Source organism: Klebsiella electrica, assembly GCF_006711645.1.
Taxonomy (GTDB): domain Bacteria; phylum Pseudomonadota; class Gammaproteobacteria; order Enterobacterales; family Enterobacteriaceae; genus Klebsiella; species Klebsiella electrica.
In genome coordinates this window covers 2,129,122-2,186,792 of sequence record NZ_CP041247.1, presented here as the reverse complement: position 1 = coordinate 2,186,792, position 57,671 = coordinate 2,129,122, and the positions used below count along the sequence as shown (strand labels likewise).

Genomic DNA, 57,671 nt, shown 5'->3' with positions numbered 1-57,671 from the left:
GGACTGCGCCAGATAGCCGGCGTTAACAGCACCTTCGAAAGGTTTTTTGGCAGTGGAAGGGTCATCCATAACAGTAAAAACGGAATCATCGGCCAATGCGTGCGCCGACGCAAAGAGCCCCCCCGCCAGCAATGCCGCTGCGGGTACTGTCTTCAAAAGCTTCATTTAATTTAGAGTCCGTACAACAAAAAGAGAGACCCAGCTGGTCCCGGAAACTTTCGCAAGGATCGCTATACGCGTCATCCTTCAGGCGACTTCTTTGCTTGAGTCACTAAGACATCCCCCCACACAGCCTGAACTGTGCTTGCGTAGGATGGCTTCCCTCGCCGCCTCTTGAATGATTTCTGTATCTTGCAGGTCCAATGAAAGGCAGAGAATTATAAAAAAGCACGATTGACATAGCAATCAATTACTATTTCATTTTTTGAATAAGACAGCTCCTGGAACAATCTTTATTTCATAAAGATAAAAATAAAAAGTGCTTTACAAATCACGACCCGCAATCGCTTCCTCTTCCCGGGAAGAAGTGCCATGCTTAAAAACAGAACAGCTTAATCCGTATCATGGAGGACATTAGATGACTAAAATCTATACGCTAACGCTGGCTCCCTCGCTCGACAGCGCAACGCTGACGCCGCAAATGTACCCTGAAGGCAAACTCCGCTGTAGCGCGCCGATTTTCGAACCCGGCGGTGGCGGTATCAACGTCGCGCGGGCAATCACCTTTCTCGGCGGTAAAGCTACCGCCATTTATCCGGCCGGTGGCGCCACCGGCGAACACCTTACGGCGCTGCTCACCGCAGAACAGGTTCCGGTTGTGCCTGTCGAGGCGCACGACTGGACGCGGCAAAATCTGCATGTACACGTGGGCTCAAGCGGCGAACAGTACCGTTTCGTCATGCCTGGTGCCGCCTTAACGGAAGAAGAGTTCCGCCTTCTCGAAGAAAAAGTTCTGGCAATCGAAACCGGCTCATTGCTGGTCGTGAGCGGCAGCCTGCCCCCAGGCATCGACGTTAACAACCTGACCGGGTTAGTCAAAATCGCGCAGCGTCACGGGCTTCGCTGCATCATTGATAGTTCGGGCGAGGCGCTGGCCGCCGCTCTTGATGTCGGCAATATTGAACTCGTCAAGCCTAATCAGAAAGAGCTGAGTGCCCTGGTAGGGCGCGATCTGAGCCAGCCGGATGACGTTCGACACGCAGCGCAGGAGCTGATTCGTTCGGGTAAAGTCCGTCGGGTGGTGGTCTCACTCGGCCCACAGGGTGCGCTGGGCGTTGATGCCAGCGGCAGTGTACAGGTCGTGCCGCCGCCGATGAAAAGCCAAAGTACCGTTGGCGCCGGCGACAGCATGGTGGGCGCTATGACCCTGCGTCTGGCGGAAGATGCCAGTCTGGAGGATATGGTCCGCTTCGGCGTCGCCGCCGGTAGCGCCGCCACCATTAATCAGGGTACCCGCCTGTGCTCGTTGGAAAACACACAAAAAATCTACACTTATCTGTGCGGTCGCTAGTTCCCCCTTCCCTCTGCTGACGCAGAGGGAGTCGCCAAATCATCATCATGGTCTATGCTGAAAATTCCATGGATTACAACAGGGTGAAAAATGAGCACAGAAATTGTTACCCGCGTCGTCACGGTCAACTTTCAGGAAGAGACGCTGACCGAAATTAACGAGCTAAGTAATCATCTCACCCGCGCAGGATTTACTCTCGTGCTGAATGACGAAAACGGTAAGGTCCATGAACTGGGGACGAATACCTTTGGCCTGATTTCCGGGCAAAGCGCCGACGAGGTCAAAGCGCTTAGCGCCGGACTGGCGGAAACAGCGCTGGGCCGCCCCGTCGACGTTACCGTCACCACATTTGCGGAGTGGTTGAAAGCTCAATAAGTGCGATTCGCGCAGCGGAGCGCGCCAGTTGTGCGTCAGTTCGAATTTTACACCGGGGTTATGGGCTAACCTTATGAAATGGTGGAAAACAAGGGGAGAGACAGCATGTGGCAAGCTATCAGCACGTTGTTAAGCGACTGGCATACCGAAACCGCTGAAATCGAACTCCGCAACGAACTGCCCGGCGGCGAAATTCATGCGGCCTGGCACTTACGTTTCGGCGGACGGGACTACTTTGTTAAATGTGATGAGCGAGAACTGCTGCCTATCTTTACCGCTGAAGCAGATCAGCTCGAGCTGCTGTCGCGGAGTAAAACCGTTAGCGTTCCGCAGGTTTATGCTGTTGGCAGCGATCGCGACTACAGTTTCCTGGTCATGGAGTATCTGCCCCCTCGCCCGCTGGACGCGCACAACGCCTTCTTACTCGGTCAGCATATTGCGCACTTGCATCAGTGGAGCGATCAGCCGCAGTTTGGGCTGGATTTTGATAACGATCTTTCCACTACACCGCAGCCGAACGCCTGGCAACGCCGCTGGTCGACTTTTTTTGCCGAACAGCGTATCGGCTGGCAGCTGGAGCTGGCTGCCGAAAAAGGGCTCAACTTCGGTGACATCGACAGCATCGTCGATAATGTGCAGCAGCGCCTGAGCAATCACCAGCCTCAACCGTCACTGCTGCATGGGGATTTGTGGTCGGGAAATTGCGCGCTAGGACCAAACGGCCCCTACATTTTCGATCCCGCCTGTTACTGGGGAGACAGAGAGTGCGATCTGGCGATGCTGCCGCTGCACCCTGAACAGCCGCCGCAGATCTACGATGGCTACCAGTCGATATCGCCGCTGCCCGCTGACTTTCTTGAACGTCAGCCGGTTTATCAGCTCTACACGTTGTTAAACCGGGCGATTTTGTTCGGCGGCCAGCATCTGGTGACGGCGCAGAAAGCGCTGGATGCGGTCTTAACGGAAAAGGCCCCCTGAGGGGGCCTGATTACAACGCGGTTAGCTTATCTCAACGCCCTTCAGACGGAATTTGATCGTCATGGTGACGCCGGTTCCCGGCTTGCCCACTTCATAGCGCCATTTGCGCAGCGCGTTTCTCACATCCCGTTCAAACATATTGGCTGGCTGTGCGGAGAGAATTTCTATGTTATCCACGCGCCCATCCGGCGTGACATCAAACTTGACGCGAACAGAACCTTCGATGCGCAGCGCCTGTGCACGTGTCGGGTATGACGGCTGGTTGCGGCTCAGCGCTCGCGGGCCGCTCGGCGCGGTCTGGGTGGGTTTCGCCATGGCTGGCGCGGAGTTCGGCTGCGTACGCGCCGGCGCCGTATTGGTCGTTTCAAACGGTGAAGCCGCGCGCGTTTCCGCCGGTTTCACATCACGTTTCGGCTGTTCGACCTTCTTCTCTGGCTTCGGCTTCGGTTTAGGCTTCGGTTTAGGTTTGGCTTCGGGCTTGTGAATGACGACCGGCGCTTCTTTTGGCGGCTCGGGTTCCGGCACGACCTCCGGCTCAGGCTCCGGTTCAACAACGGGCTCCACTACCGGTTGTGCGGCCTGTGGCGGTTCAAGGTCTGCCGGTGCAACCATCGTAATTTCGATCGGTTGCGAGGGAGAGGGCTGTTCAATAACCTGATGTACCGAGGTATAAAGCAACCCCGCCACAACGGCACCGTGGATAGCCACGGACAGCAGCGTCGGCCACGGGAAGCGGCGAGGTAAATCAAGGGTCATTGCGCTCATAGTCGTTTCTGTTGAAAAATGATGCCTCGATTTTAAATGCAAATAGCAATCATATTCAATAAGCCTTGTTATCTTGCGTCAAAATTTGCCCCTTTTTGTCGGAAAAAATCCTGAAACACGGCATTTTAAGCCAGCGCGCATCTTTGCATTGCAGTCAACGGCGGATTCACTTAACGTGATTCGCCTGTTTATTGATAAGGAGCCTTGCCGTGCTTTACGTTATCTACGCTGAAGACATTGCCGATTCTCTGGAAAAGCGCTTGTCGGTACGTCCCGCCCACCTGGCACGTTTGCAGCTATTACAAGATGAAGGTCGCCTGTTGACCGCCGGTCCAATGCCTGCCGTCGACAGTAATGAACCTGGCGCCGCCGGGTTTACTGGTTCAACGGTCATTGCGGAATTCGAATCGCTGGAAGTCGCAAAAGCATGGGCAAATGATGACCCTTACATCGCGGCTGGCGTTTACCAGAACGTCTCCGTGAAGCCTTATAAGAAGGTATTTTAAAGCCCTGTATAACGCCGTGTGTATCAATAGCATGGCGTTATCAACTCTCTATCAGGCCGTAGTTAAGTCGATTTTATCGCGGTCGCAGGGTCTAAAAATCCTTTATCTATGCCCTGACTTTCACTTGCAGACCACAGGTGGCCCTGTGCCGACGCGTTGCCCAGTCACAAGCCGCGCAAAAAATTTTGCACGGTCTTATAGTTATTGTTCAATGACCAAAACATCGAAAATCCAGAGCGTTAGTTCAAATAGTCGATAGCACTGAATAGGTATCGATATTATAATCTTGTTGTCACTATTTTAATGTGCTTCCTACCATGCAACCATCGCTCGCTTCCAGACCACCTTCCCTTTTTTTACTTCTTTTGTAAACAGAAGTCGATTAAGCGCGAACAAAAAAACAACAGAAAAAACAAGTATTAAAATATATACGCCAATATCAACAGATGCCAGAAATGCGATGAAAGCTGCAACCAGCCCGATTATCAAGGACACGCAGGCAGATATCAGCTTAATTCTTCTACGCGCTTCTCTTGAAACATACCCTTTAATCTGGAATGCGTTGCAACTATGGCAATGGTCTTCAGTAATTAAATTAGCGCCGCAAAATGGGCATTTATTTTCACTTTTCATGATTTTTATTAACACTCAATGTAGTAGTAATCACCTTTCCATAACCGTCCCTGGCAAGCACTATCAATAACAGAAAAAACCTTATTTTTTTGCTCTATTGTTTCAACTCCCTCAACGATGACAAAGTCACAATACGATTTTATTTTCCCTAATATCGCTGTAAAATCATTATCGTTTTGAATCTCCCAAAAGTAATCCTTGTCTATTTTTATACATTCAAATTCAAATGATTCAATAACCTTTATGCTTGTCAGTCCTCGGCCAAAATCATCCAACCATACTGGACACAATGTGGACAGTTGCGTTAACTCAGCCATACAGCTCGGGTGCTTAAACTCGTGAAAATCCTCGTGGATCTCGACAGTAATATTTTTTTGCTTTTTTATGTAATCACTTACATATCTGTCGTTTAATATATAATCACTGATAAGGCTATCAACATTCAATGATACCGGCCTGTCATTTAAGAACAAAGGGTCGATTTCAGCAATTGTCAATAACTGCTTATTAAATACATCAATTATTTCCTTTTCGTTTAATGAACTGAAACAAAAAACCTTTTCATTAGGCAGATCATCATTGAAATTCTTTTTATTTACTTTCTTCGTTAGAATTTCCCAAGAGTGAACAGAACCATCTTTTTTGTAAGATGGCTCTAAAACAAAGCTATAGGATTCTATTTCCATCTTGTTCTTTATCATTAAAAAACACCGGAACTAGGCTGTGTCCTTTAATTGCATAATTTTTTGTAAAACAGTCTAATGCAACCCAGTTTCACCATCGCCAGATAATTCCTCGCCGTTTTGTCGTAACGCGTGGCAATGCGACGGTATTCTTTCAGACAGCCAAAACACCGCTCAACAACGTTGCGATTACGATAAGCATCACGATCAAGCTGTGAACGACCATCTGCTGCCATTTTTTCATTAGATTTCCGCGGGATAACCACTTTTATCCCTTTTCGTTTCAGCTCATTGCGAAGCGCATGTCCTGAGTAGGCTTTGTCAGCCAGCACCGCATAACCACGACGTTTCATGCTGCCGTTCTGGCGCTGAACACCAATTCCGTCCAGAAGGCGTAATGCGAACTGGCTTTCGTGAGCCTGTCCGGGACTCAGCACGATATTTAACGGGAGACCGCCTGCATCCGTCGCCATATGGATTTTGGTGCCAAAACCACCGCGAGAGCGACCCAGCCCATGATCTCCGGCGATATCGGGATGTTTTTTTGCGCGCCGGCGGCGCACCTGAGTGCCCGGATATTGCTGCCATCCAGCGCAGTAGCTGACCAGTCAACGAGGCCGTGAGCATCAAGAGAAGAAAGCAACCTGTTGAAAATAATATTAATCACACCCGACTTAGACCACCGGTTAAAGCGGTTATATACGGTTTTCCATGGGCCGTATCGTTCAGGTAAATCACGCCATGGGGCACCAGAGCACAACACCCAGAACATGCCATTGATGATCATACGATGCTCCGCCCATGGGCGTCCGGCCCGTGGTGTTGCAGGTTGAGCGGGCAGTAAAGGCTGGATGATATCCCATGCTTCATCGGGAAGGTCGTAGCGGGCCATAGTTCAATATGTTGTAGAAACAGATGGTTACTATAGCTCAGACGATTAAGGGACACAGCCTAGGAATAATCCTAATCCTGTCACAAATAAAAATAAAAGAGAAATAGTTTAAAATGATCGATAAAGATTGAACGATTTGTGAAAACTATCACAATGCAATAATCGATCGGTCATTTGAATTGATGGGGTTTTATGGCAATAAGAGAAACACGATTTCATTATCATGGATAATGAAATCAACTGGTTACAACCAACCAGTTGACCGGCAAATTCCTGACAACATTCGCTGTTTGTATCAGTGTTCTTTAGAAAAAGGCATGGCTGTTACCAGTTTTGCTCATTAATAATCCTTAATGTTTATATTTTATCTAGTTAAGAGATGGCTAATTACATTATTTTTTATTACTTTTCATGCAAAATCCATTTTTGCCATTACGCTTAACCTCATAAAGCATTTCATCCGCTTCCTTAATCCAGCTAATAATTGACGTTTTGTTTTTAGCACATGAAATACCGATACTGACAGTACAAGAAATATCTTTATGAGAAGGTAAGGAAAGGACCTCGATTCGTTCCTGAATTGCATGAACCATCGCTAAAACAAGCTGATCATTACTGTTGTTAACAATAACCGCTAACTCATCCCCACCAAATCTTGCAGGAATATCCTGCGCACCTGCACACTCTCTTAGTATTGTTGATATGCGAGATAATACTGCATCACCTACTTCATGACCGTAGGTATCGTTGATGTATTTAAAATTATCCACATCAATGAGAAGAAGATATGACAATATGCGTTTTTTTCGCGTCGCCCTGAAAGCCCCTTCCATTTTTTGCTCAAAAAACCGACGATTGGGAAGGTCTAATCCTGGATCCATAAGCGCTTGTTTTTCCAGTAACTCTCTCCTTTTTCTCAATTTTATAGATAGCCGTCTCGAAACAACACTCAAGAGTATGGGATAACATGTAACCAGCGGCAAAGAGAACCATACCGTCCTCGTGCTAAATTCAGTCGTATAATTAAAATCATTCAACAACCATATTAGTGTAAAACTGAGGAGCATACATAATAACGCTGGTTTTAAAATCCTCCAGCCACCCGCGGCATAACGATCTGCTATTTGAATTGAGACAATGAATATTGATGGAATCGGACTCACTTGCATTACTGCAATCCACATACCAGCCCAACACGAATCAAGTATCATGTTCTTTTTTTCAGTATTGAGCATGTCCTTCGACATAATACTGGCAATGTAAGCAATGGATGGCCAGGTCAGCGCATTCAGAATCAGCAAGGCAATTGTTATTTTATGATGTGATTGTTCTTCAAGCACTGAATATATAGGAATGAAACAAAGTATGACCCCTACCTGACGCAGAAGATACACTCGTTTAATAAAGGATGCATTTCTGTCAGAAATGTATTTTTCATCAGGAAAGTTTTTTAACATGGTGTATCCATTATGAATTACTTAGCGTCGGCCATCCAGTTAACCCTCTAAATTCCAAGGTGAAAACTTGCATAACGATTTTAAAATTATAATATGAACGTGCAATTTACAAGGTCTCATATCAATGAATAATAAACATACTGATAATCAGATTTGGTATCGGTGTTTATTTTATACTTTCTTATACCTGTGCTTATCAAACAAAAACCTCTTTTCGTAGTGTTAGTTGCCAGGAAATCAAAGCCGTACAACATTAAACTCTGTTAATTTACCAATTTTGGTAGGAGTGATAAAAAAACAGCATAACATACGACCAGTACAGCCCCACCTGCAGTTATCTATCCTTTACTACAAATTATTTTGTTATGGACACAGCAACATTGCCATGAACGATTTCCCCGGAGTCCCTCTGCCAGGGGTTTTATCGTCGCATTGCGCCGGGGACTATTTGTCAATCGTCTTCCCCTGCTCCGATCGCATCTGCAACCGGCTCTTTTGCGGCGGCCTGCGGCCCTGGCCGACCCGGCGTCCGGAGCGACAGCGCATCCCCGGACGCAACTGCGGATATTCACCGGGAATTAGCCAGAGCTGCGCTGGAGGTAGCCGCGCCATCTGACTGAATGTTTGATGCGGAATTCCAGTCTTTGCCGATCAGCGCGCTATCTGATTGCCCGGATGAGGAGCTGATTGTCTCATCCTGGGGTGACAATGTTGAGCCATCAATGGCTTCATTCGTGCCAGCACCATCCGGTGTCGTGCTTGACCATTGTCCATCGCTGGAATAGGTATCCAACCCATTAATCTCATTTGGGATGCTGTCAGATGTTGTCCCGTCATCATTAACGCAGACCTGGCCTCCCATATTGTTAGGTTCGCAGTCAGAGGCATAAGTTACCTCAGTCATTGAAATCAGGATGACCCCGGCAAATAACAAACCTTTTAATTTCATTATGATATCCAGCGAATCAACGAAAGTACATCTTAACTATATGATTTAACAGGAAGCATCGTGGTTAAATTATGTGTTTTTTTGTAAGGTGGTTTGAATCAGCGCAATATCGGGTTGCGCGTATGGGTGATGGCATGAATCCTGAACCTGGCCATTTTTCCCATGGCGTATCTGCGGGGGATTTTTTAACTGATGACAATCTGCCCTGATAACAGGTTTTCAGCGTTGAATAATCGCTTGATTTTTTCTGCTGTTGGCCGATTAACCACCGCCCTCACCCAGGCTCCTGAAGCGGGCCGTTAAACCCGCCACCCATCGCCTGGTCCTGAGGTCCCTGCAACGTAACCGGGGTAGAGCAAGTGATGATGGAAGACAGGGCCAGGGATGAAGGTAACGCTTCGTTTTGGTCAGCAATTCTTCTACACTGCGGGCGGTGTTTTGCGACCGTCCGGCAGCAAAACAACAGAGGCACCGTAAAAGGTGCCTTTTAGATCAGTACTCAGTGAGGACAAACAGCAGGGAACTACGTTGTCGTTTCACCAGTTCCTTCCTGATGGAGAGGATGCGCATGTTGCGGCGCGATTGGGCTTCCAGCCAGCGGGACTTGCGGCGACTCACCTGTCTTAGCATGCGCCAGCGCCCTACTTCCGTTCTACTACGCTTCATTGCTACTACTCTACAAGTGAAAAACAGACCACATTATAGACCCATGAATCTGGCTAACCAACGCTTTCGCTGCGTTTTTATTTGCCAGATGGATGTTGATGCGTAAACTCATGACATAGAGTTATTCAAAAGGATTTTTCATCTATGACAACCTTTTACACGGTGGTGAACTGGCTGGTCATCCTCGGTTACTGGTTACTCATCGCCGGTGTAACGTTACGTATTCTGATGAAACGGCGCGCCGTACCTTCAGCAATGGCGTGGTTGCTGATTATCTACATTCTTCCGCTGGTCGGTATTATTGCCTATCTCTCATTTGGCGAACTGCATCTGGGCAAACGTCGTGCGGAGCGGGCCCGGGCGATGTGGCCCTCGACCGCCAAATGGCTTAACGATCTCAAAGCCTGCAAACATATTTTTGCCGAGGATAACAGCCCGGTCGCCGCATCGCTGTTTAAGCTCTGCGAACGCCGTCAGGGGATCGCCGGTGTAAAGGGCAATCAGCTGCAGCTCCTGACCGAGTCTGATGACGTGATGCAGGCGCTGATGCGCGATATCCAGCTGGCGCGGCACAATATAGAGATGGTGTTCTACATCTGGCAACCCGGCGGCATGGCCGATAAGGTCGCGGAATCGCTGATGGCCGCGGCACGGCGCGGCGTCCACTGCCGGCTGATGCTCGATTCCGCCGGCAGCGTCGCCTTTTTCCGCAGCCCGTGGGCCGCCATGATGCGTAACGCCGGTATCGAGGTTGTTGAAGCGCTGAAGGTTAACCTGATGCGTGTTTTTCTGCGCCGCATGGATTTACGCCAGCACCGCAAAATGGTGATGATTGATAACTATATTGCCTATACCGGCAGTATGAACATGGTCGACCCGCGCTTCTTTAAACAGGATTCTGGCGTCGGTCAGTGGATTGACCTGATGGCGCGTATGGAAGGCCCGGTCGCCACGGCAATGGGCATCGTCTACTCCTGCGACTGGGAGATTGAAACCGGCAAGCGTATTTTACCGCCGCCGCCGGATCTCAATATTATGCCCTTTGAAGAAGCCAGCGGGCACACGATTCATACCATTGCCTCTGGCCCCGGTTTCCCGGAAGACCTGATTCATCAGGCGCTACTCACCGCTGCCTATTCCGCCAAAGAATATCTGATAATGACCACCCCTTACTTCGTGCCCAGCGACGATCTGCTGCATGCGATCTGTACCGCGGCGCAACGCGGGGTCGACGTCAGCATTATCCTGCCGCGTAAGAATGATTCGCTGCTGGTTGGCTGGGCCAGCCGGGCCTTCTTCACCGAGCTGCTGGCGGCCGGAGTTAAAATTTATCAGTTTGAAGGCGGCCTGCTGCATACCAAAAGCGTTCTGGTCGACGGCGAGCTCAGCCTGGTCGGTACCGTGAATCTCGATATGCGCAGTCTGTGGCTTAATTTCGAAATCACGCTGGTCATTGACGACGTCGGATTCGGCGGCGATCTGGCCGCCGTTCAGGACGATTATATTTCTCGTTCGCGCCTGCTGGACGCCCGGCAGTGGTTAAAACGACCGCTCTGGCAGCGGATCACCGAGCGACTGTTTTACTTCTTCAGTCCGTTGCTGTAAAACGTGCCAATCAGATGTTGAATGGGTAGCAATCATGGATATGGATTTAAACAATCGCCTGACCGAAGACGAGACGCTTGAACAAGCTTATGACATCTTCCTGGAGCTGGCTGTCGACAACCTCGATCCGGCGGATGTCATTCTGTTTAACCTGCAGTTTGAAGAACGCGGCGGCGCCGAGCTGTTCGACCCCGCGCCGGACTGGGAAGAGCATGTCGATTACGACCTTAACCCGGACTTTTTCGCCGAAGTCGTGATTGGTCTTGCCGATACCGATGGCGGTGAAATTAACGATATCTTCGCGCGCGTTCTGCTGTGCCGCGAAAAGGACCACAAGCTGTGCCATATTCTGTGGCGTGAATAAACAACGCCCTCACTGAAGCAATAAAAAACGGCAGACGGTCGCCACACCGCCTGCCGTTTTATTTTTCTCCGCGACGATGACTATTTCGGCAGTTCACTCCCGCAGGCGTTGCAGAAACGCGCATTTTCATCATGCGCGGCGTGCTGACAGTTTGAACACGCGCGTGCACGGCGATGTTGCCATGCGCTGGTCATATGCGTGGTGATAAGCCCTGTCGGAATGGCGATAATGGAATAGCCGATTAAGATCAGAATCGAGGCCAGAATTCTGCCGATCGGCGTATGCGGCGTAATATCGCCATACCCTACCGTCGTAATGGTCACAATTGCCCAATAGACCGATGCATTTAAGGTGGTAAACCCGTATTGCGGCCCCTCAATCAGGTACATCAGCGATCCAAAGATAACCATCACGATGGCAATAAAGGAATAAAAGAGGATCAGCTGATGGCGGGCGCTGACGATAGCCGCCCAGAAAATATTCAATGACGGCATAAAACGCAGCAGCTTAAGAATACGCAAGCAGCGAATCGCCCGCATCGCCCGCCACGCAAAGACATAATTGAGGCCCATTTCCGGCCACATCCACATCACATACATCGGCAGGATAGTGGCTAAATCGATCACCCCCCAAAAGCTGAAAATATAGCTGAAGGGTTTTGGCCAGCTGATAATACGCAGGAAATACTCGAGGGTAAAAACAACGGTGACAAACAGCTCCAGCCAGACAAAAATATGCCACTCATCAAACGTCAGGTGATATTGCGTGCCCAGACCGGACTCAATAAAAATCACCAGCACGCTCAACAGCGCAAAAAGACCGCACAGACCTTCAAATCGTCGTCCGGAAAGACGGGTTTGATCGAAGAGCAGATGATACAGCCGCTGGCGAGCGGCGTGAAAATTAACAACCACGTTTAACCTCGCAAAAAAAGGGCTGACCTGCGTCAGCCCCAGAGATTATAACGGGTCTACCTTCAGGCAGGAAACCGCATGTCGGAAACTCCCCTCCAGCACCGGCCGCGTTTTCGCGCATTCTGGCCCGGCGATGGGGCAACGCGTACGGAAAACACACCCCGACGGCGGGTTTATCGGCGACGGCAGCTCCCCTTCCAGCAGCTGTATGGTTTTGTTCTTTTCCAGATCCGGGTCTGGAATCGGCACCGCGGACATCAGCGCTTTGGTATAGGGGTGCAGCGGATTGTGGTACACCTCATTATACGTGCCCAGCTCTACCGCATGGCCCAGATACATCACCAGAACGCGATCGGAAATATGCTTCACCACCGCCAGATCGTGGGCGATAAAGATCAGCGACAGGCCCATTTCTCGCTGCAGCTGCTGCAGCAGGTTAACAACCTGCGCTTGAATCGAGACGTCCAGCGCCGAGACCGGCTCATCGCAGATAATCAGCTTCGGCTCAAGGATCAGCGCACGAGCGATACCGATACGCTGACACTGCCCGCCGGAAAACTCGTGCGGATAGCGGTTAATCAGGTTCGGCAACAGACCCACTTTCATCATCATCGCTTTCACGCGGTCACGCACTTCCTGACGCGACATTTTTGGATGATAGGTGCGCAGCGGCTCGGCAATAATTTCACCGATCGTCATACGTGGGTTCAGCGAAGCCAGCGGATCCTGGAAGATCATCTGGATATCGCTGCGAACATCGCGCCACTCTTCCTGCTTCATGCCCAGCAGATCTTTGCCAAGCCAGGCGACTTTACCGTCGGTCGCCTTCACCAGACCAATAATCGCCCGGGCAAAGGTCGATTTACCGCAGCCGGATTCCCCGACCACCCCCAGCGTTTCGCCCTCGTAGAGACGCAGCGTGACGCCATCCACCGCTTTCAGCGTTTTGGCCGGCTGCCAGAACCATTGCCTGCCATCCTTAATATCAAAGTGGACCTTCAGATCGGCAATTTCGAGCAGGACTTTTCTTTGTTCCGTAACGGCGTTCATAGCAGATCCCCGACTGGTTGAAAGCAGGCGCGCAGGCGGCCCGGTGCAAACTCCTCCAGAGGTGGAGCGCTATAACAAATCTCCATTGCGTGCGGGCAACGCGGCTGGAACGGGCAACCTTTCGGCAGGCGCAGCAAGTTTGGCGGGTTGCCCGGAATGGTCAACAGCGACTCGCCCTCGGCGTCCAGACGCGGAACCGCATTCAGCAAGCCGATAGAGTACGGATGCGAAGGATGATAAAAGACATCCCGCGCCATGCCGTATTCCATGGTTCGCCCGGCATACATCACCAGCACTTTGTCGCAGATCCCGGCGACAACGCCGAGATCGTGGGTAATCATAATGATCGCCGTATTGAACTCGCGCTTAAGCTCGTTCAACAGGGTCATGATTTGCGCCTGGACCGTGACATCCAGAGCGGTGGTCGGCTCATCGGCAATCAGCAGTTTAGGCCGGCACAGCAACGCCATCGCAATCATCACGCGCTGGCGCATCCCGCCGGAGAACTCGTGCGGATACATTTTCATGCGCTTGCGCGCTTCCGGCATCTTTACCGCATCCAGCATTTTCACCGACTCTTCAAACGCTTCGGCTTTTCCCAGACTTTTATGCAACATCAGGACTTCCATCAGCTGCTCACCCACCCGCATATACGGGTTCAGGGAGGTCATCGGGTCCTGGAATATCATTGAAATTTGTTCGGCGCGAAGCTTATTCAGATCGCGCTCCGGCAGATTGAGAATCTGGCGGCCGTTAAACAGCGCCGACCCGCCAATCTGACCGTTGGAGGCCAGCAGGCCCATTAAAGCAAACGCGGTCTGCGACTTACCGGACCCCGATTCGCCAACGATGCCCAGCGTTTCCCCGGCCCGCAGGTTAAAATTGAGGTCGTTCACCGCCGTGACATCGCCATCCGGCGTTTTGAACGTGACGCGGAGATCTTTGACATCCAGCAGCAGGCCAGATTGTTGCTGTGCCTGCGGCGCTTTTGCCGTTTCAATTGTGTTCATGACGGCGCTCCTTAGCGATCTTTCGGGTCGAGGGCATCACGCAGGCCATCGCCGATAAAGTTAAAACAGAACAGCGTCACCACCAGGAAACCCGCCGGGAACAGCAGCAGCCACGGCGACACTTCCATAGAGTTCGCGCCATCGCTGAGCAATGCCCCCCAGCTGCTCAGGGGTTCCTGAGTCCCCAGACCAAGGAAGCTTAAGAAGGATTCAAACAGGATCATGCTCGGTACCAGCAGCGAGGCGTACACCACCACCACACCCAGTACGTTAGGCACGATATGACGAACCACAATACTGAATGTTGAAACACCGCCGACCTGCGCCGCTTCGATAAACTCTTTGCGCTTCAGGCTCAGCGTCTGGCCGCGAACAATACGCGCCATATCCAGCCAGGAGACCATCCCGATGGCAACGAAAATCAGCAGGATGTTCTGGCCAAAGAAGGTGACGAGCAGGATAACGAAGAACATAAACGGGAAGGAGTTGAGGATCTCCAGCAGGCGCATCATCACAGAATCGACTTTGCCGCCCAGGTAGCCGGAAAGTGAGCCGTAGAGCGTACCGAGAACCACCGCCACCAGCGCCGCGGCCACCCCGACCATCAGCGAGATGCGCCCGCCGATAGCGACGCGAACCAGCAGGTCGCGGCCGGAAGAGTCGGTACCAAAGTAGTGGCTGGATGTCGTATCCGGCGCACTGGACATCATGCCCCAGTCGGTATCGAAGTAGGAGAACTGCGACACCATCGGCGCAATAGTCACAAACAGCGCGATAATCACCAGCACAATCAGGCTGGCCACGGCGGCACGGTTATGCATGAAGCGACGGCGGGCATCCTGCCACAAACTACGTCCTTCGACTTCCAGCTTTTCACTGAAGTTTTCCAACGCCTCGTTGCTTTTCTTACTTAACATCATGGCGAACTCCAGCCTCAATAGCGAATCTTCGGATCGATAACGGCATACAGCACGTCAACAATCGCGTTAAACAGAATAGTCAGCGCACCGACCAGAATTGTCAGGCTCAGCACCAGCGAATAGTCACGGTTAAGCGCGCCATTGACAAACAGCTGACCAATACCCGGAAGACCGTAGATCGTTTCGATAACCATCGAGCCGGTGATGATCCCGACGAAAGCGGGCCCCATATAAGAAAGAACCGGCAACAGAGCGGGTTTCAGCGCATGGCGCAAAATAATGCGCCGCATCGGCAGCCCTTTCGCTCGCGCGGTGCGGATAAAGTTGGAATGCAGGACCTCAATCATTGAGCCGCGGGTAATACGCGCGATACTGGCGATATAGGCTAACGACAAGGCCACCATCGGCAGAATCATAAATTTCAGCGCCCCGCCGTTCCAGCCGCCGCCGGGCAACCAGTGCAGCGTGATGGCGAAGATCATCACCAGCAGCGGCGCAACCACGAAACTGGGTATCACCACGCCGGTCATTGCCACCCCCATGACCGCATAATCCCATTTCGTATTCTGCTTCAGGGCCGCAATAACCCCTGCCGTCACGCCGAGAACCACCGCCAGCAGGAAAGCAGCAAGCCCTAATTTAGCGGAAACCGGGAAGCTCGACGCCACCAGATCGTTGACCGAGTAGTCTTTATATTTAAAAGAGGGACCGAAATCACCGTGCGCCAGCTGCTTCAGATAATTGAAGTACTGGGTCATGATGGGGTCGTTTAAATGGTATTTGGCTTCAATATTCGCCATCACTTCCGGCGGCAACGTGCGTTCACCGGTAAATGGACTTCCCGGCGCAAGGCGCATCATGAAGAAAGAGATGGTAATAAGAATAAATAGCGTCGGAATCGCTTCCAGACAGCGACGAAAAATAAATTTTAACATTGCCCGTACCTTCTGGCCTGTGCCTATCGAGTGCGATGAATTCAGACACGGTGGGGCAAGCGTCGCCTGCCCCACGTATTGCCATTAATGTTTGATAATATAAAGATTTTTAACGTAGATATTATCTAACGGGTCTTTACCGGTATAGCCACCCACCCACGGTTTAACCAGACGGGCGTTGACGTAATAGAAGACCGGCACGATCACAGAATCTTTATCGAGCTGCTGTTCCGCCTGCGCATACAGGTCTGCACGCTTCGCGTCATCATTAGTTTGTAATGTTTCTGCGATAATTTTATCGAAAGCCGGGCTCTTATAATGAGAGGTGTTATTTGAGCTGTCGCTCAGCATCGTATTCAGGAATGAGGTCGGTTCGTTGTAATCCGCACACCAGCCAGCACGCGCTACGTCGAAGGTCCCCTGATGACGATTATCGAGGAAGGTTTTCCATTCCTGATTTTCCAGCTTGACGTTGGCGCCCAGGTTTTTCTTCCAGATAGAGGCGACGGCAATAGCCAGTTTTTTATGCAGGTCGGAAGTGTTATACAGTAAATTAAAGGTCAGCGGCTTATCGGCGGTATATCCGGCTTCGGCCAGCAGTTTTTTCGCCTCTTCGTTACGCTTGTCCTGAGACCAGGTAAACCATTCTGGTTTGACAACCTTCATGCCATCGGTATACGGCGGCGTATAGCTATAGGCCGGCAGGTCGCCCTGATTCTTCACTTTATTCACGATAATATCGCGATCCAGCGCCATTTTCAGCGCGGTACGGACGCGCACATCGGTAAACGGTGCTTTCTGGTTATTAATTTCGTAGTAATAGGTGCAGAGATACGGGTCAACGTGTACTTCTTGCGGGATCTCTTTTTTCAGTTTCTGGAACAGTTCAATCGGCATGTTGTTATAGGTCATGTCGATTTCACCGCTGCGGTAGCGGTTAACATCGGTCACTTCGGAAGAGATCGGCAGGTAGGTGACCTGATTAATGACGGTTTTTGCGTTATCCCAGTATTGCGGATTACGTTCAAGCACAATACGTTCGTTAACAACCCAGTCTTTCAGCTTATAAGCACCGTTGGTCACGATATTAGCTGGCTGGGTCCATTTCTCGCCATATTTTTCGATGGCGGCTTTCGGCACCGGAGAAACGGATGGGTGCACGAGGAGTTTATAGAAATAAGGAACCGGTTCGCTCAGCGTGACTTCGAAGGTTTTATCATCAATCGCTTTGACGCCCAGATCGGTGATCGGTTTTTTGCCCGCGATAATGTCATCCACATTCAGCAAGTGGCCATATTGCAGGTAGCTTGCATAAGGTGAAGCGGTTTTCGGATCCGCCAGACGCTGCCAGCTATAGACGAAATCCTGCGCGGTAACCGGCGTGCCATCAGACCATTTCGCATCTTTACGCAGATGGAAGGTCCAGACTTTAAAATCCTTATTATCCCAGGATTCTGCGACCCCAGGGATCGGGTGGCCTTGAATATCGCCAATCACTAACCCTTCAAACAAATCGCGGTTAATGTTGGATTCCGGAACGCCTTCAATTTTATGCGGGTCGAGGGATTGCACTTCCGCGCCATTATTACGTACCAGCGATTGTTTATCCGCCAGCTGTACCCCAGCAGGTACATCCGCTGCCATGGCAACATTCGCGGTAATTAGCGCGGACAGAATCCCCGCGGCTACCAGACTTTTTTTGGTGATGATGGTCATTGTGTTGTTACTCCATTCATTATAATTACTGGTTATTTAACCAGCCTGTTCTTTTCCCCATACGGGATTCTGTACAGTGCAGGAGTTTATGCTGCTGTCAGAGTTTACTGCTTGCTATCACCGACTTAATTTATTACGACCGCTCAAACGGCGACCTTGACGTCGATTCTTTCATCCCCTGTCGCGGGGCGGTTTCAGCCACAACGAGTTATTTAATAATGATTCTCATTTATGGGCATTTGTTCAGTTAGCGATCACGGCGGAAAGTACCAAAAGGTCGTATCATCCGCCAATGCAATTTGCAAATATGTTACCGGATTCTCTTTTATGGTTTTTTCTACGCCGTTATCTGGCCCTGTCTTTTGGCGAAAAAATCATTAAAGATGTTATTTTTCATACAGATAATTTCAACAACCTGTTGCGGATGCCGCCAAACCACGCGGAGATGCATTTTTGTACAAAAATTTAACAATCGGTTATTATTTAGCACATTCATCTGCCCCGGTTATGAAATTACTAATATCATTTCAATTATGCGACGGCAAGCACCAGAGAATGATGTGAAGAAAATAACAGTGGTGAAGGTGTAAGAAAAGGAGAGGAAATGAACAGAAAGTTAGTTAAGATAATGATAAATAACAGTATTTATTAATATCACAGAAAGCTATCGTGCACGGCCATATCTGTTTCATTGATAACTTTTGCTAATAAAGCAAAGCGGAGCGCCCGGCTCCGCATCGCCCGGGCTCGTTTAATTAACCAGACCAGGAAACAGCGCTTTGATACCGGTGACGATAAACTCAATCCCCAGCGCCATCAGCAACAGCCCCATAATACGCGTGATGACGTTGATACCGGTCTGGCCTAACAAGCGCACCAGCCACGGCGCCATGCGGAAAATCCCCCAGCAGCATAAGGCAAACAGGGCAATCGCAATCGAGAACCCCAAAAGGTAGGTTACCGTGTGGTAGCGCGTTCCCCAGACGATAGTCGAGCTGATTGCGCCCGGCCCTGCCATCAACGGCAGCGCCAGCGGCACGACGCCGATACTTTCCCGAATCGCGGTTTCTGATTTTTCCTGCTTATTTTGTTTATCCTCGCCGAGCTTGCCGCTTATCATCGACATCGCAATCGTCACGACCAGGATCCCGCCGGCAATGCGGAATGAATCAATAGAGATGCCGAAAATTTGCAAAATCGAGTCACCGAGAAAGAGCGACGTCAGCAGAATAATGGCCACCGAAAGATTCGCCGTCAGGTTGGTCTTATTGCGGATCGCGGCCGTCTGGTAACTGGTCATACTAATGAAGACCGGGATGATGCCAACCGGGTTAACCAGCGCAAATAGCCCGATGAAAAACTTGAAGTAAGTTGAAAAATCAAACAACGGTAGAGTCACAGTGCGCTCCGCAGCATCATTAAAAATGGCTGTTGACAGTTAACCACATAAAATATTCGCGCAGAAGATACGCTTTTTAGCAGCATAATTCATCACAAATATACCTATAACGACGCCAGAATGGCATGTTATATATTTGTTTACCGCCGTTACTTATTCACTAAGTTTGCATACCTATTATTACACTTGATTTGACCGGTCAAAAAACAGCCTGCTGAAAGGTGTCAGCTTGAAGCAAACTTGATCTAAATCACGTAAATTGTACTCAGAAGTGAGTAACCTTGTTGACACCAAAAGAGTGCAGCATAGCGGTCTCTGAGCATTAAAAGATCGAGCTTCTTTAGTAAATCAACGCAGCCAGCGGCGCCAGAAAACGGCACCTTAACATTTAGATGCAAGCTGTTAACAGCCTGTCTATACTGTCGAATCGAGCTACTGATTTACTAAAAAAGTTTAACATTATCAGGAGAGCATTATGGCTGTTACTAATGTCGCTGAACTTAACGCACTCGTCGAGCGCGTAAAAAAAGCCCAGCGTGAATATGCCAGTTTCACTCAAGAACAAGTTGACAAGATATTCCGTGCTGCCGCCTTGGCCGCCGCAGATGCTCGAATCCCTCTCGCCAAAATGGCCGTAGCCGAATCCGGCATGGGCATTGTCGAAGACAAGGTTATCAAAAACCACTTCGCTTCCGAATATATCTATAACGCATATAAAGATGAAAAGACCTGCGGTGTTCTCTCTGAAGACGACACCTTCGGGACTATCACCATCGCCGAACCCATCGGTATTATCTGCGGTATCGTTCCGACGACTAACCCGACGTCCACAGCAATCTTTAAATCCCTGATCAGCCTGAAAACGCGTAACGCAATTATCTTCTCTCCACATCCGCGTGCGAAAGATGCCACCAACAAAGCAGCAGATATCGTTCTGCAGGCGGCTATCGCCGCAGGCGCGCCGAAAGATCTGATCGGTTGGATTGACCAGCCTTCTGTTGAGCTGTCTAACGCGCTGATGCATCACCCTGACATTAACCTGATCCTCGCGACCGGTGGTCCAGGCATGGTTAAAGCCGCTTATAGCTCCGGTAAACCGGCTATCGGCGTAGGTGCAGGTAACACGCCGGTTGTTATTGATGAAACGGCTGACGTCAAACGTGCGGTCGCTTCCGTACTGATGTCTAAAACCTTTGATAACGGCGTTATCTGTGCGTCTGAGCAGTCAGTTGTCGTTGTCGACTCGGTCTATGATGCTGTTCGCGAACGTTTCGCCAGCCACGGCGGCTACCTGCTGCAGGGTAAAGAGCTGAAAGCCGTTCAGGACATCATCCTGAAAAATGGCGCACTGAACGCCGCAATCGTCGGTCAACCGGCCTACAAAATTGCTGAACTGGCAGGCTTCACCGTTCCGGCCACCACCAAAATTCTGATTGGTGAAGTGACTGACGTTGATGAAAGCGAGCCGTTTGCTCACGAAAAACTGTCTCCGACGCTGGCGATGTACCGCGCGAAGAACTTTGAAGACGCTGTTGATAAAGCTGAAAAACTGGTGGCGATGGGCGGTATCGGTCATACCTCTTGCCTGTACACCGACCAGGACAACCAGCCAGCTCGCGTTGCGCACTTCGGCCAGAAGATGAAAACCGCACGTATCCTGATTAACACCCCGGCTTCTCAGGGTGGTATCGGTGACCTGTACAACTTTAAACTCGCGCCTTCCCTGACTCTGGGTTGTGGTTCCTGGGGTGGTAACTCCATCTCCGAAAACGTTGGTCCGAAACACCTGATCAACAAGAAAACCGTTGCTAAGCGAGCTGAAAACATGTTGTGGCACAAACTTCCGAAATCTATCTACTTCCGTCGTGGCTCACTGCCAATTGCACTGGATGAAGTGATTACTGATGGTCACAAACGCGCGTTGATTGTGACTGACCGCTTCCTGTTCAACAACGGTTATGCAGACCAGATCACCTCCGTGCTGAAAGCATCCGGTGTTGAGACTGAAGTCTTCTTCGAAGTTGAAGCTGACCCGACCCTGAGCGTAGTACGTAAAGGCGCGGATCTGGCTAACTCCTTCAAACCGGACGTTATCATCGCCCTGGGCGGCGGTTCCCCGATGGATGCCGCGAAAATCATGTGGGTCATGTACGAACATCCGGAAACCCACTTCGAAGACCTGGCGCTGCGCTTTATGGACATCCGTAAACGTATCTACAAGTTCCCGAAAATGGGCGTGAAAGCGAAGATGATCGCCGTCACCACCACTTCCGGCACCGGTTCTGAAGTAACGCCGTTCGCCGTTGTTACCGACGATGCGACCGGTCAGAAATATCCGCTGGCTGACTACGCGCTGACTCCGGATGTGGCGATTGTTGATGCTAACCTCGTGATGGACATGCCGAAGTCCCTGTGTGCCTTCGGTGGTCTTGACGCCGTGACCCACGCCCTGGAAGCTTATGTTTCCGTACTGGCATCTGAGTTCTCTGACGGTCAGGCTCTGCAGGCACTGAAACTGCTGAAAGAGTACCTGCCAGCATCCTACCACGAAGGTTCTAAGAACCCGGTAGCACGTGAGCGTGTGCACAGTGCAGCGACTATCGCCGGTATCGCGTTTGCTAACGCCTTCCTCGGCGTATGTCACTCCATGGCGCATAAACTGGGTTCTCAGTTCCACATTCCGCACGGTCTGGCTAACGCCCTGCTGATTTGTAACGTGATTCGTTACAATGCGAATGACAACCCAACCAAGCAGACTGCATTCAGCCAGTACGACCGTCCGCAGGCACGCCGTCGTTACGCTGAAATCGCCGATCACCTGGGTCTGAGCGCGCCTGGCGACCGTACCGCAGCGAAAATTGAAAAACTGCTGGCATGGCTGGAAAGCCTGAAGGCTGAGCTGGGTATTCCTAAGTCTATCCGTGAAGCTGGCGTACAGGAAGCTGACTTCCTGGCCAACGTTGACAAGCTGTCTGAAGATGCATTCGATGACCAGTGCACCGGCGCTAACCCGCGCTACCCGCTGATTGCCGAGCTGAAACAGATTCTGCTGGATACCTTCTACGGTAACGACTTCAGCGAAGGTGAAACTGCCGCGAAGAAAGAAACCGCAGCAGCGCCGAAAGCCGATAAAAAAGCGAAGAAATCTGCTTAATCGACTCTGATAACACGTGTAAAGGCCCCATCTCCGGATGGGGCCTTTTTTTATCCCATTCTGGCAAAGGATGAGCGCTAACAAACGCCGTTTCCCGCCCCACGTCTTGCAACCCGGATATTTAGTGTGTCCCGGTGGTACCGGAGCCTGGTCAGCCCCGGAACGCCGCCCTCATACCGTGGATACGGCAAAGAGAAGTCCATCGCCAGGAATCGGCAGCAGCAGGCGCGTCAGGCATGACCGCATCAGAGGAAAGGTTGGGCATCTGTTCACAACAACAAGACGCAGCAGGCGCCATACAGGCGCCTGGGAGAGGATTAACCGCTACAGGTCAGCAGGGGCGATGTTTACTCTGCACCCGCGTCAGCGAGCCTTCACTTAACGCTTCTTTATAATGCTTACGGCAAACGGAAACATAGCGCTCATTACCGCCAATCACAACCTGCTCGCCTTCATTATATGGCCGCCCTTCCTGATCGAGACGCAGCACCATACTCGCTTTACGCCCGCAGAAGCAGATCGTTTTTAATTCAACCAGCTTATCGGACCATGCTAATAAATACTGACTGCCAATAAACAACTCGCCACGAAAATCTGTGCGCAGACCGTAACACAGCACCGGAATATCCAGCCGATCGACAACTTCAGACAATTCATGCACCTGCTCGCGGGTCAAAAACTGGCTCTCATCCACCAGGACACAATGAACAGGCTGTTGCACATGTTCGCTCGCAATATCGCTAAAGAGCGATGTCTGAGGGTTAAACAGACGGGCTGGCGATGAGAGGCCAATTCTTGAACTGACCTTACCTGAGCCAAAGCGGTCATCAATCTCGGCGGTATAAACCAGGGCACGCATGCCTCGCTCGTGATAATTGTAAGCCGACTGTAACAAAGCGGTCGACTTACCTGCATTCATTGCAGAATAGTAGAAATAAAGTTGAGCCATCGGCGGCATCACCCCAATCAGTGTGTTTTATCGCGGCAAAATTGTAGCATATTTTCCCGTGCCATCCCCCTTTTGACCATGGGTATAGTGGCATACGCTCTGCTTGCCCCCGGCAGATAGATGACGCTTTTTAATTGAATGCGGGTGTTGGCAATTTGTACAGCCGCTCCCCTTTCCGGCGCCCTGCGATTGTCGTTTTGTGCGAATCGAAGCGCGAGACAGACCGCTATAACGTTTTTTGCTCAGCAGATTATATTAAAGATCGCCGTTACTAATACGCTAATACTCAAGAGGGATATTTATCCCTGCAAAGTATAATTTTACTCCCGACCAGCAGAGAAAAGCATACTATCTCAGGGTTTTAGCTCGGGATTTAGGTCAGGCTATAAGCAAAAAAGATGTGAAGTCACGCGTAGAATTTAACTTAAATTAATTAATTACCACGACAAATAACAAGTAATTTTGAATTCCTTACATTCTACCCTATTGCACATCTGATTATATCGCTCTATTATTAGTCCAACAAACCACCCCACAATATAAGTTTGAGATTACTACAATGAGCGAAGCACTTAAAATTTTGAACAACATCCGTACTCTTCGTGCGCAGGCAAGAGAATGCACCCTTGAAACGCTAGAAGAAATGCTGGAAAAATTAGAAGTTGTCGTTAACGAACGTCGCGAAGAAGAAAGCGCTGCAGCTGCAGAAATTGAAGAGCGTACTCGTAAACTGCAACAATACCGTGAAATGCTGATTGCAGATGGTATTGATCCGAATGAACTGCTGAGCACCATGGCAGCAGTCAAAGCGGGTACTAAAGCTAAACGCGCTGCGCGTCCGGCTAAATACAGCTACGTAGATGAAAACGGCGAAACCAAAACCTGGACAGGTCAAGGTCGCACCCCGGCAGTGATCAAGAAAGCCATGGACGAGCAGGGTAAAACCCTGGACGATTTCCTGCTGTAATCGACGGTTGTATTTGAAAAATCCCGCTTCGGCGGGATTTTTTTTATCTGTCGCCCGCAGATATAAAAAAACCGGGAAACGAAATTCGCCCCCGGTTTATCACTACGCTGAAAACGATTACTTCGCTACGGCTTTTTCCAGCCAGGCTTTAAAATCTGCGCCGAGGGATTTATGGCGCACGCCATATTCCACAAACGCCTGCATATAACCCAGTTTATTACCGCAGTCGTGGCTCTTACCTTTCATATGATAGGCTTCAACCGTCTCTTTCTCGATCAGCATATCGATTGCGTCGGTCAGCTGGATTTCATCCCCGGCTCCCGGAGGCGTTTTTGCCAGCAGCGGCCAAATGTCCGCACTCAGCACATAGCGACCGACGACAGCAAGGTTAGACGGCGCCACGTCGGCTTTCGGCTTCTCAACCACACCGACCATCGGAACGCTTTCACCCGGCTGCAGGGATTCGCCTTTGCAGTCGACAACGCCGTAGGCGGTAACATCAGCAACAGGCTCAACCATAATCTGGCTGGATCCTGTTTCATCAAAACGCGCGATCATTTCAGCCAGGTTATCACGGGAAAGATCGGACTCGTATTCATCCAGAATAACGTCTGGCAGAATAACCGCGACCGGCTCGTCACCCACTACCGGATGCGCGCACAGTACCGCGTGACCAAGACCTTTAGCCAGACCCTGACGGACCTGCATAATGGTGACGTGTGGCGGGCAAATAGACTGAACTTCTTCCAGCAGCTGACGTTTAACACGTTTTTCCAGCATGGCTTCCAGTTCAAAACTGGTATCGAAATGGTTTTCGATAGAGTTTTTAGACGAATGGGTTACCAGAACAATTTCAGTAATTCCGGCTGCAATACATTCGTTAACAACGTACTGAATTAAAGGCTTATCTACCAGTGGCAGCATTTCTTTCGGAATAGCCTTGGTGGCGGGTAGCATCCTGGTACCTAACCCCGCAACCGGGATAACAGCTTTTCTTACTTTAGAATTAAGGGCAGCCATTGAAATCTCCTGGACTGTTCATTTTTTAAACTTTTCGTTAATAATAACGCGTCGAGTATATCAGTCCACTCAGGCAAACCTGGTCTGAAAAGGTTTGTGTTCCCTCGAATTAGGACTTTACTTATAAATCTCAGTGATAGTACCACCGCAAAAGATTACCCGGTAATCCTACCAGCTTAAAAAAACAGGCAACTGCTCATTCCGCAGACAACATCAGCCGTAAACGCCCTCCGGCCCCCCAAATTTGGCACTGCCATGATGCGCAGCGCTGGCTAATTTGGTTGAGATAAGCATTACCCAATGTCCCTAACGGAACGCCATTGCTAATCTGAATTTGATGTTCTCCGGTATTGAGTGTGCCGTTCAGACCTGCCGATACCAATATCAAATTTTTCAGACCGCTATGGTAATAACCCACCAGTAATGGAAATTGCCCAGGTAAATTGGCCTGACGCAGTAATTGGTTCACCTGTTTTAACAGGTTTGCCATCTCCGGCAAGCGCTGCCCCTGATGGGCCAGCTGCTCCTGAAGCAATCCATTAAACAACGCCCGCAGCAACAGCGCTGCAAGCACACCATTATCGCCTGCTCGTGTGACATCCAGACAATAGAAAGCCAGATCATTTTCTGATAGTGGCGCAATATCGAGTACCAGACCGGGTTTATCCGCCGACACCAGCTGACGATAATGAATACGGCACTTCGAAATTTCTTGCTGCACGGGAGGCTGAAGCTCCTGCAATAGCCTTGAGGCCGCGGTAGGGTCGCTAACCAGCGCATCCCAGTCCTCAAACAACCGTTCTTCTTCTTCAACCCGCGAGTTGAACATATTGGGATACAGACAGGCATACACCGTTTCCCGCAGGCGGTTGAAATCTTTTACCGGCTTTAGCAACACATCCTGGACGCCAAGGCGCAACGCCCTGGCAATATCGGCCATATTTTCGGTTGCCGAAATCATCAGAATCGGCAGCGTTTCGCCGCGGTTACGCAGATGTTCCACCAGCTCAAGACCATTCATTCGCGGCATAGAGATGTCGCAAATCATCAGGTCGGGTTTGGACTCGGCCATTTCCTGGAGTGCCTCCACGCCATCCCCCGCCTCAGCCGTTGTCGCGCCCAGTGAGGTGAGCCAGGAGTGCAAGAGTGAGCGGAAAACGGCTTCGTCTTCAACTATCAGAATCAGTTTTCCCGCCAATGGCTGCGTCATGATCTCTCCTCTGGCTGACGATAGTTAAATAGTGGCATGCAATTCACACTATCGCCTGTCAGAATTTACTTAAGTCCTGGTTAAATGGCGTCACACCGCGGTGCGCACCAAGGGTAGTAGTTCATCCATCTTCTTTTCAACCGCCTGATGCCCGGTAGCAATCGCCTCAGCGGCACGATGAAAATCAAGTGTGGATATTTGTGGGCAAAAAGGCTGCAGCAGGATATCGGGAGGATCGCCCGCCATACGATTGCGTTTCAGGCGATTTTCCAGCACCTGAATAGAGGTCGACATGATCTCCATTGCCGTTGGCGTCGCCGCGCGGCGGGAGGTCATTCCGCTCAGACGCGCGCGGATGCGCCCATGCCAGGAAAAATCTTTTTCTTCTTCAGGTTGAGGCTTTTCAATTGACCATAGATCCTGCTGCATCAGGTGCGCATCGTGCTGTAAGTCGACGGCAATCACGATATCCGCCCCCAGCGCGCGCGCCAGAGAAACCGGAACGGGGTTGACCACCGCGCCATCGACCAGCCAGTAACCATTATGCATAACGGGCGACATCAGGCCCGGCATACTGCAGGAGGCGCGCACGGCCTGGTGCAGATCGCCCTCGGTAAACCACAGTTCGCGACCGGTACTTAAATTAGTCGCAACGGCGGCAAAGCGACGGTCGCAGCGTTCAATTTCGGCGACGGGCAAAACCTGGCGAAACTGGTTGAATACGCGCTCACCGCGCAGCAGACCGCCGCGGCGCCAGGAAAGATCCATCAGCCGCAGCACGTCCCAGTTACTAAAAGAGGAGACCCATTTCTCAAGGACCGGAAGTCGATTGCAGGCAAAGGCAGCCCCTACCAGCGCGCCGATTGAACATCCAGCGACGATATCAATTTCAATACCCGCGCGCTGTAGTGCTTTAATCGTACCAATATGTGACCATCCGCGGGCAGCTCCCGCCCCTAACGCCAGACCAATTTTAAGCTTTCTCATTATTACCGATATACTTCCTTCCACTCCGGGCATGGCATCATTGCCACAGCTCAGTTAACATAAAACACTTTGGCGCCGATGCGCCGGGATTCTTTTTCCATGGAGGCCGTTTTGTCGCCATTATGCCCTTGCGGCAGCGCTCTGGAGTATAGCTCATGTTGTCAGCGATATCTGAGCGGTTCGCTGCCCGCACCGGATCCATCACAGCTGATGCGCTCCCGCTACAGCGCGTTTGTCATGAAGGATGCCGATTACCTGATAGCCACCTGGCACCCTTCCTGCCAGCCGCAGCACTTCCGGGCCGAGCTGGAAAAGGGGTTCGCAAAAACGCAATGGCAAGGCCTGACCGTATTTGCCGCCGATGAAGGCCGGCACTCCGACGAGGGGTTTGTCAGTTTTGTCGCGCGATATCACGACGATAACCGCCCCGGCGCGATTATTGAACGTTCCAGATTCTTAAAAGAAAATGGACGGTGGTATTATATCGACGGCACACGACCGCTGATTGGCCGTAACGACCCCTGCCCTTGCGGTTCAGGTAAAAAATTTAAAAAATGCTGCGGCCAGTAAAACTGGCGCCAGCAATAGCAAACACTACAGGATTTTCCCCGCGATGCATTCATTACAACGTAAAGTACTACGCACCATTTGCCCTGACCAGAAAGGACTCATCGCGCGTATCACGAATATTTGTTACAAGCACGAGCTGAATATCGTGCAGAATAACGAGTTTGTCGATCACCGTACCGGTCGCTTCTTTATGCGTACCGAACTGGAAGGTATTTTTAACGATGCCATTCTGCTCGCCGACCTTGATAGCGCGCTGCCGGAAGGCTCTATACGCGAACTGACGCCCGCCGGCCGCCGTCGGGTGGTCATCCTGGTCACCAAAGAAGCGCACTGTCTGGGCGATCTGCTGATGAAAGCCAACTATGGCGGCCTGGATGTTGAGATTGCGGCCGTCATCGGCAACCATGAAACGCTGCGCTCGCTGGTTGAACGTTTTGATATTCCCTTCCAGCTGGTCAGCCATGAAGGGCTGACGCGCGAAGAGCACGACAAGCAGATGGGCGACGCCATCGAATCCTACGCGCCGGATTATGTGGTGCTGGCGAAGTATATGCGCGTCCTGACGCCGGAATTCGTTTCCCGCTTCCCGAACCAGATTATCAATATTCATCACTCCTTCCTGCCAGCCTTTATTGGCGCCCGCCCTTATCATCAGGCTTACGAGCGCGGCGTGAAGATCATCGGCGCCACCGCCCACTACGTTAACGACAACCTGGATGAAGGCCCGATCATTATGCAGGATGTTATTCATGTCGATCACACCTATACGGCGGAAGATATGATGCGCGCGGGCCGCGATGTGGAAAAGAATGTGCTGAGCCGCGCGCTGTATCAGGTTCTGGCCCAGCGCGTGTTTGTTTACGGTAACCGAACGATTATTCTTTAATCGATAATGAAATTAACTGGTTAGCTTTGCGCCTTTACGTGTAAATTTCAGGCAACCAGTTTAATTTTATCAACGGAAAGCTTTACAGGGGCGCATCATTTGGTATGATGCGCCCCGCTTCCCCGGAAGGAAGCAGGCCAGTATTAAGCATGACCCCGTGGTGGGGTTCCCGAGCGGCCAAAGGGAGCAGACTGTAAATCTGCCGTCATCGACTTCGAAGGTTCGAATCCTTCCCCCACCACCATTATTCACCACAGCAACGTGGTAACCCCGGTAGGCCTTAGCGAGGTTTGCACTTATCGGGAAGGGTGAGTCGCGAAGCGATGAATAATCCTTCAATCACCATCAAAAGTATTACGCTCAAGTAGTTATACCCCTGGCGGGGTTCCCGAGCGGCCAAAGGGAGCAGACTGTAAATCTGCCGTCACTGACTTCGAAGGTTCGAATCCTTCCCCCGCCACCATCATCTCCCTGTAACATCTTCGTTATCCCCATCTCACTTGCAATATATTCTGCCCGTGCAGGGAAGGATGAGAAGCTTCGACCAGGTTCGATTCGAACAACGGTCGGGTAGCCCGGATAAGGCGTTTACGCCGCCATCCGGGGCGGTTACATCGGCGGCAGACGGCGGGTTACCGGCGAGCTTTTTACTATCGAAGTATTACACTGAGCATGCTCTGCCAGGCCATCCAGCAGGGTATCAAGCTGCGCAATATCCCGTACCACCAGGCGCATAACGAAGCAATCCTCACCCGTGACCTTGTCACATTCGATGCATTCTGGCATTGCCTGAATATATTTATCGACCTTCTGCAGTAAACCCGGCAGCGGTCTGACGCGAACCAGCGCCTGCAGGGTATACCCTAGCGCCGCAAGATTCACCCGGGCGCCATATCCCTGAATCACCCCGCGCTCTTCCAGACGCTTCACCCGCTCGGCGGTACTGGGTGACGTCAGCCCTACCCGCGCGCTCAACACCTTGAGCGAGATGCGCGCATCTTCTGCCAGACAGGCCAGAATAGCGCGGTCGATATTATCAATTAAGTGTTCCATTCGTTTTACCTGATAAATAAAAGCAATACTCGCCTTTTACCTTAGATCATGCATATCAACCTGTCAGCAGATTAACGACAATATCGGCATCATAACGGAGGTTGAAAAATGGCACATACCGTGACGGGCGTCTGGCAAATGAGCCTGGCGATGATCATTTCGGGTTCGATCGGCGTCTTTGTTTTACTCTCCGGCCTGCCGGTTATCGATGTGGTTTTCTGGCGTTGTCTGATTGGCGCCCTGACCTTACTGGGGTTTATCTATCTCAGCCGGCAGCCGTTCAGTCAGCTCACGCGCTTAACGCTGCTGCTGGCGATCCTCGGCGGCATCGCGCTGGTCATTAACTGGCTGCTGCTGTTCGCCGCTTACGCCCGCATTTCGATCGGTATGGCTACCGTGGTGTATAACACCCAGCCGTTTATGCTGGTATTGATGGGGATGCTGGCCGGCGAGCGGGTGGCGTTGGTTAAATGGGGCTGGTTAACATTGGCTTTTATCGGCGTGGTCATCCTGCTCTCCAGCGAGTTAATGCAGGCTCATGGCGGCCAGCTCGCTGCGGGTATTGCGCTGGCGCTTGGCGCCGCCTTTTTCTACGCCTTAACTGCGATGATCGCTCGCAAGCTACGTCCGCTTGCGCCTGAGCATATTGCCTTTATCCAGGTTATCGTCGGGACAATCATGCTGCTGCCGCTGGTCCACGCCCCCGATTTCACCGCCGCATTCCCCTGGCGCTACCTGTTGATTCTGGGCATCGTGCATACCGGCATGATGTACCAGTTGCTCTACAGTGCGATTCAGAAACTGCCGACGCCCATAACCGGTTCGCTCTCCTTTATCTATCCGCTTGTGGCGATGGGGGTCGATTATCTGGTCTTTCACCATGCGCTGGCACCGGTACAGTTGGCCGGAGGGCTGCTGATTCTGTTGGCGGCGGCGGGAAATAATCTCGGCTGGGGTGACGGACTGGCATCGGGCCACAAAAAACCCCGCCGCAGCGGGGTGTGATTCTGCCGGACAGGGCTATCAACGACGGGCGCGGACTATCTGATATCTGCGCGTCAGGTACTCTACCGGCACGCTCCAGATATGAACCAGGCGGGAGAACGGGAACAGCAGGAACAACGTCATCCCCAGCACCAGGTGCACGCGGAAAATAAAGGCGACGCCATCCAGGTGCGCGGATGCGCCGCCGCGGAACGTCACCACGGACTGTGCCCAGTTCACCAGCTTCATCATTTCGCTGCCGTCCATATGCTGTGCCGAAAACGGAATGGTCAGCAGGCCCAGCGCACACTGGAGAATCAGCACCGAGAGTACCAGAATATCCGCCCCGGTCGTGGTTGCGCGTACGCGCGGGCTGAACAGCCGGCGTTTAAGCAGCAGCAGACCTCCCACCAGCGTCATCACGCCGCAAGCGCCACCGGCAAGCATCGCCATTTTCTGTTTCACGGAAATCGGTAGCCACGCTTCATACATCCAGTGCGGCGTCAGCATCCCAAGGAAGTGCCCGGCGAAAATCCCGAGGATCCCGATGTGGAACAGGTTAGACGCCAGATTCATCCCTTTGCGATCCAGCATCTGACTGGAGGCGGCGCGCCAGGTGTACTGTCCGTAATCGTAGCGCAGCCAGCTGCCTGCCAGGAACACCGCTCCGGCAATGTACGGATAGATGTCAAAGAAGAACATATTCAGGAAGTGCATTATTGCTGTCCTCCGTTAGAGATATTCAAATATTGCGGGGCCACGGCTCCGGCAAAACGACGCTGGTGAGCGGCGATGTCGGACTCACCGCAGCCTTGATCGGCAAAGAATTTCACCTGCTCCTCTTCCCAGACCGCATCCAGCGCCTGCGGCGTATCGTCGCGCGCTTCATCGGCGATTTTTTCCGCAACTTTCGCTTCATCTAGCGCGCTGTTCGCCAGCTTCAGCAGCGGTGCAAACAGAACGGCATAGCGGCTTTCACGCTGTTGCAGACGCGCGCAAAGCAACGCCAGAATCGGCGCAATATCCTGCAGACCGCCGATGGCTTCACACTCCGGCAGCTGCGCCAGATATTCCAGATACAGCGGCAGGTGATCGGGCAGCTCGCGGCTGTCGAGCACCAGACCGTGCTGCTCATACTGATTCAGCAGATCAACCATCGCCTGCCCGCGGTCGCGAGATTCGCCGTGCACGTGTTCGAACAGCAGCAGCGAGGTGGCGCGCCCCCGGTCAAACAGCTCGCTGTAGGCGGCCTGCGCATCCAGCAGATCCTGCGCGGTTAAATCACGCAGGAAGACGCCCAGGGCCCGGGCATCCGCCTCCAGTTTTTCTGACGAAGCCAGAACGTCGAAGAGTTCGTCCTGATGCTGCCATAAGTCCGCATCCGGGTACTCAAGCAGACGCGAAACAACCACGAGTTCGATCATGCGTGCGGCTCCGTTTTGCTGGTCACATCCACGGCATCAATGCGGCGGCTGTTGAACAGGTTGAAGGACGAATCAGACCCGTGGCAGCCATCACCGAAGCTAAAGCCACAGCCGCTTTTCTCCGGGAAGGCTTCGCGCGCCAGTTCACGATGGCTGCTCGGCACCACGAAACGGTCTTCGTAGTTGGCAATCGCCAGGTAACGGTACATTTCCTGCGCCTGCGCTTCGGTCAGGCCGACCTCTTCCAGCGCCCGGGTATCGATAACGCCATCGACGGTTTCGGTACGTTTGAAGTGGCGCATCGCCAGCATGCGTTTCAACGCCAGCAGAACCGGCTGGGTATCGCCTGCGGTCAGCAGGTTAGCCAGATACTGAACCGGGATGCGCAGGCTTTCTACGTCCGGCAGGATACCGTTGCTGCCCAGTTCGCCCGCATCGGCGGCGGACTGGATCGGCGACAGAGGCGGTACATACCAGACCATCGGCAGCGTGCGGTATTCCGGGTGCAGCGGCAGCGCCAGCTTCCAGTCCATCGCCATTTTATAGACCGGCGATTTCTGCGCCGCGTCAATCACGCTCAGCGGAATACCGTCTTTCTGCGCCTGCTCAATCACTTGCGGATCGTGCGGATCGAGGAACACGTCCAACTGACGCTGGTAGAGGTCTTTCTCGTTCTCGGTGCTGGCGGCCTGTTCAATCGCATCCGCGTCGTACAGCAGCACGCCAAGGTAACGGATACGCCCGACGCAGGTTTCGGAACAGACCGTCGGCTGACCCGATTCAATACGCGGGTAGCAGAAGATGCATTTCTCGGATTTGCCGCTCTTCCAGTTGAAGTAGATTTTTTTATACGGACAGCCGGTGATACACATCCGCCAGCCGCGGCACTTGTCCTGGTCGATCAGCACAATGCCGTCTTCTTCACGTTTGTAGATAGCGCCGCTCGGGCAGGTTGCCACGCACGCCGGGTTGAGACAGTGCTCGCACAGGCGCGGCAGATACATCATGAAGGTGTTTTCGAACTGGCCGTACATCGCTTTCTGCATGTTCTCGAAGTTTTTGTCTTGCGACAGCTTCGCGAATTCACCGCCCAGATCGTCTTCCCAGTTCGGACCTTTCTCGATCTTGTCCATTCGCTGACCGGTAATCAGCGAGCGTGGGCGCGCGATGGGCTGCGCCTTGCTGTCTGCCGGCGCGTTGTGCAGCGTCTGGTAGTCAAAATCAAACGGCTCGTAGTAATCGTCCAGACCCGGCAGATGCGGGTTAGCGAAGATTTTCCCCAGCAGCAGCGCTTTGTTACCCATGCGCGGCACCAGCTTACCGTTGATCTTACGGATCCAGCCGCCCTTCCATTTTTCCTGATCTTCCCAGTTGGTCGGGAAGCCGGTGCCCGGCTTGGTTTCAACGTTGTTGAACCACGCGTACTCGGTCCCTTCGCGGCTGGTCCAGACGTTTTTGCAGGTCACTGAGCAGGTATGACAGCCGATGCATTTATCGAGATTCAGCACCATGCCGACTTGTGAACGAATTTTCATTTTACGCTCTCCTGTACCTGGTCATTGCCTTCGCCATCCAGCCAGTTAATGTTCTTCATCTTACGGACTACCACAAACTCATCGCGGTTAGAGCCGACGGTGCCATAGTAGTTAAAGCCATATGCCAGGTGCGCATAGCCACCGATCATATGCGTTGGTTTCGGCGTAATACGCGTCACCGAGTTATGAATACCACCGCGCTGACCGGTAATTTCCGATCCCGGCAGGTTTACGATACGTTCCTGCGCGTGGTACATCATGGTCATCCCGGCCGGTACACGCTGGCTCACGACCGCCCTTGCGGTCAGTGCGCCGTTGTTGTTGAAAACTTCAATCCAGTCGTTGTCTTCAACTCCGATCTCTTTGGCATCCTCTTCGCTTATCCAGACAACCGGACCGCCGCGACCTAAGGTCAGCATCAGCAGGTTGTCGCTGTAGGTCGAGTGAATGCCCCATTTCTGGTGCGGCGTGAGGAAGTTCAGCGCCTTCTCCGGATTGCCGTTGGACTTCTCTCCCATCGCCGATTTCACCGAACGCGTGTCGATCGGCGGACGGTACACCAGCAGGCTTTCACCGAAGTCGCGCATCCACTGGTGATCCTGATACAGGGACTGACGACCAGAAAGCGTACGCCATGGGATCAGCTCATGAACGTTGGTATAACCGGCGTTATAGGAAACGTGCTCGTCCTCTAAACCAGACCAGGTCGGGCTGGAGATAATCTTGCGCGGCTGCGCCTGAATATCACGAAAGCGGATCTTCTCATCTTCTTTATTGAGCGCCAGATGGGTATGGTCGCGACCGGTAAATTCGCTGAGCGCCGCCCAGGCTTTCACCGCCACCTGACCATTGGTTTCCGGCGCCAGGGTGAGGATCATTTCTGCCGCGTCAATCGCCGTGTCCAGCATCGGCTGACCTTTCGCCGGGCCGTCCGCCTTGGTGTAGTTGAGCTTACGCAGCAGGTCCATTTCGCTCTGGGTGTTCCAGGCAATCCCTTTACCGCCGTTACCGATTTTCTCCATCAGCGGGCCGATAGAGGTGAAGCGTTCATAGGTTGCCGGGTAGTCGCGCTCGACCTGAATGATATGCGGCGCGGTTTTACCCGGAATCAGATCGCACTCGCCTTTTTTCCAGTCCTTCACCTCCAGCGGCTGCGCCAGTTCGGCAGCGGAATCATGCTGGATCGGTAGCGTCACCACGTCGGTTTCTTTACCGAGGTGGCCCACGCACACTTCGGAGAATGCCTTCGCGATGCCTTTATAGATTTCCCAGTCGCTTTTCGATTCCCATGCCGGATCAACGGCGGCAGACAGCGGGTGAATAAACGGATGCATATCCGAGGTATTCATGTCGTCTTTTTCATACCAGGTCGCGGTCGGCAGCACGATATCGGAGTACAGACAGGTGCTCGACAGACGGAAGTCCAGCGTCACCACCAGATCCAGTTTGCCGTCGAGGCCGTTATCCTGCCACTCCACCTCTTCCGGCTTCACGCCGCCCTGCTTGCCAAGATCCAGCCCCTGAATACCGTGCCCGGTACCCAGCAGGTACTTGAGCATGTACTCGTGGCCTTTACCGGAGGAGCCCAGCAGGTTGGAACGCCAGATAAACAGGTTGCGCGGATGGTTCTTGCCGTTTTCCGGCTGCTCCGCCGCAAAACGAATCGAGCCTTCTTTCAGGGATTTAACGGTGTAATCCACCGCGCTCAGGCCGGCTTTTTTCGCTGCGTCGGCAATGCGCAGCGGGTTGGTGCCCAGTTGAGGCGCCGACGGCAACCAGCCCATGCGTTCAGCACGGACGTTGAAGTCAATCAGATGGCCGCTGTAGCGCGATTTGTCCGCCAGCGGCGACAGCAGTTCCTGCGCGGTGACGCTTTCATAACGCCACTGGCTGGAGTGGTTATAGAAGTACGAGGTGCTGTTCATGTGACGCGCCGGACGCTGCCAGTCGAGCGCAAACGCCAGCGGTTGCCAGCCGGTCTGCGGACGCAGTTTTTCCTGGCCCACGTAGTGCGCCCAACCGCCGCCGCTCTGACCCACGCAGCCGCAGAACACCAGCATGTTGATCAGGCCACGATAGTTCATATCGAGGTGGTACCAGTGGTTCAGACCGGCCCCGACGATGATCATCGAACGACCGTGGGTCTTATCGGCGTTATCGGCAAATTCACGCGCGGTACGAATGATTTGCGCGCGGGAAACGCCGGTAATTTTTTCAGCCCACGCTGGCGTATACGCTTTAATATCATCGTAGCTGGTCGCGCAGTTTTCATCGTTGAGACCGCGATCCAGACCGTAGTTGGCCATGGTCAGGTCGTACACGGTAGTCACCAGCGCGGTGCGGCCATCCGCCAGCTGCAGGCGTTTTACCGGCAGCTTATGCAGCAGGATATTTTCCAGTTCGACGCTGGCAAAATGTTCGGTGCCGTCACCGCCAAAGTACGGGAAGCCCACCTGCGCGATGTCATCCTGGCTGCCGAGCAGGCTGAGCTGCAGTTCGGTCTCTTCGCCGGATTTACCGTCGCGCTGTTCCAGGTTCCACTTACCTTTTTCGCCCCAGCGGAAGCCGATGGAACCGTTTGGCGCCACCATGTCGCCGTCGCTATTCAGCGCCACGGTTTTCCACTCAGGGTTGTTTTCCTGGCCCAGGGAATCGACGAGGTCGGCCGCGCGCAGCATGCGGCCCGCAGCATAGTAGCCTTCACGTTCTTCGAGCATCACCAGCATCGGCATATCGCTGTAGCGGCGAACGTAGTCGGTGAAATACTGGCTCGGCTTATCGAGGTGGAATTCACGGAGCATGACGTGGCCCATCGCCAGCGCCATCGCCGCATCGGTGCCCTGCTTCGGCGCCAGCCACAGGTCGCACAGCTTGGCGATTTCGGCGTAGTCCGGGGTGATAGCCACGGTCTTGGTGCCTTTATAGCGAACTTCGGTGAAGAAGTGCGCATCCGGCGTACGGGTCTGCGGTACGTTGGAGCCCCAGGCGATAATGTAGCTGGAGTTATACCAGTCGGCTGACTCAGGGACGTCGGTCTGCTCGCCCCAGGTCTGCGGGGAGGCCGGTGGCAGGTCGCAGTACCAGTCATAGAAGCTCAGACAGGTGCCGCCAATCAGCGACAGATAGCGCGCGCCGGAGGCATAGGAGACCATCGACATCGCCGGAATGGGCGAGAAGCCCGCCACGCGGTCCGGGCCATAGGTTTTGACGGTGTAGACGTTAGAAGCCGCGATCAGCTCATTCACTTCCTGCCAGGAGGAACGGACGAAACCGCCGCGTCCACGCGCCTGTTTGAAGCTTTTGGCTTTATCGGCGTCTTCAATAATGGACGCCCAGGCATCTACCGGATCGGCATGCTGCACTTTCGCTTCGCGCCACATTTTCATCAGCCGTTTGCGCATCAGCGGATACTTCAGACGGTTGGCGCTGTAGAGATACCAGGAGTAGCTGGCGCCACGCGGGCAGCCGCGTGGTTCGTGGTTCGGCATATCCGGGCGAGTACGCGGATAGTCGGTCTGCTGGGTTTCCCAGGTGACGAGACCGTTTTTTACATAAATCTTCCAGCTGCATGAGCCGGTGCAGTTTACCCCGTGAGTGGAGCGCACAATTTTGTCATGCTGCCAGCGCTGGCGGTATCCATCCTCCCAGTCCCGGTTGGTTTTTAGAAACTGGCCATGCCCATCGGCAAAGGTTTCACCCTTCTGTTTGAAGTAGCGAAACCGGTCCAGGAATTTACTCATCGGGTTTCTCCTGTTTGGAGCCTGACGGCTCTCTGATAAATCGACATTGCTGGATTTGCAGCGAAGGTAACGCTATGAAAGAGGGAGAGAATTGATAACGATCAATGCGACAGGGCTTATAAATAGCCCCTCAGGCGGCAAATACCTCCGAAGTGGTAGCATTTTCTGTTTTTTATCTTTATGTTTTTTAAGGAATTTAATGAAAAACGAGCGATTATTGTACGCCTGTGGCGTGCGCCAGGGTATTAAGGGGTAGATACCCCTGTCGGCGGATTGGGCTCATTCCTGTCGGCATAAAAAAGGGCGCAATATACATTGCGCCCTGAGAGCAAACAGAGATGGCTTAAGACTTCTGTTTACGACCGTAAACCGCCCAGGTAATCAGGATGCAGGCGATATAGAAGACGAAAAAGATCTTCATAGCGCCAGCCGGAGAACCGGTCAGTTCCAGAGAAATACCAAACGCTTTCGGAATAAAGAAGCCACCGATAGCGCCGATGGCAGAGATAAAGCCCAGCGCTGCCGCCGTATCCGTTGCGGCTTCACGCATCGCCTGCTCTTCATTACCGCCCTGCGCTTTTACGCGTTCCATCGTCATTTTACGGAAGATAATCGAAATCATCTGGAAGGTAGAGGCGCTACCCAGCCCGGCGGTCAGGAACAGCACCATAAACACGCCGAAGAAGGCAATGAAGTTACCGCCGACACCCTCCGTCGGGAGCGTCAGGAACAGCAGTCCGCTGAAGACCGCCATCACCACAAAGTTCACCAGCGTCACGCGGGTACCGCCCAGGCGGTCAGAGACAGCCCCGCCCATCGAGCGCGCCAGCGCGCCGATAAACGGCCCGAAGAAGGCAAAGTGCAGAATCTGAACATCCGGGAACTGGGTTTTCGACAGCATCGCAAAGCCCGCCGAGAAGCCGATGAATGAACCAAACGTCGCCAGATAAAGCAGCGCCATAACCCACAGATGAGCGCGCTTAAGCACCGGCAGCTGCTCGCTCAACGAGGCCTTCGACGCCGACAGGTCGTTCATAAAGAACCACGCCGCCAGGGTGAAGATAATCAGGAACGGCACCCAGATCCACGCCGCGTTTTCCAGATACAGCAGCGAACCGTCCGGCTGCTCGCTGCCCGTCCCGCCAAAGACGGCGAAAATAGACAGCGAAACCACCAGCGGTGCAACCAGCTGCATCACGCTGACGCCCATATTGCCAAGGCCGCCGTTAATACCGAGGGCGCCGCCCTGCTTCTGTTTCGGGAAGAAGAAGCTGATGTTGGCCATGCTGGAAGCAAAGTTCGCCCCGGCAAAACCGCAAAGCAGAGAGATAATCACAAAGATGCTGAACGGCGTAGAGGTATCCTGCACCGCGAAGCCCAGCCATACGCAAGGGACTATCATGATCCCGGTACTGAAGGCGGTCCAGCGGCGGCCGCCAAACAGGGGAACCATAAAGGCGTAGGGCACGCGCAATAAAGCGCCGGACAGCGCCGGAAGCGCGGTCAACATAAACAGCTGGTCGGTCGAGAACTGGAAGCCAACCTTATTCAGATTGACCGCCACCGCGCTGAACAACATCCAGACGCAAAACGCCAGCAACAGACAGGGAACGGAGATCCACAAATTCCGGCTTGCAACACGGTGTCCGCGCTGCTGCCAGAACTCGGGATCTTCAGGACGCCAGTCGGTGATGACTGAAGTACTGGCCTTCTCCGGTAGGGAAGATTGACTCATAAATACCTCTGATTATTCATATATCCTGCCGCTACATTAGGGATTACAGAGGGCGGTAAGTTGATATAAATCAAAGGAAAAGTTGGCAGCAAATTGCTTAAAAAAAAACTATCACCCGAAGTGAGTAGTTATTTTCTACAAAAAAAGTGTGGTTTTTCACATGGCTGCCGGGTTTAAGCGATCGCCTGCCGTAAACCTACCCACCCCCGACAATTAAGGGGTAATCCCTTATAGGTATGGGTATACTCCATGGGATATCCGAGAATAGACGCCACTCCCGGATGGTTTGCCGGTCAGGAGCCATGCACTGTATGTTAAAACGTCTTTTTACCCCGCTTACGTTAGTGAATCAACTGGCGTTAATTGTGCTGCTATCGACGGCGATTGGCGTCGCGGGAATCGGTATCTCTGCCCGCCTGGTTCACGGCGTACAGGGCAGCGCGCACGCGATCAATAAAGCCGGTTCGCTGAGAATGCAAAGCTATCGTCTGCTGGCGGCAATCCCGCTCAACGCGGACGATAGCAAGCTGCTCGACGAGATGAATGCCACCGTCTTCAGCGAAGAACTGCAGAATGCCGCCCTCCGGGACGGCCAGAATAGCCAGCTTAAAGCGCTGCAGCAATACTGGCAGCTGGAGCTGGCACCGGGAATGGAGCACGCGCAGAATCAGGCGAGCGTCGCCGTCGATGTCGCCAGCTTTGTCGACCGGATAGACCACCTGGTCACCTCTTTTGATCATACCACCGAGCAGCGCATCCGCTACGTCGTCTGGCTGCAGCGGGTGATGGCCATCGGCATGGCGCTGCTGTTTCTGTTTACTATCGTCTGGCTACGGGCCCGTCTGCTGCGCCCGTGGAAACAGCTGCTGGACATGGCCCGGGCAGTCAGCCATCGCGATTTTACCCAACGCGTCCACATCAGCGGCCGCAATGAGATGGCCAGCCTCGGCATGGCGCTTAACAACATGTCAAAAGAGCTGGCGGAAAGCTATTCGGTGCTCGAACGACGGGTGCAGGAAAAAACCGCCGGGCTGGAGCAGAAAAATGAGATCCTCGCCTTTTTATGGCAGGCCAACCGTCGTCTGCACTCCAGCGCCCCGCTGTGTGAACGCATTTCACCGGTGCTCAACGGACTGCAGGGGCTGACGCTGCTACGCGATATTGAGGTGCGGGTATATGACTTCGAAGATGAGGACAATCATCAGGAATTCGTCTGTCACTCGGATATACAGTGCGATGACAAAGGCTGCTATTTATGCCCGCGCGATCTGCCGCCGCTGCCGGATGCCGGCGCCACATTGAAATGGCGGCTGTCCGATGCCCATAACCAGTACGGGATCCTGCTGGCGACGTTGCCCGTCGGACGTCACCTGAGCCACGATCAGCAGCAGCTGGTGGATACGCTAGTCGAGCAGCTGACCTCCACGCTGGCGCTCGACAGGCACCAGGAGCATCAGCAGCAGCTTATCGTAATGGAAGAACGCGCCACCATCGCCCGCGAACTACACGACTCCATCGCCCAGTCGCTCTCCTGTATGAAAATGCAGGTCAGCTGTTTGCAAATGCAGGGCGCAAACCTGCCGGAAGAGAGCCGTCAGCTGCTGGGCCAGATTCGCAATGAGCTGAATACGTCATGGGCACAGCTGCGTGAACTGCTGACAACCTTCCGCCTGCAATTAACCGAAGCAGGATTGCGCCCGGCGCTGGAGTCCAGCTGCCAGGAATACAGCGCCCATTTTGGCTTTACCGTCCAGCTTGATTACCAGCTGCCGCCGCGCTTTGTCCCGTCACATCAGGCCATTCACGTCCTGCAAATCGCGCGCGAGGCGCTGAGTAATGCGCTGAAACACGCCCAGGCGACCGAAGTTATCGTGACCGTCGCGCTGCGGGAAAACCAGGTACGGCTGGTGGTCGCAGACAACGGCCGCGGCGTCCCCGATCAGGCGGAACGCAGCAACCATTACGGCTTAATTATCATGCGGGATCGCGCCCAGAGTTTGCGCGGAGACTGTCAGGTTCGTCGCCGGGAAAACGGCGGTACCGAGGTGGTGGTCACTTTTATCCCGGAAAAATCGTTTTCAATCCAATAAGGAGAACCCTATGAGTCAACAGGAGCGGGCAACCATCCTTCTCATTGACGATCACCCGATGCTGCGCACCGGCGTAAAACAGCTCGTCAGTATGGCCAGCGATATTCAGGTTATTGGCGAGGCCAGTAACGGTGAACAAGGTATCGCCCTCGCTGAGACGCTGGATCCCGACCTGATCCTGCTGGATCTCAACATGCCCGGCATGAACGGACTGGAAACCCTCGACAAGCTGCGCGAAAAGTCGCTCTCCGGTCGAATCGTGGTCTTCAGCGTCTCTAACCACGAAGAAGATGTGGTCACCGCCCTCAAACGCGGCGCCGACGGCTACCTGTTGAAAGACATGGAGCCAGAAGATCTGTTAAAAGCGTTGCAGCAGGCCGCGGCGGGCGAGATGGTTCTCAGCGAAGCGCTCACGCCGGTGCTGGCAGCCAGCCTGCGCGCCAACCGCGCCACGTCAGACCGCGATATCAGCCAGCTGACGCCGCGCGAACGGGATATTCTCAAGCTGATTGCCCAGGGACTGCCGAACAAAATGATCGCCCGTCGTCTGGAGATAACCGAAAGTACCGTCAAGGTGCACGTTAAGCATATGCTGAAGAAAATGAAGCTGAAATCACGCGTTGAAGCGGCGGTATGGGTCCATCAGGAGCGGATTTTCTAAGGCATATTTCCCCAACTGACGCCGTCGGCCGGGAATTTGACCAACGGCTCGCTCAGCGCCAGCGCGATCTCATTGGATGAAACGCGCTGACCCGTTTTGTCTTCCACCACTACCGACAGGTGCCACAGATTGCTCGCTCCCGGCTCGCTGTTCCAGGCCGGAAGAATCACGCTCCAGCCGTCCGGGCTGTTGGCATCGACGGGAGACGTTAAGCTCAGCGCTTGCGTATCACCTTGCCATTTCAGCGATTTTATCCCATGCAGGCTACGAATTTGTAGCTTCAGTTGCACCGTCTCCCCCGGCTGTAAATCCCACGGCGGCGTCGCCAGGTAGACCGACAGCGATTTACGCTGACGATACTCGACCACCGGCACATGATCGCGCTCCGGGCTGTCGTAACGACTGCCGCGCAAGGAGCGGCTGACCGCCACCTCATCGGCCGCCAGCTGCTGTTTAAGCGGCACGCCAAAACGATAGTTCAGATTCAGACCGACATTGTTTTGACTGAGCCCGCTTTCACCCTGTTTATGCTTTGCGGTCATGGTCACGAGCGGCACCGGGGTATAGTTCAGCCCCACCGACACCGCCACCGGATTCCGGTAGCCGGTACCGGAATGGAACAGGTCGACGCTATCGCCAAAATACTGCTCGACGCTGACGCTGGTATTAATATGCTGATAGAACGGTAGCCGCGCCTGGGCGGTGACATCGTAGCCGCTCGCCATCCGCTGTTCCTGGGTCAGGCTATCGCCACGCTGCCAGCTGCCGACGGGATGATAATAGTTGGCCGACAGGCGCAAATATTCGCCCCAGGCTTCAGCGCCAATACTGCCTCGCGCCATGCTGTCACCCAGCACTTTGTCGTAGAACGAGTTATAGCCCAGCAGCCAGTCTCCCCTGCGCCAGCGCTGTCCCAGCCCGATGTTGCCCACCAGATCGTTTTGCCGCTGGCTGACGGAATACTGATTCCAGGTCAGATACTGGCCATTATCCTGCAGCGGGATAAACCAGTTGCCCTGCGTGCCGGTGAAGCGGCCTTCTTTATCCACCCGCAGATCGACGCTGGCATTGCCCCACGGCGAGAGCCAGTTTTCCAGTTGATGACTCAGCTCGTTGCCAAGCTTGCCGATAGCCAGCATTCGCGCCTGTTCACCGGTCGTCAGGCCATTATCGCTCATGCTGGCCTCGCCAAACTTTTTCGCCACTTCGGCAAAATGCCGGGCGTCATCATCCACCTGCGGCGCAATCCCCAAATCCGGCAGCGCCGCCTGTTTTTCACTGAACGCCGTGTTTCCCTGCAGGGCACGGGCAGGAACGCTTGCCAGCAGCAAGAGTAGCGCAAGGAGTGGGGGGACGCGGTACGACGAAGGCATTAAATGGGTTACATTGGCTCACGAAGAATATGACAGTCTTTAAGTTTACCGTTTTTTGCCCTCTCCGGCAGCTCTGAGGGCAATTCCAGGAATATCCCGAACTCAGGCCCGTATCTGCGCCTCTGCCAGCAGCGCTTTGAGTTCGGGAATACAAGAGCCGCAGTTGGTACCGCATTTCAGCACCTTGCCCAGTTCACCAACCGTGCGGCAACCGTTCGCGATAGCCTCACCGATCGCGCGTTCGCCAACGCTCAGGCAACTGCATACGATCCGTCCCGTGGGCGCCGTCTCGCCGCTTTTTTTCCCGCTGAGCAGCGCGTGACGATGCGTGGGCGTTTCCGGGGGCGAGAGAAACGCGTCGGCTATCCACCCGGCATCGATTACCGGCTCGCCGATATCGCACCACCAGCCCAACATCAGCTGACCCTCACGCCAGGCCAGCAGGCTCCATGTCGTCCCGGCGCGCGCCGTTTGCATCTGCCACTCCTGCTGATGACACCATTCGGTTAGCCATTCCTGCGAAGGGTGTTCTCCGGCTAAAGAGAGATGGTTTACCGCCCGCGCCGCCCGCCGACGCCAGTGGACGGCAGCCGGCAGCGGAACCGGCTGGCGACAAAACAGTTCCCCGTGCCAGGCGGGACGCCAGGGGGCAATCGCCACCGCCGCCTGTTTGCTCTCCGGCTGTCCGGACCAGGGATCCGTCACCGCCGACAGCAGATCGTTGACCCTTCCCCGGCGGGCAAACTGATTATTCCAGTGCATCGGCACAAACAGTGAGCCTGGGCGCTGCCCGCGGCTGACCACCGTTTTAGCCACCATCACGCCGTTGCGCGACCAGATTCGCGCCAGTTCTCCCTCGCGCAGTTGCAAACGTCGGGCATCCGCTGGCGCGACCTCAACGACCGGTTCGGCAATATGCTGCATCAGACGCGGCACGCTACCGGTACGGGTCATGGTGTGCCACTGATCGCGAATACGGCCGCTATTGAGGATCAGCGGATAAAAGGCGTCGGTCACGGCGCGCGTGGCCTGGGGGGTCACCGGCACCATGCGCAATTTACCATCGCCGTGCCAGCCGCGCTGTAAATCGAGAGCGGCGCCGCTGCGGCTGACCGGCCAGCGAACCGGCGCCAGGTTGTCCCACTCCTCACGGCTGAGCTCCGCCAGCCCGCCGATATCGAACGCCCGCTGGCCGTCATTTTCAAACCCCGAAAGCGCGGCATGCTCGCTGAAGATCTCATGCGGATGGCGCCAGGCAAAGGCCGCGCCAAAGCCGAGCTGTTCAGCCACGCGAGCGATTATCCACCAGTCGGCTTTGGCTTCTCCCGGCGGCGGCAGAAAGCTGCGCTGGCGGGAAATACGCCGCTCCGAGTTGGTAACGGTGCCATTTTTTTCTCCCCACGCCAGCGCCGGGAAACGAATATGGGCAAACGCTGCCGTATCCGTTCTGGCGCTCACCTCGGAGACGATCACCAGCGGGCATCCGGCCAGCGCCTGGCTGACGGCCAGACTGTCCGGTAACGACACTACCGGGTTAGTGCCCATAATCCACACCGCTTTCACCTCGCCGCGGCCAATGGCGGCAAACAGCTCCACCGCCGTCAATCCCGGCGTCTGCGCCAGCCGTTCGCTGCCCCAAAAGCGCGACAGCCGGTGCAGATCCTGCGGCTCAAAATGCATATGAGCGGCCAGCATCGTTGCCAGGCCGCCCACCTCGCGGCCGCCCATCGCATTTGGCTGTCCGGTCAGCGAAAACGGCCCGCAGCCCGAACGCCCGTATTTCCCGCAGGCCAGGTGGACGTTAATAATGGCATTACACTTGTCGCTGCCGCTGGCCGACTGATTGATCCCCATGGTGTAGAGCGTTATCGCCCGCGGTGCGGCGATGAAGTCGCGATAGAACCCGGCGACCTGCTCGACCTCCAGCCCGCAGAATTCGGCCACCCGCGCCGTGTCCCAGGCTGCGGCGGCGGCCAGCGCCTGCGTCTGGTCGTGAAAATCGCCGGTCAGCGCGCCAGCCCCGGCAATCGCCCTCAGTAAACCGACAAACAGCCCGCCATCGCTGCCGGGCGCAACCGCCAGGTGGCTATCGGCGATATCGCAGGTGGCGGTTCGGCGCGGATCAATCACCACCACTTTCATCTGCGGATTATCCCGTTTCGCCTGCACCAGCCGCTGATACAGCACCGGATGCGCCCAGGCCGCGTTCGACCCCACCAGCACCACCAGATCGCTGTTTTCCACATCCTCGTAGCTGCACGGCACCACGTCGGCGCCAAAGGCGCGCTTATAGCCGGTCACCGCCGAGGACATACAGAGACGGGAGTTGGTATCGATATTGGCGGCGCCGATAAACCCCTTCATCAGCTTATTCGCCGCGTAGTAGTCCTCGGTAAGCAGCTGCCCGGAGGCATAAAATGCCACCGCCTGCGGCCCGTGTTGCTCAATGATTTGCCGCAGTCGGCTACCGGCGGCCGTCAGCGCCTGTGACCAACTGACCGGCTCCCCCTCCAGCTCCGGTCGCAGCAAGCGCCTCTCCAGGCCGGTGGTTTCTCCGAGCGCCGCGCCTTTGACGCACAGACGTCCCAGGTTTGCCGGATGCTGCTCATCGCCGCGCACGCTGACCAGGCCATTTTCTGCCCTTCGCGCTAGCACGCCGCAGCCCACGCCGCAATAGGGACAGGTGGTGCGGATTTCATCCATCAGGAGGCCTCCGCGCGCGCCAGCAGAAGCTGATTGCCTACCCACACCGTGCCGTTTTCGACCTTCACCGGCCAGGCGCGGACCATCGGTTCACCGCCATCGCTGGGGCGCCCGTCGCGCAGCCGGATACGGTGTTTATACAGCGGCGAAATGACAATCGGCTCCCCGCCAGCATCGCCCAGTATGCCGCGCGACAGCACGTTGGCGTCGCTACCGGGCTCCAGGTTGTCGAGGGCATAAACCTGTTCGCCAAAACGGAACAGCGCAATCTGACGCTCGCCCAACCGCGCGCCGATCCCGGCCTGCGCGGGAATCGCCTCCAGATTGCAAATGGCCTGCCACGGACGAGCCGACGCCTCGCCTTCGCGGTGCACCGGCGCGACGACCGGCTGCGGCTGGCCGCGTAACATTTGCCGCTGCACGGCGTCATCCGGCTGGTCGCTGTTAACATAAGACCGGAACAGCGCCAGCCGCTGCGGATCGTTCAGCGTGGTCTGCCATTCGCACTGGTAGCTTTCCACCACCCGCGCCATCTCCTGCTCCAGCTCTTCGCCGATCCCGAGGCTGTCTTCGAGGATCACCTCGCGCAGGTAGTCGATTCCGCCTTCGAGGTTATCCATCCACGTACTGGTTCGCTGTAGTCGGTCGGCAGTGCGGATATAGAACATCAGCAGCCGATCAACCGTGCGGATCAGCGTCGCGTCGTCGATGTCGCTGGCAAACAGATCGCCATGGCGCGGCTTCATCCCGCCGTTGCCGCAGACGTAGAGATTCCAGCCTTTTTCCGTGGCAATCACCCCGATATCTTTCCCCTGCGCCTCGGCGCATTCGCGGGTACAGCCGGAGACCGCCATTTTAATCTTGTGCGGCGCACGCAGCCCCTTGTAACGATGTTCAAGCGTCACCGCCAGCGCCGTCGAGTCCTGCACGCCGTAGCGACACCAGGTCGAGCCGACGCAGGATTTCACCGTGCGCAGCGACTTGCCGTAGGCGTGACCGGTTTCAAAACCGGCCTCCGCCAGCTCGCGCCAGATGGCCGGCAGAGCTTCGAGCCGGGCGCCAAACAGATCGATCCGCTGGCCGCCGGTAATTTTGCTGTACAGCTGGTAGCGTTTGGCAATCTGGCCGATGGCAATCAGCCCGTCCGGGGTCACTTCGCCTGCCGCCATACGCGGGACCACTGAATAGGTGCCATCTTTCTGAATATTGGCGAAGTAGCGGTCATTGGTATCTTGTAGCGGCAAATGCGCCGGTTTCAGCAGGTATTCATTCCAGCAGGAGGCCAGAACTGAAGCCACCAGCGGCTTACAGATTTCGCAGCCGTGTCCCTGACCGTAACGACTAATCAGCTGATCAAAGGTGCGGATATGGTTCACGCGCACGAGGTGATAGATCTCCTGACGCGACCACGGAAAGTGTTCGCAGATATCTTTTTTCACTTCCACGCCCTGCGCCGAGAGCTGATATTCCATCACCTGCTTGACCAGCGCGCTGCATCCACCGCAACCGGTGGCGGCTTTGGTGCAGCTTTTTATCGCCGCCATATCACCGGCGCCATGATTAACCGCCGCGCAGATGTCCCCTTTACTGACGTTGTGGCACGAGCAGATCTGCGCGCTGTCCGGCAGCGCCGCTACGCCCAGCGCTTTTGGCGCACTCCCCTCCAGCGCGGGCAGAATCAGGCTTTCCGGGCGCGCGGGCAGCGCCATCGCGTTCAACATCATTTGTAGCAGCGTGGCGTAATCGCTGGCATCGCCCACCAGTACGCCGCCCAGCAGCGTTTTACTCTGCTGGCAGACGACAATTTTCTTATAGATTTGCCCCGGGCCGTCCGTCCACTGGTAGCTCTGGCTACCGGGCGTGCGTCCCTGGGCATCGCCGAAAGAGGCCACATCGATGCCCAGCAGTTTCAGTTTGGTGCTCATATCGGCACCGCTAAAACTCGCTTCTTCTCCGGCCAGCATTGCCGCCGCCGTTCTCGCCATCTGATAGCCCGGTGCCACCAGGCCATAGATTTTGTTCTGCCACAGGGCGCATTCACCAATCGCCAGCACCTGCGGATCGGAGGTGCGACACTGATCATCGATAACGATCCCACCGCGTTCGCCCACCGTCAGTCCGCTGCCACGCGCCAGCGTATCCTGCGGGCGAATCCCGGCGGAAAAAACCACCATATCGGTGGCCAGCGATTCGCCATCGGCGAAGTTCAGCACCAGGCCGTCAGCATCGCGTACGATAGCCTGCGTCGATTTGCTGGTGTGCACCCCGACGCCAAGATCATTGATTTTCTCCCGCAGCATCGCGGCGCCCGGGCTATCCAGCTGGACCGCCATCAGATGCGGCGCGAACTCCACCACGTGGGTTTCCAGCCCCAGTTGCCTGAGCGCGTTGGCGGCCTCCAGCCCCAGCAGGCCGCCGCCAATCACCACCCCGCGTTTTGCGCGGCCGGCGCAGGCGGCAATACGGTCGAGGTCGTCGAGGGTACGATACACAAAACACCCCTCCTGATCGTGGCCCGGCACCGGCGGCACGAAGGGATATGAGCCGGTCGCCAGCACCAGTTTATCCCAGTGGGTTTCATGGCCGCTGGCATCGCGTACCACCCGCGCCTCACGGTCAATGGCGGCAATCGTCTCAGACAGCCGCAGTTCGATTCCGTGCCGGGCGAAGAAATCGCCCTCCACCAGCGACAGCGATTCCGCGCTACGCCCGGCAAAATATTCTGATAAATGCACCCGGTCGTAGGCGGCGTAACGCTCTTCGCCAAACACCACGATCCGAAACTGTTGATGCAGGTTACGGCTGACGCATTGCTCAAGAAAATGGTGGCCGACCATGCCGTGTCCGACCAGCACCAAAACAGGTTTTGTCATCGTGATTTGTCCTGCAGCGCGCGGCTGCGTTGAAGAAGGATCAAAAAGCCAGTCTGCTGATGCGCGTTCGCCCAGCAGAGCCGTTAACGGCGCTGCATTTGCGCAGTCGCCAAGCAATAACACGCCGCACAGCTTGTCGTTACGGACCAGCAAACGGCGGTAGTGGCGGGCCAGCGGGTCCCAGCTGGTCCACAGCTCATCCTGCTCAGTCGCCTGTAATTCCCCGGCGCTGAACAGCTCGATACCCGTGACCTTCAGGCGAGTGCCGCTGTCCTGCCAGTGAAAATCTGCGCCTGGCGCCCCACATAAACGCGCGGCCAGCACCTCGGCCTGACGCAGACAGGGCGCGACCAGCCCCCAGGTCTGACCATCAATTTCACAACATTCGCCGATGGCGCTAATTCCCGGCCGCGCGGTCGCCATCTGGCGGTCCACCACAATGCCGCGTCGGCAATCGACGCCGCTGCGCTGCGCCAGCTCAATGTTGGGGCGCACGCCGGTCGCCAGCACCACGCGGCTGGCGGCAAAAGTCCGGCCATCCTCCAGCACAACCTCGTGCTCGCGAATCGCGGCGATCGCGCAGTCCGTGACGCACTGAATGCCTCGCGCCTCCAGCTGTTGCTGTAGCTGCTGACCGGCAAAGGCATCGGTTTGCTGTTCCATCAACCGGTCGCCGCGATGCAGTAAAGTGACATTGTCACCATGACGTCGTAACGCGGCGGCAGCCTCGACGCCGAGCACCCCGCCGCCAATCACCACCGCCGGGCCGCCGGTTGCCAGAATGGCGGCCACATCGGCAAAGGTGCGAAACGCAAAGACGTGCGGCAGCGCCACGCCGGGCAACGGCGGGATGAACGCCTGTGAACCGGTGGCAAAGATCAGCTCATCCCACGACAGCTCGCCTCGCGTGGTGCGCAACGTTCGCGTCGACATCTCCACCGCCAGCACCGATTCGTCGCGGCGGACCGTCACGCCGTGCTGGTGATACCACTCCTCAGGCAGCAGTCGCGTTTGCGCCAGCGTTTTTTCCCCGCCCAGTACCGGTGACAGCTGGATACGGTTATAGGCCTGCCAGGGTTCATCACCGATAATCACTATCTGAAATTTATCGCCCCCCCGCGCCACCAGCGTCTCCGCCAGCCGGGTGGCCGCCATACCATTGCCGATAATCACCAGTCGCCGCTTCATCGCCGCCCCTTACGCCGCCTTCGGCTGTTTTTCGTAGAGGAAATGGAGAATCTGCTGACGCAGGTGGTGATAACGGCTGTCATCCGCCAGCTGAACGCGATTGCGCGGCCGGGGCAGATCGATGGCGAGAATCTCCCCCACCGTCGCCGCCGGGCCGTTGGTCATCATCATCACGCGGTCAGAAAGCAGTACCGCCTCATCAACATCATGGGTAATCATCACGATGGTGGTATTCAGCGCCTGCTGAATCTGCATCACCGCATCCTGCAAGTGGGCGCGGGTCAAGGCATCGAGCGCGCCAAACGGTTCATCCAGCAGCAGCACTTTCGGCTTCATCGCCAGCGCCCTGGCAATCCCCACCCGCTGCTTCATCCCGCCGGAGATCTCCCCCGGACGCTTGTGCAGCGCGTGGCCCATTTGCACCCGCTCAAGGTTGTGTTCGATCCACTCCTTGCGCTCGGCTTTGCTCATGGTGCGGCGAAAAACCTGGTCGACCGCCAGCGCCACGTTGTCAAAGCAGGTCAGCCACGGCAGCAGGGAGTGGTTCTGAAAGACCACCGCGCGCTCGGGGCCCGGCCCGGCGATTTCGCGGTTATCGCACAGCAGCCCGCCTTCCGTGGGTAAGGTAATGCCGGCAATCAGGTTCAGCAGCGTTGATTTCCCGCAGCCGGAGTGGCCAATCAGACTGACGGTCTCCCCTTCGTAAATGTCGAAAGAGACGTTTTGCAGGGCCAGAAATTCGCCGCTGGCGGTATTAAAGCGCTGGCTGACGGCCTGCACCTGAATTAATGGTTTCATAGCGATTCCCCTATTTTTCTTGCCAGCTGAAGCGACGAGCGATCAGCATCAGCCCCTGCTCAAGCAGCAGGCCGACGACGCCGATAATGACGATGGCGATAATGATGTTTTCCACGTTGAGGTTGTTCCACTCGTTCCAGATCCAAAAACCGATCCCCAGGCCGCCGGTCAGCATCTCAGCGGCGACGATCACCAGCCAGGCAATGCCGATAGAGAGACGCACGCCGGTCAGCACCGCGGGCAGCACCGCCGGGAAGAGAATGCGCCGCATCACCGTCCACTCCGAAAGCTGTAACACGCGGGCCACGTTGAGATAATCCTGCGGAATGCGGCGCACGCCTTCGGCGGTGTTAATCACCATCGGCCAGATAGAGCAGATAAAAATGGTCCAGCTCGAAGCCGGTTCCGCCTTCTGGAACAGCAGCAGACCAATCGGTAGCCACGCCAGCGGACTGACCGGGCGCAGCAGCGCGATCAGCGGATTAAACATGCGGGCGAAGAACAGCGAGCGGCCGATCAAAAAGCCCAGCGGGATACCCACCAGCGCCGCCAGACCGAAGCCCACCGCCACCCGTTGCAGTGACGCCAGCACGTTCCAGCCGATGCCCATGTCGTTTGGCCCGTCCTGATAAAAAGGATCGGCAAACAGGGTCAGCGCGGAGTCGAACGTACTCAGCGGCGTCGGAAAGCCCTTGCCGTTGATCGCCGCCAGCTGCCAGCAGAGTAAAAGCAGCCCCAGTCCGAGCAGGGGCGGCAGGAGTCGCTGTACGGTTTCACGTAGCCAGCGTCTGACGGGCGGCGTCGGTCGCCGGACCTGCACCGGCGGCAGAATAATCACTTCGCCCGGCGTTTTTTCTGTGGCAATAACAGGTTGCGTATTGTGCGCGTGTTTCATTTCATGCCCCCTTATGTTGAATCGCGAAGCTGCGGGCGTAACCTTGCGGATCGGCCCCCGTCCAGACCGTACCGTCTATCAATGTGCTGCTACGCATGAGCGCTGTTGGTGTGGCGATGCCGCCCACCGCCTGCGCCGCCGCTTTCCAGACGTCAATGCGGTTGATGCGCCGGGCCACCGCCTGATAATCCGGGTCTGTTTTCAGTAATCCCCAGCGGCGGAACTGGGTTAAAAACCACATCCCGTCCGACAGCCACGGGAAACTCACCTCCCCCTGGTCGTAAAAACGAATCGGATGCGCGTCCTGCCAGCGGCGTCCCAGCCCGTTGTCGTACTCTCCGAGCATCCGTCCGGTGAGATACTGCTCTTTGGTATTCAGCCAGGCGCGCTTCGCCAGAATGCGCGCCGTCTCCCGTTTGTTCTCTTCCGACGCGTCAATCCAGCGCGCGGCCTCCATCACCGCCGCGACCAGCGCGCGGGCGGTGTTCGGGTTGCGCTCGACCCATTCGCTGCGGGTGCCGAGAATTTTTTCCGGGTGTTCCGGCCAGATAGCCTGCGAGGTGGTCGCGGTAAAACCGATGCGGTCGTTGATCGCCCGCGCATTCCACGGTTCGCCGACGCAAAAGCCGACCATGTTGCCGATGCGCATGTTCATTACCATTTGCGGCGGCGGCACCACGACGGTGCGCACATCCGCAAACGGGTCGATGCCGCCGCTGGCCAGCCAGTAATAGAGCCACATGGCGTGCGTCCCGGTGGGAAAGGTGTGGGCGAAGGTGTAGCTGCCCGGCGCGCTCTGGCCAATCAGCCGTTTCAACCCACCAAGGTCGGTCACCCCTTTCTCCTGCAGATCGCTGGAGAGCGTAATCGCCTGGCCATTGCGGTTGAGGGTCATCAGGTTGGCCATCGCGTGTGGCTTGCCAGCGATCCCCAGCTCCAGGCCATACAGCAGGCCGTAGAGAATGTGCGCCGCATCGAGTTCACCGGCGATCAACTTGTCGCGCACCGCCGCCCAACTGGCCTCTTTGGTCGGCACCAGGGTAATACCGTATTTTTTATCGAACCCTTTCAGCGACGCGATGGCGAGCGGCGCGCAGTCCGTCAGCGGAATAAAACCAACCCGTACGGTAGATTGTTCCGGCTTATCGGATCCTGCCGCCCATGCGGCATGCATCGCGCCGGGCAGCAACATTGCCCCGCCCAGCGCGGCACCTGCCTGTAAAAAACGCCGCCGTGAAATCGAAAATTTATCGCCCATACCCGCTCCAGAACACGCAAAAAAAAAGCGCCCGACAGTGCTGATGCACTGCTGGACGCCTTTATCCATGGACACACAAACCGCCGTTGGCCTGTTGCCCAAAATTGTTTACTGAACGATTTAACGCATTAACCGTTGTCTGTTGGATATTGCAAAACAGATGCCAATATTCACAGACGCGCTATTAAGCCATTTTCCGCTTTTCACGGGGCGACTTTTCCCCGCTCATTGCACCGCTGACAGGCAGCCGCTGCCCAACCATCGTGCATCTACTCCTTTGGTGTTATGGACCACAACGCCTTTACCGTCAGCAGCGCGCGGGCGATTTCCACCATCCTCTGGTTCTTATCCATCGCCATTTTCCGCAACGTCTGCCAGGCCTGCTCCTCCTGCATTCCCTGATGAGCCATCAGCACGCTTTTCGCTTTTTCAATCAGCTTGCGCTCTTCGAGCGTATCTTTGAGCGACGCCAGCTGTGTGGAGAGCTGCTGCAACTCAAAGGCCTGCTGGCGCACCAGCGGCAGCAGCTGTTTGTCGAGTCGGCGCGCGATGCTGTCGTCCTCCTCCTCGTCCGTCCAACTGGCGGGCGGCGCTTCCGGCGCCTCGCCGCTGAGCAGCGTATCGGCGACGCTCAACAGGTCGTCAATCAGGCGCTCTTCCAGAGCTCGCATCTGCTCCAGACGCTGCGTCTGGGCGCAAAACCAGCGCAGCGCCGTCTCCCCCTCATCCGCCGGGGGCTGCCGGGTGCAGGCGATCCGCCGCAGCTGTTCAATGTCCAGACTGGCCTGGCACTGGCTCATAAACAGCGCGGTCTGCGGCGCCTCAGCCAGCGCCTGGAAGCTGTCAAAACAGGGCTGCTGACCATCGATTCTGTCCACCAGCAGCTGGCGCAGCTCAGCGCTGAACTGACCGCGGGCAAAGCCGGATGCTCCCAGCGCGCGCTCCTGCCCCACCAGCTCTTTCCCCTGCATAAAGCTATAGAGCGCCACCATGCGCCCGGCAATTTGCGGGTCGTCAATGCTGTCGTTGAGCTGCGGGACAATATTTAATAAGTGGCGGATAATGCGACTAAACTGGTTTGTCGCCTCTTCGGCGACAATGGTGCGGCTGCGCACGGCGTCGCGCAGCGTCAGCAGTTGTTCCAGGTACCAGAGCGCGCTGGCTATCCGCCAGCATAGCGCGCCGCTGGCGCACTCCCGCACCGCTTCCAGCGCCTCGCGGAAAGCGATAAGCTGTTCATCCACCAGCGCCGATCCCGCGCGACACTCCGCGGCATACAGCCGCCCGGCGGAACAGAGCCAGAGGTTGGACGCACCGCGCTCGCACTGTAGCATGTGCACCAGCGCACTTATCCGGCTTGCCAGCGTACCCTGCTGCGCCAGCTGGCGTAGCTGCTCTTTTTGCAGTTGCCGCGCGCGGTGAAACCACCTGTTGGCCTCAGGCGTGATGCCAGCCGTATTATTCATACCCCCTCCCGGGTCAACGCTTTATACTTTAACCACAAGCAATAACCGTGCCTTATACCAAGGAGTCCTTATGCAAAGTATTGTGATTGTCGCCAACGGCGCCGCCTACGGTAGCGAATCGCTGTTTAACAGCCTGCGTCTGGCGATTGCCCTGCGTGAACAGCCGTCTGAACTCGATCTGAAGCTGTTTTTAATGTCTGATGCGGTGACAGCTGGCCTGCGGGGGCAGAAACCGGCGGAAGGCTATAACATTCAGCAAATGCTGGAGATCCTCACCGCCCAGAATGTCCCGGTGAAATTGTGCAAGACCTGCACCGATGGCCGCGGCGTGACCTCCCTGCCGCTGATTGATGGCGTGGAGATAGGCACTCTGGTGGAGCTGGCGCAGTGGACGCTGGCGGCCGATAAAATCCTGACCTTCTGAAGAAAGAGGCTCTGGCGGGATTTAATATTATTCAGGCCGCGTTTATTAATCGAAAAGGTAAGTCAGCTGAATGCTTTCAGGGACAACATCATTTTTGTTTAATCTTTATCCTTTTTTTTGATCAAAATCAGCATTCGTCCCCTCGCCATTTGGTGTTATGCCATGAGTAAAGTGTGAACAATATCACGCGCAGGATTGAGCAGGCAGGATGCTGTAGACAGACAACAACGGGGTAGATAAATGGCGATGGTTAAAGCAAGTTTGATGTTGTTTGGCGGCGATACGCTGGTTGTACGGTGTTCTGAACGCTGCCATATTCACCTGATGAGTGCCAAGGCTGCCGGTGACAGCCATGCGGATATTCTGAGCGTCCAGGATCGTGACAGCGCCTATCTGACCGTGCCGTACAACGGCACCTGGAACGTCCTGATCGATAGCCACAGCCAGTCTCTGGAGCACTCCATTAGCTACGTTCCCGCCTGACCTCACCTGCCCGGGCTATCCCGGGCATTTTTCAGGCCAGCCCCGGCTGGCTGTTTTCTCCCAGCAGCGTCCGAACCTTGCCGACAAGATCGTCAAGACAGTCATCGTGCATGCCGAGTTTACGTAGTTCCTGATCCAGCGAGAACAGATACTGGGCATTGGTGCCGAGCGGCCCGCTGGCTTTAGCGATCAGCGGCGCAATAATCTGGGCGCGGGTATCCGGTTCGAACAGCGGATGACGCGGATCCATAATAAACACCAGCGCATTCACCGTCCGCCCGTCATCAAGCTCCAGCTTACACCAGGTCGGCATATAGCAACCGGTGATCATCTCCCGCTTCCACAGCAGCATCAGCTCGTCTTCCAGCGTCTCATCAGGGAGCCGATAGGCCACGCCGGTGGTACGCCCGCCCTCTTTCAGCGCCAGCATGCGCCCCGGCTGACAGGCGCTGCCCCGCCCGGCGGTCAGCCGCAGGCAGAAGGCGCGGTGCCAGCCCGGCAGCGTACCGGTACAGGTTTCGCGATACTCAAGGGCCGGGTTCCACATCAGCGAACCGTAGCCAAAAATCCATACTGAGCCGGCATCCGGACGACAGGCCAGGGTTGCCGCCAGGGAAGCGGCCCGTTGCTCTGCCGACCAGAGTAGCGATTCCTCAATAGCGCCAAACGCCGTCTTACAATCCGCATTGATTAAGAAATCACGTGTTAACACTTTCTACTACCTCCGCCACTGCCCGCTTCCCGGCGATTATCTGATGGCATCCGTGAAATATTGCCGAATTATTATCCAGCTTTCATCGACAATAAGCAATGAACGACACGCTGGCAAGGCGCGGAGCAGCAGATGAGGCAGCAGGAACGATTATTTTTTCTTATGCCACTTATCATCGTCCCCTTTTTGGTAGTCATTCTTGACCGCCGCCCAGGCGACCTTATGCGCCGTCTCTTCCCGGGTGGCGTCGTCCCGCCGGTCCGCCGGATGCTGGTACTGCTCCCAGGCGCTATTAAACGCTTCTTTATAGATCTGCTGGGCATGCGCCGGTAACACGTGCTGGACGCTATCGGGTAGCTGTTGTTTACTGCGATAAGGCATATGCACCTCCGGATAGTGGTAAAAAGATAAGTCTGGGACGCTAATTCCTGGTTTTCAAGGATGGATATAAGGCAGAATAGTTTTTAGTAATTATCTGAATAATAAATACAAAATCGCGATAACGATAAGTTATGGCAATCTCAATGAATTAGTTAGCAATAGCCGTAAATTTAAGTAAAAAAACAATTCAGATTGCAAAATGTCTGTTATTTTATCTACTTACGGTATCTATAATTATAACACCTGCATAAATGGAGATGGTTCATGACGCATGTACATGAGGCGGTGAAAACCCGCCACAAGGAGACATCGCTGGTTTTCCCGATTCTGGCGCTGGCGGTGCTTATCTTCTTCGGAAGTAGTCAGTCACTGCCAGCGGTCATTGGCATTAACATTCTGGCCTTAATCGGTATCCTGAGTAGCGCGTTCAGCGTCGTACGTCACGCAGATGTTTTGGCCCACCGCCTGGGCGAGCCGTACGGTTCGTTAATTTTAAGTCTTTCGGTGGTAATTCTTGAAGTCAGCCTGATTTCTGCCTTAATGGCAACCGGCGACGCGGCCCCCACGCTGATGCGCGATACACTCTATTCAATCATTATGATTGTCACCGGGGGGCTGGTCGGCTTTTCTCTGCTGCTGGGCGGGCGTAAATTCGCCACTCAGTATATGAATTTGTTTGGTATCAAGCAGTATCTCATCGCCCTGTTCCCGCTGGCGATTATTGTGCTGGTCTTTCCGATGGCGCTGCCGGGGGCGAATTTCAGCACCGGGCAGTCGCTGCTGGTGGCGCTGATTTCCGCCGCCATGTACGGCGTGTTTCTGTTG

At 54.7% G+C, this 57,671-nt stretch carries 50 protein-coding genes and 2 tRNA genes (2 of these 52 only partly in view); 18 read left to right on the top strand and 34 right to left on the bottom strand.

Features of this window, described 5'->3' with window-relative positions:
* Positions 1-165: the start of a DUF481 domain-containing protein gene (locus Electrica_RS10350; protein WP_131047900.1), read on the bottom strand. It extends 594 nt beyond the left edge of the window; only the first 165 of its 759 coding nucleotides appear in the window; it begins with the start codon at positions 163-165; the stop codon falls past the left edge of the window.
* A gap of 412 nt (positions 166-577) precedes the next feature.
* On the opposite strand from Electrica_RS10350, the gene pfkB reads away from it, so the two are divergent.
* The 3 genes from pfkB (at position 578) to Electrica_RS10335 (ending at position 2,863) form a co-directional block, all read left to right on the top strand.
* Positions 578-1,510 (top strand): 6-phosphofructokinase II, encoded by a 933-nt coding sequence (pfkB, locus tag Electrica_RS10345; RefSeq protein WP_141964418.1) that lies wholly within the window; start codon positions 578-580, stop codon positions 1,508-1,510.
* Positions 1,511-1,600: 90 nt separating this feature from the next.
* On the top strand, positions 1,601-1,885 hold the full coding sequence (gene ghoS, locus Electrica_RS10340; protein WP_131047899.1) for a type V toxin-antitoxin system endoribonuclease antitoxin GhoS: 285 nt from the start codon (positions 1,601-1,603) through the stop codon (positions 1,883-1,885).
* Between the two features lie 105 nt (positions 1,886-1,990).
* The gene (locus Electrica_RS10335) at positions 1,991-2,863 is read left to right on the top strand and encodes a fructosamine kinase family protein (RefSeq protein WP_100683553.1); all 873 of its coding nucleotides are present in this window, start codon (positions 1,991-1,993) and stop codon (positions 2,861-2,863) included.
* Positions 2,864-2,884: 21 nt separating this feature from the next.
* Here the strand turns inward: Electrica_RS10335 and tonB are convergent, their stop codons facing one another.
* A complete protein-coding gene (gene tonB, locus Electrica_RS10330; protein ID WP_141964417.1) occupies positions 2,885-3,628 on the bottom strand; it encodes a TonB system transport protein TonB in 744 nt (247 codons plus the stop codon).
* Positions 3,629-3,837: 209 nt separating this feature from the next.
* On the opposite strand from tonB, the gene Electrica_RS10325 reads away from it, so the two are divergent.
* Entirely contained in the window at positions 3,838-4,134 is a 297-nt protein-coding gene (locus Electrica_RS10325; protein ID WP_004863379.1) for a YciI family protein, read from the top strand.
* A 312-nt stretch (positions 4,135-4,446) separates the two neighbouring features.
* Here the strand turns inward: Electrica_RS10325 and Electrica_RS10320 are convergent, their stop codons facing one another.
* The 6 genes from Electrica_RS10320 to Electrica_RS10295 all read right to left on the bottom strand — a co-directional run bounded on the left by Electrica_RS10320 (position 4,447) and on the right by Electrica_RS10295 (position 9,414).
* Positions 4,447-4,767, bottom strand: a complete 321-nt coding sequence (locus tag Electrica_RS10320) for a hypothetical protein (protein ID WP_202395492.1) — start codon at positions 4,765-4,767, stop codon at positions 4,447-4,449.
* 8 nt (positions 4,768-4,775) lie between these two features.
* Positions 4,776-5,468, bottom strand: coding sequence for an EAL domain-containing protein (locus Electrica_RS10315; protein WP_141964416.1), 693 nt, complete (start codon positions 5,466-5,468; stop codon positions 4,776-4,778).
* Positions 5,469-5,497: 29 nt separating this feature from the next.
* Positions 5,498-6,342, bottom strand: a protein-coding gene (locus Electrica_RS10310) for an IS5 family transposase (RefSeq protein ID WP_141963343.1) whose coding sequence is annotated in 2 segments (ribosomal slippage) — positions 5,498-5,997 and positions 5,997-6,342 — 846 coding nt in all. Because the reading frame shifts where the segments join, the coding sequence is not laid out codon by codon here.
* A gap of 392 nt (positions 6,343-6,734) precedes the next feature.
* Positions 6,735-7,799 carry a sensor domain-containing diguanylate cyclase gene (locus Electrica_RS10305; protein ID WP_141964415.1) on the bottom strand — a complete coding sequence of 355 codons (1,065 nt, stop codon included), beginning with the start codon at positions 7,797-7,799 and terminating at the stop codon, positions 6,735-6,737.
* A 568-nt stretch (positions 7,800-8,367) separates the two neighbouring features.
* A complete protein-coding gene (locus tag Electrica_RS10300) occupies positions 8,368-8,748 on the bottom strand; it encodes an RND transporter (RefSeq protein WP_131047895.1) in 381 nt (126 codons plus the stop codon).
* 492 nt (positions 8,749-9,240) lie between these two features.
* Positions 9,241-9,414 carry a YciY family protein gene (locus Electrica_RS10295; protein ID WP_131047894.1) on the bottom strand — a complete coding sequence of 58 codons (174 nt, stop codon included), beginning with the start codon at positions 9,412-9,414 and terminating at the stop codon, positions 9,241-9,243.
* Positions 9,415-9,558: 144 nt separating this feature from the next.
* Here Electrica_RS10295 and cls point away from each other — a divergent pair, with 144 nt between their 5' ends.
* Both cls and Electrica_RS10285 read left to right on the top strand, forming a co-directional pair.
* Positions 9,559-11,019 (top strand): cardiolipin synthase, encoded by a 1,461-nt coding sequence (gene cls, locus Electrica_RS10290; RefSeq protein ID WP_100682461.1) that lies wholly within the window; start codon positions 9,559-9,561, stop codon positions 11,017-11,019.
* A gap of 34 nt (positions 11,020-11,053) precedes the next feature.
* Positions 11,054-11,383, top strand: a complete 330-nt coding sequence (locus Electrica_RS10285; protein ID WP_100682460.1) for an HI1450 family dsDNA-mimic protein — start codon at positions 11,054-11,056, stop codon at positions 11,381-11,383.
* An 80-nt stretch (positions 11,384-11,463) separates the two neighbouring features.
* On the opposite strand, the gene Electrica_RS10280 is transcribed toward Electrica_RS10285, so the two are convergent.
* From Electrica_RS10280 to Electrica_RS10250, 7 genes are all read right to left on the bottom strand, one after another.
* Positions 11,464-12,297, bottom strand: coding sequence for an ion transporter (locus tag Electrica_RS10280; protein ID WP_100682459.1), 834 nt, complete (start codon positions 12,295-12,297; stop codon positions 11,464-11,466).
* Between the two features lie 45 nt (positions 12,298-12,342).
* Positions 12,343-13,347: a murein tripeptide/oligopeptide ABC transporter ATP-binding protein OppF gene (oppF, locus tag Electrica_RS10275; protein ID WP_141964414.1), complete on the bottom strand. Its 1,005-nt coding sequence runs from the start codon at positions 13,345-13,347 to the stop codon at positions 12,343-12,345.
* Entirely contained in the window at positions 13,344-14,357 is a 1,014-nt protein-coding gene (gene oppD / locus Electrica_RS10270; protein WP_100682457.1) for an ABC transporter ATP-binding protein, read from the bottom strand. Before oppD ends, oppF begins: the two co-directional genes overlap by 4 nt.
* 11 nt (positions 14,358-14,368) lie before the next feature.
* Positions 14,369-15,277: an oligopeptide ABC transporter permease OppC gene (oppC, locus tag Electrica_RS10265; protein ID WP_141964413.1), complete on the bottom strand. Its 909-nt coding sequence runs from the start codon at positions 15,275-15,277 to the stop codon at positions 14,369-14,371.
* A 14-nt stretch (positions 15,278-15,291) separates the two neighbouring features.
* On the bottom strand, positions 15,292-16,212 hold the full coding sequence (gene oppB, locus Electrica_RS10260; RefSeq protein ID WP_004863406.1) for an oligopeptide ABC transporter permease OppB: 921 nt from the start codon (positions 16,210-16,212) through the stop codon (positions 15,292-15,294).
* 84 nt (positions 16,213-16,296) lie between these two features.
* A complete protein-coding gene (gene oppA / locus Electrica_RS10255; protein ID WP_131047893.1) occupies positions 16,297-17,928 on the bottom strand; it encodes an oligopeptide ABC transporter substrate-binding protein OppA in 1,632 nt (543 codons plus the stop codon).
* A 751-nt stretch (positions 17,929-18,679) separates the two neighbouring features.
* A complete protein-coding gene (locus tag Electrica_RS10250; protein WP_131047892.1) occupies positions 18,680-19,327 on the bottom strand; it encodes a YchE family NAAT transporter in 648 nt (215 codons plus the stop codon).
* A gap of 475 nt (positions 19,328-19,802) precedes the next feature.
* Between Electrica_RS10250 and adhE the strand changes: the two genes are divergently transcribed.
* Positions 19,803-22,481, top strand: coding sequence for a bifunctional acetaldehyde-CoA/alcohol dehydrogenase (adhE, locus tag Electrica_RS10240; protein WP_131047891.1), 2,679 nt, complete (start codon positions 19,803-19,805; stop codon positions 22,479-22,481).
* 331 nt (positions 22,482-22,812) lie between these two features.
* On the opposite strand, the gene tdk is transcribed toward adhE, so the two are convergent.
* Positions 22,813-23,430: a thymidine kinase gene (gene tdk, locus Electrica_RS10235; RefSeq protein WP_131047890.1), complete on the bottom strand. Its 618-nt coding sequence runs from the start codon at positions 23,428-23,430 to the stop codon at positions 22,813-22,815.
* A 559-nt stretch (positions 23,431-23,989) separates the two neighbouring features.
* Between tdk and hns the strand changes: the two genes are divergently transcribed.
* Positions 23,990-24,397 (top strand): histone-like nucleoid-structuring protein H-NS, encoded by a 408-nt coding sequence (gene hns, locus Electrica_RS10230; protein WP_004863421.1) that lies wholly within the window; start codon positions 23,990-23,992, stop codon positions 24,395-24,397.
* Positions 24,398-24,514: 117 nt separating this feature from the next.
* Here hns and galU read toward each other — a convergent pair whose 3' ends face one another.
* From galU to rssA, 3 genes are all read right to left on the bottom strand, one after another.
* Positions 24,515-25,417, bottom strand: a complete 903-nt coding sequence (gene galU / locus Electrica_RS10225) for a UTP--glucose-1-phosphate uridylyltransferase GalU (RefSeq protein WP_100682452.1) — start codon at positions 25,415-25,417, stop codon at positions 24,515-24,517.
* A 196-nt stretch (positions 25,418-25,613) separates the two neighbouring features.
* Positions 25,614-26,627, bottom strand: a complete 1,014-nt coding sequence (gene rssB / locus Electrica_RS10220) for a two-component system response regulator RssB (RefSeq protein ID WP_100682451.1) — start codon at positions 26,625-26,627, stop codon at positions 25,614-25,616.
* A gap of 90 nt (positions 26,628-26,717) precedes the next feature.
* A complete protein-coding gene (gene rssA / locus Electrica_RS10215; RefSeq protein WP_141964412.1) occupies positions 26,718-27,614 on the bottom strand; it encodes a patatin-like phospholipase RssA in 897 nt (298 codons plus the stop codon).
* A gap of 111 nt (positions 27,615-27,725) precedes the next feature.
* Between rssA and Electrica_RS10210 the strand changes: the two genes are divergently transcribed.
* The 4 genes from Electrica_RS10210 (at position 27,726) to Electrica_RS10195 (ending at position 29,533) form a co-directional block, all read left to right on the top strand.
* A complete protein-coding gene (locus Electrica_RS10210; protein WP_131047889.1) occupies positions 27,726-28,184 on the top strand; it encodes a YchJ family protein in 459 nt (152 codons plus the stop codon).
* A gap of 43 nt (positions 28,185-28,227) precedes the next feature.
* Positions 28,228-29,070 carry a formyltetrahydrofolate deformylase gene (purU, locus tag Electrica_RS10205; RefSeq protein WP_100682449.1) on the top strand — a complete coding sequence of 281 codons (843 nt, stop codon included), beginning with the start codon at positions 28,228-28,230 and terminating at the stop codon, positions 29,068-29,070.
* 159 nt (positions 29,071-29,229) lie between these two features.
* A tRNA-Tyr gene (locus tag Electrica_RS10200) sits at positions 29,230-29,314 on the top strand.
* A gap of 134 nt (positions 29,315-29,448) precedes the next feature.
* Positions 29,449-29,533 (top strand) — tRNA-Tyr (locus tag Electrica_RS10195).
* Between the two features lie 146 nt (positions 29,534-29,679).
* On the opposite strand, the gene Electrica_RS10190 is transcribed toward Electrica_RS10195, so the two are convergent.
* Entirely contained in the window at positions 29,680-30,123 is a 444-nt protein-coding gene (locus Electrica_RS10190) for an Lrp/AsnC family transcriptional regulator (protein WP_004863438.1), read from the bottom strand.
* A 108-nt stretch (positions 30,124-30,231) separates the two neighbouring features.
* Between Electrica_RS10190 and Electrica_RS10185 the strand changes: the two genes are divergently transcribed.
* Positions 30,232-31,128: a DMT family transporter gene (locus Electrica_RS10185; protein WP_141964411.1), complete on the top strand. Its 897-nt coding sequence runs from the start codon at positions 30,232-30,234 to the stop codon at positions 31,126-31,128.
* 18 nt (positions 31,129-31,146) lie between these two features.
* Here Electrica_RS10185 and narI read toward each other — a convergent pair whose 3' ends face one another.
* From narI to Electrica_RS10160, 5 genes are all read right to left on the bottom strand, one after another.
* Complete coding sequence (gene narI, locus Electrica_RS10180; protein WP_100682446.1) at positions 31,147-31,824, bottom strand: respiratory nitrate reductase subunit gamma; 678 nt, start codon at positions 31,822-31,824, stop codon at positions 31,147-31,149.
* Positions 31,824-32,531 (bottom strand): nitrate reductase molybdenum cofactor assembly chaperone, encoded by a 708-nt coding sequence (gene narJ, locus Electrica_RS10175; protein WP_141964410.1) that lies wholly within the window; start codon positions 32,529-32,531, stop codon positions 31,824-31,826. Before narJ ends, narI begins: the two co-directional genes overlap by 1 nt.
* The gene (narH, locus tag Electrica_RS10170; RefSeq protein WP_131047884.1) at positions 32,528-34,066 is read right to left on the bottom strand and encodes a nitrate reductase subunit beta; all 1,539 of its coding nucleotides are present in this window, start codon (positions 34,064-34,066) and stop codon (positions 32,528-32,530) included. Before narH ends, narJ begins: the two co-directional genes overlap by 4 nt.
* Positions 34,063-37,806 (bottom strand): nitrate reductase subunit alpha, encoded by a 3,744-nt coding sequence (locus tag Electrica_RS10165; protein ID WP_141964409.1) that lies wholly within the window; start codon positions 37,804-37,806, stop codon positions 34,063-34,065. The genes narH and Electrica_RS10165 overlap by 4 nt, the downstream gene beginning before the upstream one ends.
* Before the next feature lie 343 nt (positions 37,807-38,149).
* Positions 38,150-39,541 (bottom strand): NarK family nitrate/nitrite MFS transporter, encoded by a 1,392-nt coding sequence (locus tag Electrica_RS10160; protein ID WP_141964408.1) that lies wholly within the window; start codon positions 39,539-39,541, stop codon positions 38,150-38,152.
* A gap of 311 nt (positions 39,542-39,852) precedes the next feature.
* On the opposite strand from Electrica_RS10160, the gene narX reads away from it, so the two are divergent.
* The gene (gene narX / locus Electrica_RS10155; RefSeq protein ID WP_131047881.1) at positions 39,853-41,631 is read left to right on the top strand and encodes a nitrate/nitrite two-component system sensor histidine kinase NarX; all 1,779 of its coding nucleotides are present in this window, start codon (positions 39,853-39,855) and stop codon (positions 41,629-41,631) included.
* A 10-nt stretch (positions 41,632-41,641) separates the two neighbouring features.
* Positions 41,642-42,292, top strand: coding sequence for a two-component system response regulator NarL (gene narL / locus Electrica_RS10150; protein WP_004863467.1), 651 nt, complete (start codon positions 41,642-41,644; stop codon positions 42,290-42,292).
* Here the strand turns inward: narL and Electrica_RS10145 are convergent.
* The 7 genes from Electrica_RS10145 to nasR form a co-directional block, all read right to left on the bottom strand.
* Positions 42,289-43,665: a YchO/YchP family invasin gene (locus Electrica_RS10145; RefSeq protein ID WP_131047880.1), complete on the bottom strand. Its 1,377-nt coding sequence runs from the start codon at positions 43,663-43,665 to the stop codon at positions 42,289-42,291. The genes narL and Electrica_RS10145 overlap by 4 nt on opposite strands.
* 102 nt (positions 43,666-43,767) lie before the next feature.
* Entirely contained in the window at positions 43,768-46,368 is a 2,601-nt protein-coding gene (locus Electrica_RS10140) for a nitrate reductase (RefSeq protein ID WP_141964407.1), read from the bottom strand.
* Positions 46,368-50,429, bottom strand: coding sequence for a nitrite reductase large subunit NirB (gene nirB, locus Electrica_RS10135; protein WP_141964406.1), 4,062 nt, complete (start codon positions 50,427-50,429; stop codon positions 46,368-46,370). The genes Electrica_RS10140 and nirB overlap by 1 nt, the downstream gene beginning before the upstream one ends.
* Before the next feature lie 9 nt (positions 50,430-50,438).
* Positions 50,439-51,227 carry an ABC transporter ATP-binding protein gene (locus tag Electrica_RS10130; protein ID WP_047665141.1) on the bottom strand — a complete coding sequence of 263 codons (789 nt, stop codon included), beginning with the start codon at positions 51,225-51,227 and terminating at the stop codon, positions 50,439-50,441.
* A 10-nt stretch (positions 51,228-51,237) separates the two neighbouring features.
* On the bottom strand, positions 51,238-52,122 hold the full coding sequence (gene ntrB / locus Electrica_RS10125) for a nitrate ABC transporter permease (RefSeq protein WP_141964405.1): 885 nt from the start codon (positions 52,120-52,122) through the stop codon (positions 51,238-51,240).
* 1 nt (position 52,123) lies between these two features.
* Entirely contained in the window at positions 52,124-53,380 is a 1,257-nt protein-coding gene (locus tag Electrica_RS10120; RefSeq protein WP_141964404.1) for a CmpA/NrtA family ABC transporter substrate-binding protein, read from the bottom strand.
* Positions 53,381-53,649: 269 nt separating this feature from the next.
* Positions 53,650-54,846 (bottom strand): nitrate regulatory protein NasR, encoded by a 1,197-nt coding sequence (gene nasR / locus Electrica_RS10115; protein ID WP_141964403.1) that lies wholly within the window; start codon positions 54,844-54,846, stop codon positions 53,650-53,652.
* A gap of 70 nt (positions 54,847-54,916) precedes the next feature.
* Between nasR and Electrica_RS10110 the strand changes: the two genes are divergently transcribed.
* Both Electrica_RS10110 and Electrica_RS10105 read left to right on the top strand, forming a co-directional pair.
* Entirely contained in the window at positions 54,917-55,270 is a 354-nt protein-coding gene (locus Electrica_RS10110) for a DsrE/DsrF/TusD sulfur relay family protein (RefSeq protein WP_100682433.1), read from the top strand.
* 240 nt (positions 55,271-55,510) lie between these two features.
* Positions 55,511-55,753, top strand: coding sequence for a DUF1883 domain-containing protein (locus Electrica_RS10105; RefSeq protein ID WP_004863495.1), 243 nt, complete (start codon positions 55,511-55,513; stop codon positions 55,751-55,753).
* Positions 55,754-55,784: 31 nt separating this feature from the next.
* Here the strand turns inward: Electrica_RS10105 and Electrica_RS10100 are convergent, their stop codons facing one another.
* Together Electrica_RS10100 and chaB are read right to left on the bottom strand one after the other, a co-directional pair.
* The gene (locus tag Electrica_RS10100; protein WP_131047874.1) at positions 55,785-56,465 is read right to left on the bottom strand and encodes a gamma-glutamylcyclotransferase; all 681 of its coding nucleotides are present in this window, start codon (positions 56,463-56,465) and stop codon (positions 55,785-55,787) included.
* Positions 56,466-56,615: 150 nt separating this feature from the next.
* Positions 56,616-56,846: a putative cation transport regulator ChaB gene (chaB, locus tag Electrica_RS10095; protein ID WP_131047873.1), complete on the bottom strand. Its 231-nt coding sequence runs from the start codon at positions 56,844-56,846 to the stop codon at positions 56,616-56,618.
* Positions 56,847-57,110: 264 nt separating this feature from the next.
* On the opposite strand from chaB, the gene chaA reads away from it, so the two are divergent.
* Positions 57,111-57,671 carry the 5' portion of a sodium-potassium/proton antiporter ChaA gene (chaA, locus tag Electrica_RS10090; protein WP_100682430.1) on the top strand. 540 nt of this gene lie beyond the right edge of the window, so the window shows 561 of its 1,101 coding nt (coding positions 1-561); its start codon is at positions 57,111-57,113; the stop codon falls past the right edge of the window.

Bases quoted from the DNA above. Each gene is read 5' to 3' on its own strand.
- pfkB (WP_141964418.1), top strand. From the start codon at position 578: ATGACTAAAATCTATACGCTAACGCTGGCTCCCTCGCTCGACAGCGCA.
- ghoS (WP_131047899.1), top strand. From the start codon at position 1,601: ATGAGCACAGAAATTGTTACCCGCGTCGTCACGGTCAACTTTCAGGAA.
- Electrica_RS10335 (WP_100683553.1), top strand. From the start codon at position 1,991: ATGTGGCAAGCTATCAGCACGTTGTTAAGCGACTGGCATACCGAAACC.
- tonB (WP_141964417.1), bottom strand. From the start codon at position 3,628: ATGAGCGCAATGACCCTTGATTTACCTCGCCGCTTCCCGTGGCCGACG.
- Electrica_RS10320 (WP_202395492.1), bottom strand. From the start codon at position 4,767: ATGAAAAGTGAAAATAAATGCCCATTTTGCGGCGCTAATTTAATTACT.
- Electrica_RS10315 (WP_141964416.1), bottom strand. From the start codon at position 5,468: ATGATAAAGAACAAGATGGAAATAGAATCCTATAGCTTTGTTTTAGAG.
- Electrica_RS10305 (WP_141964415.1), bottom strand. From the start codon at position 7,799: ATGTTAAAAAACTTTCCTGATGAAAAATACATTTCTGACAGAAATGCA.
- Electrica_RS10300 (WP_131047895.1), bottom strand. From the start codon at position 8,748: ATGAAATTAAAAGGTTTGTTATTTGCCGGGGTCATCCTGATTTCAATG.
- Electrica_RS10295 (WP_131047894.1), bottom strand. From the start codon at position 9,414: ATGAAGCGTAGTAGAACGGAAGTAGGGCGCTGGCGCATGCTAAGACAG.
- cls (WP_100682461.1), top strand. From the start codon at position 9,559: ATGACAACCTTTTACACGGTGGTGAACTGGCTGGTCATCCTCGGTTAC.
- Electrica_RS10285 (WP_100682460.1), top strand. From the start codon at position 11,054: ATGGATATGGATTTAAACAATCGCCTGACCGAAGACGAGACGCTTGAA.
- oppF (WP_141964414.1), bottom strand. From the start codon at position 13,347: ATGAACGCCGTTACGGAACAAAGAAAAGTCCTGCTCGAAATTGCCGAT.
- oppD (WP_100682457.1), bottom strand. From the start codon at position 14,357: ATGAACACAATTGAAACGGCAAAAGCGCCGCAGGCACAGCAACAATCT.
- oppC (WP_141964413.1), bottom strand. From the start codon at position 15,277: ATGATGTTAAGTAAGAAAAGCAACGAGGCGTTGGAAAACTTCAGTGAA.
- oppB (WP_004863406.1), bottom strand. From the start codon at position 16,212: ATGTTAAAATTTATTTTTCGTCGCTGTCTGGAAGCGATTCCGACGCTA.
- oppA (WP_131047893.1), bottom strand. From the start codon at position 17,928: ATGACCATCATCACCAAAAAAAGTCTGGTAGCCGCGGGGATTCTGTCC.
- adhE (WP_131047891.1), top strand. From the start codon at position 19,803: ATGGCTGTTACTAATGTCGCTGAACTTAACGCACTCGTCGAGCGCGTA.
- tdk (WP_131047890.1), bottom strand. From the start codon at position 23,430: ATGGCTCAACTTTATTTCTACTATTCTGCAATGAATGCAGGTAAGTCG.
- hns (WP_004863421.1), top strand. From the start codon at position 23,990: ATGAGCGAAGCACTTAAAATTTTGAACAACATCCGTACTCTTCGTGCG.
- galU (WP_100682452.1), bottom strand. From the start codon at position 25,417: ATGGCTGCCCTTAATTCTAAAGTAAGAAAAGCTGTTATCCCGGTTGCG.
- rssB (WP_100682451.1), bottom strand. From the start codon at position 26,627: ATGACGCAGCCATTGGCGGGAAAACTGATTCTGATAGTTGAAGACGAA.
- rssA (WP_141964412.1), bottom strand. From the start codon at position 27,614: ATGAGAAAGCTTAAAATTGGTCTGGCGTTAGGGGCGGGAGCTGCCCGC.
- purU (WP_100682449.1), top strand. From the start codon at position 28,228: ATGCATTCATTACAACGTAAAGTACTACGCACCATTTGCCCTGACCAG.
- Electrica_RS10190 (WP_004863438.1), bottom strand. From the start codon at position 30,123: ATGGAACACTTAATTGATAATATCGACCGCGCTATTCTGGCCTGTCTG.
- Electrica_RS10185 (WP_141964411.1), top strand. From the start codon at position 30,232: ATGGCACATACCGTGACGGGCGTCTGGCAAATGAGCCTGGCGATGATC.
- narI (WP_100682446.1), bottom strand. From the start codon at position 31,824: ATGCACTTCCTGAATATGTTCTTCTTTGACATCTATCCGTACATTGCC.
- narJ (WP_141964410.1), bottom strand. From the start codon at position 32,531: ATGATCGAACTCGTGGTTGTTTCGCGTCTGCTTGAGTACCCGGATGCG.
- narH (WP_131047884.1), bottom strand. From the start codon at position 34,066: ATGAAAATTCGTTCACAAGTCGGCATGGTGCTGAATCTCGATAAATGC.
- Electrica_RS10165 (WP_141964409.1), bottom strand. From the start codon at position 37,806: ATGAGTAAATTCCTGGACCGGTTTCGCTACTTCAAACAGAAGGGTGAA.
- Electrica_RS10160 (WP_141964408.1), bottom strand. From the start codon at position 39,541: ATGAGTCAATCTTCCCTACCGGAGAAGGCCAGTACTTCAGTCATCACC.
- narX (WP_131047881.1), top strand. From the start codon at position 39,853: ATGTTAAAACGTCTTTTTACCCCGCTTACGTTAGTGAATCAACTGGCG.
- narL (WP_004863467.1), top strand. From the start codon at position 41,642: ATGAGTCAACAGGAGCGGGCAACCATCCTTCTCATTGACGATCACCCG.
- Electrica_RS10145 (WP_131047880.1), bottom strand. From the start codon at position 43,665: ATGCCTTCGTCGTACCGCGTCCCCCCACTCCTTGCGCTACTCTTGCTG.
- Electrica_RS10140 (WP_141964407.1), bottom strand. From the start codon at position 46,368: ATGGATGAAATCCGCACCACCTGTCCCTATTGCGGCGTGGGCTGCGGC.
- nirB (WP_141964406.1), bottom strand. From the start codon at position 50,429: ATGAAGCGGCGACTGGTGATTATCGGCAATGGTATGGCGGCCACCCGG.
- Electrica_RS10130 (WP_047665141.1), bottom strand. From the start codon at position 51,227: ATGAAACCATTAATTCAGGTGCAGGCCGTCAGCCAGCGCTTTAATACC.
- ntrB (WP_141964405.1), bottom strand. From the start codon at position 52,122: ATGAAACACGCGCACAATACGCAACCTGTTATTGCCACAGAAAAAACG.
- Electrica_RS10120 (WP_141964404.1), bottom strand. From the start codon at position 53,380: ATGGGCGATAAATTTTCGATTTCACGGCGGCGTTTTTTACAGGCAGGT.
- nasR (WP_141964403.1), bottom strand. From the start codon at position 54,846: ATGAATAATACGGCTGGCATCACGCCTGAGGCCAACAGGTGGTTTCAC.
- Electrica_RS10110 (WP_100682433.1), top strand. From the start codon at position 54,917: ATGCAAAGTATTGTGATTGTCGCCAACGGCGCCGCCTACGGTAGCGAA.
- Electrica_RS10105 (WP_004863495.1), top strand. From the start codon at position 55,511: ATGGCGATGGTTAAAGCAAGTTTGATGTTGTTTGGCGGCGATACGCTG.
- chaB (WP_131047873.1), bottom strand. From the start codon at position 56,846: ATGCCTTATCGCAGTAAACAACAGCTACCCGATAGCGTCCAGCACGTG.